Source organism: Kitasatospora sp. NPDC004289, from assembly GCF_053602875.1.
Genome location: NZ_JBSGEL010000068.1, coordinates 1 through 40657 on the forward strand (window position 1 = coordinate 1; position 40657 = coordinate 40657).

24 protein-coding genes, 1 tRNA gene and 3 pseudogenes are annotated in these 40657 nt (G+C 72.6%); 17 read left to right on the top strand and 11 right to left on the bottom strand.

What is annotated here, in order from left to right:
- Positions 1-98 precede the first annotated feature (98 nt).
- From ACWEPF_RS32080 to ACWEPF_RS32120, 9 genes and pseudogenes are all read left to right on the top strand, one after another.
- Positions 99-7823 (top strand): annotated as a pseudogene (locus ACWEPF_RS32080) (amino acid adenylation domain-containing protein); the annotation flags it as partial.
- 38 nt (positions 7824-7861) lie between these two features.
- Positions 7862-8086 carry an MbtH family protein gene (locus ACWEPF_RS32085; RefSeq protein WP_380149775.1) on the top strand — a complete coding sequence of 75 codons (225 nt, stop codon included), beginning with the start codon at positions 7862-7864 and terminating at the stop codon, positions 8084-8086.
- A gap of 81 nt (positions 8087-8167) precedes the next feature.
- Positions 8168-9949, top strand: a complete 1782-nt coding sequence (locus ACWEPF_RS32090; protein ID WP_452175316.1) for an ABC transporter ATP-binding protein — start codon at positions 8168-8170, stop codon at positions 9947-9949.
- Positions 9942-11672 (top strand): ABC transporter ATP-binding protein, encoded by a 1731-nt coding sequence (locus tag ACWEPF_RS32095; RefSeq protein ID WP_452175317.1) that lies wholly within the window; start codon positions 9942-9944, stop codon positions 11670-11672. Before ACWEPF_RS32090 ends, ACWEPF_RS32095 begins: the two co-directional genes overlap by 8 nt.
- Positions 11673-11718: 46 nt before the next feature.
- Positions 11719-12576 (top strand): siderophore-interacting protein, encoded by an 858-nt coding sequence (locus tag ACWEPF_RS32100; protein ID WP_452175318.1) that lies wholly within the window; start codon positions 11719-11721, stop codon positions 12574-12576.
- A 35-nt stretch (positions 12577-12611) separates the two neighbouring features.
- Complete coding sequence (locus ACWEPF_RS32105; RefSeq protein WP_452175319.1) at positions 12612-13676, top strand: FecCD family ABC transporter permease; 1065 nt, start codon at positions 12612-12614, stop codon at positions 13674-13676.
- Positions 13673-14704: a FecCD family ABC transporter permease gene (locus tag ACWEPF_RS32110; protein WP_452175320.1), complete on the top strand. Its 1032-nt coding sequence runs from the start codon at positions 13673-13675 to the stop codon at positions 14702-14704. Before ACWEPF_RS32105 ends, ACWEPF_RS32110 begins: the two co-directional genes overlap by 4 nt.
- 77 nt (positions 14705-14781) lie before the next feature.
- Positions 14782-15057 (top strand): hypothetical protein, encoded by a 276-nt coding sequence (locus tag ACWEPF_RS32115; RefSeq protein ID WP_452175321.1) that lies wholly within the window; start codon positions 14782-14784, stop codon positions 15055-15057.
- A gap of 301 nt (positions 15058-15358) precedes the next feature.
- A pseudogene (locus tag ACWEPF_RS32120) lies at positions 15359-15819 on the top strand (ATP-binding protein).
- A 579-nt stretch (positions 15820-16398) separates the two neighbouring features.
- Here ACWEPF_RS32120 and ACWEPF_RS32125 read toward each other — a convergent pair.
- Together ACWEPF_RS32125 and ACWEPF_RS32130 are read right to left on the bottom strand one after the other, a co-directional pair.
- Positions 16399-17127 carry a hypothetical protein gene (locus ACWEPF_RS32125; protein ID WP_452175322.1) on the bottom strand — a complete coding sequence of 243 codons (729 nt, stop codon included), beginning with the start codon at positions 17125-17127 and terminating at the stop codon, positions 16399-16401.
- A 422-nt stretch (positions 17128-17549) separates the two neighbouring features.
- Positions 17550-18191 carry a hypothetical protein gene (locus ACWEPF_RS32130; protein ID WP_452175323.1) on the bottom strand — a complete coding sequence of 214 codons (642 nt, stop codon included), beginning with the start codon at positions 18189-18191 and terminating at the stop codon, positions 17550-17552.
- Between the two features lie 136 nt (positions 18192-18327).
- Here ACWEPF_RS32130 and ACWEPF_RS32135 point away from each other — a divergent pair.
- Positions 18328-18552, top strand: a pseudogene (locus ACWEPF_RS32135) (ATP-binding protein); the annotation flags it as partial.
- 26 nt (positions 18553-18578) lie between these two features.
- Here ACWEPF_RS32135 and ACWEPF_RS32140 read toward each other — a convergent pair.
- Positions 18579-19223 (bottom strand): SMI1/KNR4 family protein, encoded by a 645-nt coding sequence (locus ACWEPF_RS32140; protein ID WP_452175325.1) that lies wholly within the window; start codon positions 19221-19223, stop codon positions 18579-18581.
- Positions 19224-19488: 265 nt separating this feature from the next.
- On the opposite strand from ACWEPF_RS32140, the gene ACWEPF_RS32145 reads away from it, so the two are divergent.
- From ACWEPF_RS32145 to ACWEPF_RS32165, 5 genes are all read left to right on the top strand, one after another.
- Positions 19489-20187, top strand: a complete 699-nt coding sequence (locus tag ACWEPF_RS32145) for a response regulator transcription factor (protein WP_452175326.1) — start codon at positions 19489-19491, stop codon at positions 20185-20187.
- Positions 20184-21638 (top strand): sensor histidine kinase, encoded by a 1455-nt coding sequence (locus ACWEPF_RS32150; protein ID WP_452175327.1) that lies wholly within the window; start codon positions 20184-20186, stop codon positions 21636-21638. The genes ACWEPF_RS32145 and ACWEPF_RS32150 overlap by 4 nt, the downstream gene beginning before the upstream one ends.
- Before the next feature lie 115 nt (positions 21639-21753).
- Entirely contained in the window at positions 21754-22149 is a 396-nt protein-coding gene (locus tag ACWEPF_RS32155) for a hypothetical protein (RefSeq protein WP_452175328.1), read from the top strand.
- A gap of 23 nt (positions 22150-22172) precedes the next feature.
- Positions 22173-22343: a hypothetical protein gene (locus ACWEPF_RS32160; RefSeq protein WP_452175329.1), complete on the top strand. Its 171-nt coding sequence runs from the start codon at positions 22173-22175 to the stop codon at positions 22341-22343.
- A gap of 515 nt (positions 22344-22858) precedes the next feature.
- Positions 22859-22980, top strand: a tRNA-OTHER gene (locus ACWEPF_RS32165).
- 84 nt (positions 22981-23064) lie between these two features.
- Here ACWEPF_RS32165 and ACWEPF_RS32170 read toward each other — a convergent pair.
- Positions 23065-32082 (bottom strand): WXG100-like domain-containing protein, encoded by a 9018-nt coding sequence (locus ACWEPF_RS32170; protein ID WP_452175330.1) that lies wholly within the window; start codon positions 32080-32082, stop codon positions 23065-23067.
- A gap of 4 nt (positions 32083-32086) precedes the next feature.
- Positions 32087-32611, bottom strand: a complete 525-nt coding sequence (locus ACWEPF_RS32175; protein WP_452175331.1) for a hypothetical protein — start codon at positions 32609-32611, stop codon at positions 32087-32089.
- A gap of 350 nt (positions 32612-32961) precedes the next feature.
- On the opposite strand from ACWEPF_RS32175, the gene ACWEPF_RS32180 reads away from it, so the two are divergent.
- Positions 32962-34137: a hypothetical protein gene (locus ACWEPF_RS32180; protein ID WP_452175332.1), complete on the top strand. Its 1176-nt coding sequence runs from the start codon at positions 32962-32964 to the stop codon at positions 34135-34137.
- A 216-nt stretch (positions 34138-34353) separates the two neighbouring features.
- Here the strand turns inward: ACWEPF_RS32180 and ACWEPF_RS32185 are convergent, their stop codons facing one another.
- Positions 34354-36708 (bottom strand): hypothetical protein, encoded by a 2355-nt coding sequence (locus tag ACWEPF_RS32185; protein ID WP_452175333.1) that lies wholly within the window; start codon positions 36706-36708, stop codon positions 34354-34356.
- A gap of 206 nt (positions 36709-36914) precedes the next feature.
- On the opposite strand from ACWEPF_RS32185, the gene ACWEPF_RS32190 reads away from it, so the two are divergent.
- The gene (locus ACWEPF_RS32190; protein ID WP_452175334.1) at positions 36915-38267 is read left to right on the top strand and encodes an ABC transporter substrate-binding protein; all 1353 of its coding nucleotides are present in this window, start codon (positions 36915-36917) and stop codon (positions 38265-38267) included.
- Between the two features lie 64 nt (positions 38268-38331).
- Here the strand turns inward: ACWEPF_RS32190 and ACWEPF_RS32195 are convergent, their stop codons facing one another.
- The 5 genes from ACWEPF_RS32195 to ACWEPF_RS32215 all read right to left on the bottom strand — a co-directional run.
- Entirely contained in the window at positions 38332-38907 is a 576-nt protein-coding gene (locus tag ACWEPF_RS32195) for an RICIN domain-containing protein (RefSeq protein ID WP_452175335.1), read from the bottom strand.
- 146 nt (positions 38908-39053) lie between these two features.
- Positions 39054-39479: a hypothetical protein gene (locus tag ACWEPF_RS32200; protein WP_452175336.1), complete on the bottom strand. Its 426-nt coding sequence runs from the start codon at positions 39477-39479 to the stop codon at positions 39054-39056.
- Positions 39480-39524: 45 nt separating this feature from the next.
- Positions 39525-39854, bottom strand: a complete 330-nt coding sequence (locus ACWEPF_RS32205; protein ID WP_452175337.1) for a cyclic-phosphate processing receiver domain-containing protein — start codon at positions 39852-39854, stop codon at positions 39525-39527.
- A 79-nt stretch (positions 39855-39933) separates the two neighbouring features.
- Positions 39934-40287, bottom strand: coding sequence for a hypothetical protein (locus tag ACWEPF_RS32210; RefSeq protein ID WP_452175338.1), 354 nt, complete (start codon positions 40285-40287; stop codon positions 39934-39936).
- Between the two features lie 95 nt (positions 40288-40382).
- Positions 40383-40657, bottom strand: a 275-nt coding sequence (locus ACWEPF_RS32215) for a GNAT family N-acetyltransferase (RefSeq protein ID WP_452175339.1), incomplete at its 5' end; no start/stop codon positions are given.

Sequence of the window (40657 nt, forward strand, 5' to 3'; positions counted from 1 at the left end):
GCTCGGCGCCGTCCTGCTGGACCGTTCCCCACGGGGCGTCAGCCCGACACCGGCGGGCGCGGTCCTCCTGACCGAGGCGCGCGAGGTGCTGGACCCCCGCCTACGTCATCCACACCTCCGGCTCCACCGGCCGCCCCAAGGGCGTGGTGATCACCCACCGGGGCCTCGGCACGCTCGCAGAGGAGCACCTCGGCGGCCCGTTCGCCGAGGTGGCCGCCGGCCGCCGGCTGCGGGTGCTCGGCACCGCCTCGTTCGCCTTCGACTCCAGCTGGGACCAGCTGCTCTGGCTGCTCGGCGGCCACCAGCTGCACCTGCTCGGCGAGGCCGACCGCCGCGACGCCGAGGCCGTGGTGGCGTACGTCGGCTCCGAGCGGATCGACGTGCTCGACAACACCCCCAGCTACACCCGTCAGCTGATCGACAGCGGCCTGCTGACGGGCGGTCACCGCCCCTCGGTGCTGCTGCTCGGCGGCGAGGCGCTGCCCGAGCCGCTCTGGACCGAGCTGCGCGCCGTGCCCGGCCTGACCGCGCTCAACTACTACGGCCCCACCGAGGCCACTGTCGACGCCCTGCTCGCCGACCTGGCCGACACCCCGGAGCCGGTGGTCGGCCGCCCGCTGCGCGGCTCCCGCGCGTACGTGCTCGACGGCCTGCTGCGGACCGCCCCGGCTGGCGCGGTCGGCGAACTGTACCTGGCGGGACCGCAGTTGGCCCGCGGCTACCTGGACCGGCCCGGCCTGACGGCCGAGCGCTTCGTCGCCGACCCCTTCGCCGAGGGCGAGCGCATGTACCGCACCGGCGACCTGGTGCGCCGCCGCGCCGACGGCGTGATCGAGTACCTCGGCCGCACCGACGACCAGGTGAAGATCCGCGGCCACCGGATCGAGCCCGGCGAGATCGAGGCCGCGCTGACCGAGCTGCCCGGCCTCGCGCAGGCCGCCGTGCTGGTGCTCCCCGGCGCCGTCCGCCGCATCGCCGCCTACGTGGTGCCCGCCGCCGGTGCCGTCGCGCCGACCCCGGACGAGCTGCACGCGGCACTCTCCGCCCGGCTGCCCGAGTACATGGTGCCGTCCGCATTCGCCGTGCTGGACGCCCTGCCGCTGAACATCAGCGGCAAGCTCGACCGGGCCGCGCTGGCCGCGCTCGCCCTCGACTTCACCGGCGAGAGCGGCGCCCGGGCCGCCGAGACCGAGACCGAGGAGCTGCTCTGCGAGCTGTTCGCCGAGGTGCTCGGCCTGCCGGAGACCGGCGCCGACGCCGACTTCTTCCGCCTCGGCGGTGACTCCATCTCCTCGATCCGCCTGGTGGGCGCCGCCCGCGCCGAGGGTCTGGCCCTCAGCCCGCGCGACGTCTTCGAGCTCCGCACCCCCGGCGCCCTGGCCGCCCTCGCCGACCGGCGGGAGAGCGCCGAGGCCGGGCCCGAGCTGCCCGAACTCCCCGCCGCCACCGAGGCGGAGCTGCGGCTCGCGGCCGCCGCCGTGCCCAAGCTGGAGGTGGCCGAGCTCTGGCCGGTCTCCCCGCTCCAGCAGGGCCTGCTCTTCGAGGCCGGGTACGACGACCAGGGCATCGACGTCTACACCTCACGGGACGTCATCTCGCTGTCCACCCGGGTCCCGCTCGCCGTGCTGCACGGCGCGCTGGCCGGGCTGCTGGAGCAGCACCCCAACCTGCGAGCCGGCTTCCTGTCCGACGCGCTGGACCGCCCGGTCGCCTTCCTGCCGCGCCTGGTGGAGGTCCCGCTCACCGAGGCCGACCTGTCGGCGCTGGACGAGAGCGCCTTCGAGGCCGAACTCGCCCGCCTGGTCGAGGCCGAGGCGCACACCCGCTTCGACCTGGCCGCCCCGCCGCTGCTGCGGGTGGTCTCGGTGCTCGCCCCCGACGGCGGTCAGCGCATCCTGCTCACCAACCACGCCCTGCTCTGGGACGGCTGGTCGGCCGGCCTGGTGCTCCAGGAGCTGCTGACCCGCTGCCACCTCGGCCTGACCGGGACCGGCGACGGTCCCTCGCTCCCCGAGCCGGGCCTGCCCTACCGGGACTTCCTGCGCTGGCTCGGCGCCCAGGACCAGGAGCAGGGCCGGGCCGCCTGGCGCAGCGCGCTGGCCGGCCTGGAGGAGGCCACCCTGCTGGCCCCGCAGGCCCGCGAGCGCGCCGCCCTGCTGCCGGAGCAGGTCACCGCCGCCCTCTCCCCGGAGCTCTCCGTCCGGCTGGCCGGGTACGCCCGGGCCCACGGCCTGACGCTGAACACCGTGGTCTCCGGCGCCTGGGCGCTGCTGCTGGCCGGACTGACCGGCCGTCAGGACGTGGTCTTCGGTGCCACCGTCTCCGGCCGCCCGGCCGAGCTGCCCGGCATCGACGCCACCATCGGCATGTTCCTCAACACCGTGCCGGTCCGGGCCCGGCTGGACGGCGGCGAGCGGGTCGCCGACTTCCTGGCCCGGCTCCAGCGGGAGCAGACCGAGCTGCTGCCCCACCACCAGACCGGCCTCGGCGAGATCCAGCGCGACACCGGCCTCGGCCGGCTCTTCGACACCCTCCAGGTGGTCCGCAACACCCCTGCCGACGACGAGCTGCGGGACCGGATCCGGGCCGCGCTCGGTGTCCGGCAGATCGCGGACGTGGACGCCACCCACCTCCCGCTGATCTTCATCACCAACCCCGGGGAGGTGCTGGACTTCGAGTTCAAGTACCGCCCCGACGTCTTCGACCGGGAGACGGTCGAGCAGCACGCCGAGCGAATGGTGGCGCTGCTCACCGCCCTGGTCACCGACCCGGGCCTGCTGGTGCGCGACGTGGACGTGCTGACGGTGCGTGAGCGCGGTCTGGTGCTGGGGGAGTGGGCCGACACTGGTCGGGAGCTGCCGGAGGCGACGGTGGCGGATCTGCTGGCGGAGCGGGCCGCGCTGGTGCCCGGTGAGACCGCGCTGGTCTTCGGTGCCCGGTCGTGGACGTACGCCGAGCTGGACGCCACGGTGAACCGGCTGGCGCGGCTGTTCACGGCGCGCGGGGCGGGGCCGGAGAAGGTGGTGGCGCTGGGGCTGCCGCGTTCGCTGGAGATGGTGGCGGCGCTGTTCGCGGTGCTGCGTACCGGTGCGGCGTACCTGCCGCTGGAGCTGGATTACCCGAGGGACCGCCTGGCCTTCATGGTCGAGGACACCGCCCCGGTCGTCCTGGTGACCGACTCGACGGCGGCCGCGCTGATGCCGGAGCACGCGGCGACGGTGCTGCTGGACGACCCGGCGGTGGTCGCCGAGCTGGCCGGGACGTCCCCCGAGGCCCTGGGCGTGACGGTCGATCAGGACCTTCCGGCGTACGTCATCTTCACCTCGGGCTCGACGGGCCGCCCCAAGGGCGTCGTCACCCCCTACCGGGGTCTGACGAACATGCAGCTGAACCACCGGGAGGCGATCTTCGATCCGACGGTCGCGCTGGCCGGCGGCCGTCGGCTGCGGATCGCGCACACGGTGTCGTTCTCCTTCGACATGTCGTGGGAGGAGCTGCTCTGGCTGGTCGAGGGCCACGAGGTGCACGTCCTCGACGAGGCGCAGCGCCGTGACGCCCAGGGCTTGGCGGACTACCTCGACGCGCAGGCGATCGACGTCATCAACGTGACGCCGTCCTACGCCCAGGCGCTGGTGGACTGCGGTCTGTTGGACGAGGACCGGCACCGGCCGGCGCTGGTGCTGCTGGGTGGTGAGGCGGTGGCGGAGACCCTGTGGTCGAAGCTGCGCGACACCCCCGGGGTACTCGGGTACAACCTGTACGGGCCGACCGAGTACACCATCAACACCCTCGGCGGCGGCACGACCGACTCCGACACCGCGACCGTCGGCCGTCCGATCTGGAACACCCGGGCCCACGTGCTCGACTCCTTCCTGCGCCCCGTCCCGGTGGGCGTCCCCGGTGAGCTGTACGTGGCCGGTGTCGGTCTGGCGCGCGGCTACCTCAACCGCCCCGGTCTGACCGCCGAGCGCTTCGTCGCCGACCCGTTCGGCGAGCCGGGCGCCCGGATGTACCGCACCGGCGACGTGGTGCGGTGGCGCGGCGACGGCCTGCTGGACTTCCTGGGCCGGGCCGACGACCAGGTGAAGATCCGGGGCTACCGGGTCGAGCCCGGCGAGATCGAGGACGCCCTCGCCCTGCACCCGACGGTCGCTCAGGCCGCCGTGCTGGTGCGGGAGGACGCCCCCGGGGTGAAGCGGCTGGCCGCCTACCTGGTGCCGGCCACCGGTGCCGCCGTGGAGGTGGCCGCCGTCCGGGCCGAGCTCGCCGCCCGGCTGCCCGAGTACATGGTGCCGGCCGCCTTCGTGGTGCTGGACGCGCTCCCGCTGACCGTCAACGGCAAGCTGGACCGCGCCGCCCTGCCCGCCCCCGAGACCGGCGGTGCCGGCACCGGTCGGGCCCCGCGCGACGCCCGCGAGGAGCTGCTCTGCGGCCTGTTCGCCGAGGTGCTCGGCCTGGCCGAGGTCGGCCCCGAGCAGCACTTCTTCGAGCTGGGCGGCCACTCCCTGCTCGCCACCCGCCTGGTCGGCAAGGTGAAGGCCGCGCTGGGCACCCGCCTGACGGTCCGTGACCTCTTCGAGGCCCCGACCCCCGCCGGCCTGGCCCTGCGCACCGAGACCTCCGACCCGCGCCCGGCCCTGGCTCGCCGCGAGCGCCCGGCCGACCTCCCGCTCTCGCACGCCCAGCGCCGGATGTGGTTCCTGCAAAATCTTGACGGTTCCGGCGCCACCTACAACGTCCCGCTGGTGGTCCGGGTGAACGGCGCGCTGGACCTGGACGCGTTGCGGGCGGCCGTCCGCTCCGTCACCGAGCGGCACGAGAGCCTGCGCACCGTCTTCACCGAGCGGGACGGCGGGGTCTTCCAGACCGTGCTGGCTCCGGCCGGTGAGGTGCACGTCCGCCGCTCCACCGAGGAGACGCTGACCGCCGACGTCGAGGCCGAGGTCCGGTACGGCTTCGACCTGGCCGCCGAACTCCCGCTCCGGGTCTCGGTGCTGGAGCTGGGCGAGGCCGAGCACGTGGTGGTGCTGCTGTTCCACCACATCGCCGGTGACGAGTGGTCGATGCTGCCGTTCATCGAGGACCTGAACCAGGCGTACGCCGCCCACCTGACCGGCGGGCAGCCCGGCTGGGCGCCGCTGCCGGTGCAGTACGCCGACTACACCCTCTGGCAGCAGGAGCTGCTGGACGGAGCGACGGGTCTGGCGGAGCGTCAGGCCTCCTACTGGCGCGAGGCGCTGGCCGGGCTCCCCGAGGAGTTGCCGCTGCCGACCGACCACCCGCGCCTGCCCACCGCCCGCCTGGCGGGCGACACCGTGTACGCCCAGGTGCCGCCGGCCGTCTACTGCGGCCTGCGGGCCGCGGCCCAGGCCACCGGCACCACCACCTTCATGGTGCTCCAGGCCGCCGTGGCCACCCTGCTGCACCGCCTGGGTGCCGGTACCGACATCCCGCTCGGCGCCCCGGTGGCCGGACGCTCGGACAACGCCCTGGACGGGCTGGTCGGCTTCTTCGTCAACACCGTCGTGCTCCGCAACGACCTGGCCGGCGACCCGACCTTCAGCGAGCTGCTGGCCCGCACCCGGGACACCGACCTGGCCGCCTTCGCCCACCAGGACCTCCCCTTCGACCGCCTGGTGGAGGCCGTCAACCCGCCCCGGGTGCCCGGCCGCCACCCGCTCTTCCAGGTGATGCTGGGCTACCAGCACAGCGCCGGGGGCGAGGGCAGCCTGCTCGGTCTGAAGAGCCGCATCCTGCCCTTCGAGCTGGGCGCGGTGAAGTTCGAACTGGACTTCAACTTCGAGGAGATCTCCTCCGAGGAGCAGATCGACATCGCCTTCGAGTACGCCACCGATCTGTACGAGCGGGGCACCGCCGAGGCGCTGGTGGAGCGGCTGCTCGCGGTGCTGGCCCAGGTCGCGGCCGACCCGGCCCGCCGGATCGGGTCACTGGACGTGCTGACGGTCCGTGAGCAGGAGTTGGTGCTGGGGGAGTGGGCCGCAACCGCCCGCGAGCTCCCCGACGCCACGGTGGCGGACCTGCTGGCCGAGCGGGCCGCACAGGTCCCGACGGAGACCGCGCTGGTCTCCGGCGAGCGCTCGTGGACGTACGCGGAGCTGGACGCGACGGTGAACCGGCTGGCGCGGTTGTTCACGGCGCGCGGGGCCGGGCCGGAGAAGGTGGTGGCCCTGGGGCTGCCGCGTTCGCTGGAGATGGTGGCCGCCCTGTTCGCGGTACTGCGTACCGGTGCGGCGTACCTGCCGCTGGAGCTGGACTACCCGAAGGACCGCCTGGCCTTCATGGTCGAGGACACCGCCCCGGTCGTCCTGGTCACGGACTCCACCGCGCTGGCCCGGATGCCCGCGTACGCGGCGACGGTGCTGCTGGACGACGAGGCGGTGGCGGCCGAGCTGGCCGGGCTGTCCTCCGAGGCCTTGGGCGTGACGGTCGATCAGGACAGTGCCGCCTACGTCATCTTCACCTCCGGCTCGACCGGCCGCCCCAAGGGCGTCGTCACCCCCTACCGGGGTCTGACGAACATGCAGCTCAACCACCGCGAAGCGATCTTCGATCCGACGGTCGCGCTGGCCGGGGGACGGCGTCTGCGGATCGCGCACACGGTCTCGTTCTCCTTCGACATGTCGTGGGAGGAGCTGCTCTGGCTGGTCGAGGGCCACGAGGTGCACGTGATGGACGAGGCGCTGCGCCGCGACGCCGAGGCGCTCTCCGCGTACTGCGCCGAGCACCGGATCGACGTCATCAACGTCACCCCGTCCTACGCCCAGGCGCTGGTCGACCAGGGCCTGTTGGACGAGGACCGGCACCGGCCGGCCCTGGTGCTGCTGGGCGGTGAGGCGGTGGCCGAGACGCTGTGGTCGAAGCTGCGGGACACCCCTGGCGTGCTGGGCTACAACCTCTACGGGCCGACCGAGTACACCATCAACACCCTCGGCGGCGGCACCCTCGACTCGGACACCGCCACCGTCGGCCGTCCGATCTGGAACACCCGGGCCCATGTACTGGACGGCTCGCTCCGCCCGGTGCCGGTCGGCGTCCCCGGTGAGCTCTACGTCAACGGTGTGGGCCTGGCCCGCGGTTACCTCAACCGCCCCGGCCTGACCGCCGAGCGCTTCGTCGCCGACCCGTTCGGCGAGCCCGGCGCGCGGATGTACCGGACCGGCGACGTGGTCGCCTGGCGCCCGGACGGGCTGCTGGACTTCCTCGGCCGGGTCGACGACCAGGTGAAGATCCGGGGCTACCGGGTCGAGCCGGGCGAGATCGAGGACGCCCTGGCCCTCCACCCGACGGTGGCCCAGGCCGCCGTGGTGGTGCGGGAGGACGCCCCGGGCGTGAAGCGCCTGGCCGCCTACCTGGTGCCGGCCACCGGGGCGCGGGTGGAAACCGCCGCCGTCCGTCGTATGCTGACGGAGCGTCTGCCGGACTACATGGTCCCGTCGGCGTTCGTGGTGCTGGACGCGCTCCCGCTGACCGTCAACGGCAAGCTGGACCGCAAGGCCCTCCCCGCGCCCACCGGCGCGGACTTCACCGCCACCGGCCCCGTCCGGGCACCGCGCACCCACGCCGAGGTGCTGGTGCACTCCGCCTTCACCGACGTGCTCGGGCTGCCGGACCTCGGGATCGACGAGAACTTCTTCGACCTCGGCGGCCACTCCCTGCTCGCGATGGCGCTGCTCCAGCACCTGCGGGCCGACTTCGAGGGCAACGACCTCTGCCTGGGCGACGTGCTTGCCCGGCCCACCGTCGCCGCCCTCGCCGAACTCCTGGCCGGACCGGTGGCGGACGCCCCGACCTGCCAGTCCTGACACCCACTCACCCCCTTCCACCCACAGAGGAGAACCCCATGAGCTCGACCAACCCCTTCGAGGACGACGCCGCCCAGTACTACGTGCTGGTCAACGAGGAGAACCAGCACTCGCTCTGGCCCGCCTTCGCCGAGGTCCCGGCCGGCTGGACCGTGGTGCACGGCGAGGACAGCCGCCAGGGCTGCACCGACTACGTGGACGCGCACTGGACCGACATGCGCCCGGCCAGCCTGATCGCCCGCACCGAGGCCGCCTCCGCCTGATCCGTGGCATCCGGGGGCGGTGAGCCAGGCGCCACCGCCCCCGCCCCGGACCACTTCCGATCCCGAACAGACGGACACCAGTTGAGCACCGATCAGATCGCCCCGGCCGACCCCGGCGGGCTGACCGCCGAGGACCTCGCCGACGAGGACCTGGACCCCGCCGCGCTCTCGCCCGAACGCCGCCGCCGGGCCCGCGCCCTGCTGCGCGGCGCGCTGCGCCCGCACCGGGGCCTGGTGGCCGCCGCCATGGTGGCCGCCGCGATCCGCCAACTCGCCCTGCTGGCCGTGCCGTGGTGCGTGCAGCAGGCCATCGACGAGGGCCTGGAGAAGAACGACAGCGGCACCCTGCTGTTCTGGAGCGTGGCCACCCTGGCCACCACCGTGGTGCAGTTCGCCGGTCTGTTCGGCTGGCAGTTCCTCTCCGCCTACGCGGACTGCAAGGTCGGCGCCGACCTGCGCGGGCGCCTGCTGCGCCACCTGTCCTCGCTCGACCGCGGCGCGCTCGCCTCGCGCGGCCACGGCGACCTCTCGATGCGGGCCACCCGGGACACCGACCTGGTCCGCGAGTGGGTGCACGGCCTGGCGATCTGGGTGGTGCTGGCCACCACCTTCGTGGTGGTGCTGCCCGCGCTCGCCGTCACCGACGTCAGCCTGCTGCTGGTGGCCCTGGCCACCCTGCCCTTCCTGGTCTGGGTCAACCTGTACTTCCCCAAGCGCTTCGCCGCCGCCAGCGGAGAGCTGGCCACGGCGCACGGCGACCGGGCCGACGCGGTGGCCGACCTGCTCCAGGTCGGCACCGGCCTGCGCGGCACCGGCGGCCACCGCCCCCTGGTGGACCGTCACCACCTGGTCAGCGCCGAGGTGAAGCGGCGTACCGTGATCGCCGCCCGGGTCGAGGCCGGCTGGGCGGCCGCGGCGCCGTTCGTCCCGCGGATCGCGGTCGCGGCCGGCGTCGGCATCGGCGGCCTCGCCGTCCTCGACGGCTCGCTGAAGAAGGGCGCGCTGCTCGCCTTCATCTCCTGGATGGCCATCATCACCCTGGCCACCCGGGTCCTGGTGGACCGTCTGCTGGAGCGCGGACAGGCCGACGTGGCCGCCGCCCGGATCGACGAGGCGCTCTCCATCCTCCCCACCGTGGTCGAGCCCGCCCCCGGCGCCGCGAAGCCGCTGCCCGCCACCGGCGCGCTCACCCTGACCGGCGTCAGCGCCGTCCGGGACGGCCGCGCCATCCTCGCTCCGCTGGACCTCACCGTCGCGCACGGCGAGTTCCTCGCGGTCGACGGGGCCACCGGCTCCGGCAAGTCCACCCTGCTGCGGATGCTGGTCCGGCTGGACGACCCGGCCACCGGCACCGTCCGCTACGGCGCCACCGACCTGCGGGACGTGATGCTGGACGAGGTCCGCACCCGGATCGCCTACGTGGCCCAGCGCCCCGTGCTGCTCTCGGGCACGGTGGCCGACAACCTGCGGCTCGGCCGCGACCTGCCCGAGGAGGCGCTGGTCGAGGCCTGCCGGACCGCCGGCATCCACGACCAGCTGGCCGCCATGCCGGACGGCTACGCCACCGAACTCGGCGAGGGGGGAACCGCCCTGTCGGGCGGTCAGGTCCAGCGCCTGGCCATCGCCCGGGCCCTGCTCGGGGACCCGAAGGTGCTGCTTCTCGACGACTCCACCTCCGCCCTGGACACCAGCACGGAGGAGCTGGTGCTGGAGCGGCTGAAGGTCTGGGCCGAGGACCGCACCGTGGTCTTCTGCACCCACCGCTCCGCCGTGCTGGCCGCCGCCGACCGGGTGGTCACGCTGGCCGCCCCGCTCCACTCCGCCGAGGCGGAGGACCGTACCGAGGAGGTGTCCCGTGGCTGAGCAGCCCGTGCTGAAGGACGAGGCCGACCAGAAGCAGGTACTGCGCCGCGCGGCCCCGTACCTGCGGCCGCACCGCACCAAGCTCGGCATCGCGCTGGGCGTCGGCCTGGCCGACTCGGCCGCCCTGGTGGCCGTCGCCCCGCTGGTCGGCCTGGCGACCAAGGCCCTGACGGACGACGACCGCCGGCTGCTCGGCCTCGCGGTGACGCTGCTGGTGATCGCCGCGGTGGCCCAGCTCGCGCTGGCCCGGGTCGGTGAGCTGCTGCTCATCAAGTCGGGCGAGGAGGTGGTCCGTTCACTGCGCGAGCGGGCCGTGGAGAACCTGGCCACCGCCCCGCTGCGCTTCCTGGAGACCCACCGCAGCGGCGAGCTGCTGCGCCGGGCCACCGGCGAGGTGGCCGCGCTGGCCGCCTTCGTCCGGCTGCACCTGCGCAACCTGGTCTCCTCCGGGGCCACCCTGGTCTTCACCGTGGTGCTGCTGGCCGGGTACTCCTGGGTGATGCTGCTGCTGCAGCTCGCCGTCTTCCTGCCGCTGACCCTGCTGGTGACCCGGTGGTTCCAGCGCGACGCTGGTGCCGCCTTCGGCGGAAAGGCCCAGGCCGAGGCCGCCGTCGCGGCCACCTTCACCGAGACCCTGACGGCCCGTGAGGCGCTGCAGACCTCGCGCGGGCTGGCCGGCTGGACCAAGCGCTTCGACCGGGAGAACACCCACGCCGTCACCGCCGCCCGGCGGGCCCTGCTGGTGGAGAACCGGATCGACCTGGTCTCGCTGGTCGAGGGACTGGCACTGGTGGTGCTGCTCGCGGTCGGCGGCTGGATGGTCACCCAGGACCTGATGGGCCTCCCCACGGTGGTGGTCTTCGTGCTCGCCAGCCGGAACCTGTTCGACTCCTTCACCGAGCTCTCCCAGCTGGTCGGCGAGGTGCAGGGCGCCAAGACCGGCCTGGCCCGGCTGCTCGAACTGCTGGACGCCACCGCCCCGTCGGGCCCGTCGGGCCCGGTCTCCCTGCCGGAGCGGGGCGAGCTGCGCTGCGAGGCGGTGGACTACCACTACCGCGCCGACCGGCGGACCCTGCACGCCGTCTCGCTCGCCTTCCCGGCCGGCAGCCGGACCGGTGTGGTCGGCGAGACCGGCTCCGGCAAGACCACCCTCTCCAAGCTGCTCTGCGGCCTCTACGCGCCGGACGGCGGCACGGTGAGCTTCGGCGGCACGGACCTGCGCGAGGTGCCCGAGGCCGAACTGCGGCGTCGGGTGGTGCTGGTGCCGCAGGAGGTGCGGATGGTGACGGGAACGGTGGCGGAGAACCTGGCCCTGGTGCAGGGTTCGCCGACGCGGGCGCAGATCGAGCGGACGGTGGAGCGGCTCGGCCTGGCCGACTGGATCGCCGGCCTGCCCGGCGGCCTGGACGCCGAGGTCGGCCAGCGCGGCGGCAACCTCTCGGCGGGGGAGCGTCAGATCCTGGGCCTGGTCCGGGCGGTGCTGGCCGATCCGGCGGTACTGGTGCTGGACGAGGCCACCGCCGACATCGACCCGGCGACGGCCGCCCGGCTGGAGCACGCGCTGGACGAGCTGCGGGCGGACTGCACGCTGATCGTGATCGCGCACCGGCCGGAGACCATCGCGCGGTTGCCCCGGGTGGTGCGGATGGACGGCGGGCGGGTGGTCGCCGACGGGCCCTCGGCCGGGCAGCCCGCCGGGGCTGGCCTTTCGGGAGTAAGTTAGGCTAGCCTAAGCTGACTTGATCACTCCTGCACCGAACGGGCCGACCATGACCACCGAAGCCGCCGTGCCCGCCGTGACCGTTCCGCCCCGGCTGCGGATCGTCCGGCACCCGCTCAAGTACCGGTTCCTGGAAGTGAAGCGGGTGCTCCGGGTCACCCCGGGCACGGTGCGGGTCACCTTCGGCGGCGAGGCCCTGGAGGGCTTCTGCGAGCAGCAGCCCACCGACCACGTGAAGCTCTGCTTCGCGGAGGAGGGGGCTGCTGCTCCGGTCGAGCCGGTGGTGGTGGACGACACCTGGGTGGACGCCCCCGAGGGCATGTCCGAGCCGCTCACCCGCGACTACACCATCCGTCACTACCGGCGGGCGGAGCAGGAGTTGGACATCGACATGGTGCTGCACGGCACCGGCGTCGGATCCTCCTGGGCGGCCTCGGCCGAGCCCGGGATGAAGCTCGGCGTCTTCGGGCCGCGCGGCTCCGAGGTGATCGACTTCGTCCACGACTGGTACCTGCTGGCCGCCGAGGAGACCGCCCTGCCGGCCCTCGCCCGCTGGATCGAGATGCTGCCGGCCGGGGTGAAGGTGCTGGCCTTCGCCGAGGTCCCCGGCCCCGAGGACGAGCAGGTCTTCGAGACCGCCACCGAGCTCACCATGACCTGGCTGCACCGCGGCACCGCCCCCGCCGGTACCACCGACCTGCTGGAGCGGGCGATCCGCGCCGCCGTCCTCCCCGAGGGGCTGGGCTACTGCTGGGTGGCCGGCGAGGCCAACACCCTCAAGCCGATCCGCCGTCACCTGCGCAACGACCGCGGCCTGCTGAAGCAGCAGGTCGACGTGGACGGCTACTGGAAGCGCGGCACCGCCAACCACGACCACCACGAGGACGACGAGCACGAGCACGCCTGAGTCCGCCGCCCGACCCGCACTTTCCTAGGACCCGCATGAGCACCGACACCCTCACCGCCCCGGCCCCGCCGCGACGGGCTGCTGCCGCCCGGCGAGGGCAGTCCACCCGGCGGCGGGTCGGCTGGCTGCTCGGCGGGCTGGCGCTGCTCGTTCTGCTGATGCTGGCCGGGATCGCGGTCGGCGCCCGCTGGGTGCCGCCCGCCCGGGTGCTCGACGTGCTGCTGCACCGTCAGCCCACCGACGAGGACTGGATCGTGGTCCACCACGCCCGGATCCCCCGCACCCTGCTGGCCGTGGTGATCGGCGCCGCCCTCGGCCTGGCCGGCACCCTGATGCAGGCCGTCACCCGCAACCCGCTCGCCGACCCCGGACTGCTCGGGGTCAACGGCGGAGCGGCGGCCGCCGTCGCGGCCGGGACTGCGCTGTTCGGGCTGCGCGGCTTCCACTCCTTCGTCTGGTTCGCGCTGGCCGGAGCCGGAATCGCCGCCCTGGTGGTGCAGTTGCTCGGCTCCGGGGGCCGGGCCTCCGCCACCCCGGCCCGGCTGGCGCTGGCCGGGACGGCCGTCACGGCGGTGCTCACCGCCTTCGTCAACGGCCTGATCCTGCTCGACCCGCTCACCCTCAACCGCTTCCGCTACTGGCAGGTCGGCACGCTCGGCGGCCTGGACGCCGCCGTGCTCGGCCAGGTGCTCCCGTTCCTGGCGGCCGGGGCCCTGATCACCTTGCTGCTGGCCCGTTCGCTGAACGTCCTGGCCCTCGGTGACGAGACCGGTCACGCCCTCGGCGCCCGTCCGCTCCGCACCCGGCTGCTCAGCCTGCTCGCCATCACCCTGCTCTGCGGCGCGGCCACCGCCGCCGTCGGCCCGATCGCCTTCGTCGGCCTGGCCGTCCCGCACCTGGCCCGCTACGTGGCCGGTGCGGACCAGCGCTGGGTCCTGCTGCTCTCCGCCGTCTTCGCCCCCGTCCTGCTGCTCGGCTCCGACATCCTCGGCCGGCTCGTCCTGCACCCCGCCGAACTCCAGGTCGGCGTGGTCACCGCCTTCCTCGGCGCCCCGCTCTTCATCGCCCTGGTCCGGGGCCGGAGGATCGCCCAGCTGTGAACGCCCCTGCCTCGCTCCGCCTCCCACGCGGCCTCTCGTTCCGCCTGCACCCGCGCGCCGTGGTCGTCTGCGTGCTCCTGACCCTCGGTCTGGCCGCCTGCGCGGTCTGGGCCCTGACGGTCGGTGACTTCCCGGTCCCGGTCTCCGGGGTGCTGGACGCGCTGCTCGGCAGCGGGCCGCGCGGCACCCGGTACGTCGTCACCGAGCTGCGGCTGCCCCGGGTCCTGACCGCGCTGCTGGTCGGCGCGGCGCTGGGCCTGGCCGGGGCGCTGTTCCAGACACTGGCCCGCAACCCGCTCGGCAGTCCCGACGTCATCGGCTTCACGGTCGGGTCGGCGACCGGCGCGCTCGCGGTGATCCTGGTGATCGGCGGAAGCGCGGCCTCGGTGGCCGGGGGAGCGGTGGTGGGCGGGCTGGTCACCTCGGCCGCGGTCTACCTGCTGGCGCGGAAGGGCGGCGCCCAGAGCTACCGCCTGGTCCTGGTCGGCATCGGCGTGAGTTCGCTGCTCGCCTCGCTGAACGCCTACCTGATCGCCCGGGCCTCGTTCACCGATGCCCAGAGCGCGGCGGTCTGGCTCACCGGCAGCCTGAACGCCCGGGGGTGGGAGCACTGCGGCCCGCTCGCCGTCGTCCTGCTGGTGTTCCTCCCGGCCGCCCTGGTGCTCGGCCGCTCCCTCCGCCTGCTGGAGATGGGCGACGACACCGCCACCGCCCTCGGCATCCGCGCCGAGCCCGTCCGGGCGGGGGTCGTGCTGGTCGGCGTCGCCCTCACCGCCGCCGCCACGGCGGCCGCCGGCCCGATCCCCTTCGTCGCCCTGATCGCCCCGCAGGCCGTCCGCCGCCTCACCCGCGCGACCGGCCCGAACCTGCTCGCCTCCGCCCTGCTCGGCGCGGTCCTGCTCGCGCTGAGCGACCTCGCCGCCCAACGCCTGCTCGCCCCCACCCAGCTCCCGGTCGGCGTCTTCACCGGCGTGGTCGGCGGCCTCTACCTGGTCTGGCTGATCGCCCGTCAGTGGCGCCGCCGCTGACGCCGGTTACGGTGAACCCCGCGAGCCGCTGCGGCGTCTCTCCTCCCGACCGCTACGACCCTCAAGGAGAACGGCGCATGGCCGACGAGAAACCCCAGCAGACCGACGAGCGGGGCCACGACTTCGGGCCCTGGTGGGCAGAGCTCGGAACGGTGGGATCGGTCGCGCTGGTCGTGGTCGGCCTGGCGGCGGTGGTGTGGGTCACCTTCAGACTGCCCGGCACCCCGGAGAACCTGGCATCCGGCTACTACCAGGCCGCCAGGGTCGTGGCCATCGGCCTGGTGGCCGTGGGGTGCACGGTCCTGGGCCGACGCCGCGCCCGGGCCGCGGCCGAGGGGGAGACGGGCGCGTAGGACAACTGTCGGCCGGCCGGATCCGGTGCGGAGGATCCTCGGACGGGCCGTCACCCCGTTCCGTCGAGCACTCTTTCGGCCAGGCCCACCAGTGCCGAGCCGATGCCCTGGTCGTGTCACGAGCTCCTAGAACCGTGCGACGCTCCTGTCATCCGGCCGTCCGTCCGGGCCTGGAGCGCCGGTGAATTCCCAGGCGATCTCGTGGAGGTTTCCGCCGACCTTTCCTGCCCAGTTGCCCTCCCCTCGCCGCGATGTCCTCGCGCACCTGGCGACCGGCACGTTCGTCGCGAAGGCGGAGAACGTGATCCTGCTCGGGCCGCCCGGGATCGGGAAGACACACCTGGCCATCGGCCTGGGCGTCAAAGCCACCCAGGCCGGCTACTCGGTCCTGTTCGACACCGCCAGCAACTGGATCTCCCGCCTCGCCGAGGCCCACCACTCAGGCCGGCTGGAGGCAGAGCTGAAGAAGATCCGCCGCTACAAATTGATCATCATCGACGCAGTGGCTACATCCCGTTCGACCAGGACGCCGCGAACCTGTTCTTCCAGCTCATCGCGTCGCGCTACGAACAGGGTTCCGTGATGGTGACCTTGAACCTACCCTTCGGACGCTGGGGAGAGACCTTCTCCGACGACGTCGTCGCGGCCGCGATGATCGGCCGCCTCGTCCACCACGCCGAGGTCCTCACCCTCACCGGCGACTCCTACCGCACCCGCCAACGACGTGAACTCCTGGCCAAGGACCGCGCCAGCCACGGCTGAGCCACCCCAGCTCGGACACACATTCATCTGAGACGCTGACCGCATGGAAGACGACACCGCTGATCAGCGGGCAACTGATGAGGACACGCGTCCTTGCGACTACTGCGGGCACCCAGTCGACACGGACTCGCTCGACGAACGCGACTGCCCGGCCTGCGGGGATCCTGAATGGGCGGCGGACAGCGCCTCGGCCTGACCGCGACAGCTCACCGGGGGTCAAAAGTACCGGACTGGGAGAGGGTCAACTCTGCGGGAGCGTTGACACGCGGTCCGCGACGACCGGCGCTTCCGCCAAGGCTTGCGGCTGTCGAAGCTGCCGCACCACAAGACACTGCGGTTATCTGGCGTTGTTTGGGCCAGCACAGGCATGTGCCCAGGCATCGCACGTGGTTGACCGTCAAGCGGTCGGTGTCCGTGGCACGGGAGTGAGAGTCGTGTTGACTGCCTTGGGCGTGCATTAGTGCGCTGGTATCTCGACTCGGGGTGACGCGATGCCAGCAGGCGAGCACGCCGAAAATCGCCCCTTGCCCGGCGCGACGACGTGCGTGCCGAAGTGGCCGGCGCCGTCTCTCAGCAGGCTCAAGAGATGGTGGTCATTGCCCAGGAGGTGACCTCATCCGCCGACATTCTGATCTCGCCATCGCGAGCGGTGACGATCCACCCGTCCTCCCAACGAACGCACCATTGCTCATTCCGATAGGTCCACAGCTCCAGATGGCCCTCCGGAACACCCTCCAGCTCACGCAGCTCATGCACCAGATAGTCGGGCGAGGTGAAGACCGGCAGCCCACCGGTCGTCCCCGCTCCAGACTTGGGGTTGTCGAAGCGGATCAGTACGTACGGACTAGGGCCCCGGTTCAGATCCGGGGTCCTGAGCATCCGCCGGTACCGCTCCGCAGCCTGTTCGACCGTCTCCACCCCGGAGATCTCGGTGGAATACGCCGGGAAGACGACGAGGACAGATTCATGGAGCTCTGGGTCGTCCGCATGAAGGTTGTGCGCTTCTGGCCTGAGCCGTCCGACGACGTCGAAGTCCCGGCCAGGCCAGGAGAACCCGGGCAGAGCGATCAGAGGCTCCGCGCGCTCGATCGCCTCGGACTCCCGCTCTCGTACGAACTCCAGGACCGCCTGGCACAGATCGGCGTCATACGAGCCCTTGGTGTTGAGCCTGAAGACGTGTTGACCATCCGAGCCGGCCATCGCCATCAGCCTGAAGACCGGAGAGGGGGACCATTCCCAGGCGTTCGGAAGCCCTGGGAACGGCTCCGCCTTGGGCAGCGCAGACAGCTTCGAGACGATGTCGATCATCAGGCTTCCCCTGCTCGGCTGACGGCTCTTGTTCGGCTTGGCTCGCTGCAGACATCGCGTGCGGGCCGCGCACGGCAGTTCGCCTTCTGGACGCGCCGACCGACCACATGTTCTGGGCTCACCGCTGGACGATCGTGTCAGCCAAGGTGAGGAGGATCAACCGGATCCGACGGACGGCGGACGCCCCGGCCGGGCGGGAAACGACCACGACGAATCCGGGAAGCGATCTCCAGCCGGTGCCGCGCAGTCCTGGTCAGCCCCAATCGCAAATACCTCTTCAGCCGCCTGCTCGGACAACTCCACCCCTGCCTTCAGCACCACGAACCCCTCGACGAGAACACCGCCTTCCCCACGGCCACCCCGCTGGAACACGCCGTCGCCGCTTGACCTGGCGTCGACCTGGCGAGTCCGGCGCTGGACGCTCAGTGCCGTACGGAGAGCGGATCGCGCAGCTCGACCCGCAGGCGGATCGAAAGGTCGATCGGGAGTCCCAGCTGGGCGTAGCGAAGATCCTCTGCACGGCCCGCGATCAGGTCCAGGTCGCCCAGCTGGCGGCGGAGTTCTGCGAGCAGGTCCGGGACCACTGCCTCCTCCAGGTCCGGAAGCGGCGCACCGTCGTAGATGTGCGCCGCGAGCTGCTCGGTCGTGGGTGACTCGATGCGGCGGTGAACGACGTCCACCGCGCGGCGGCTCGCCCAGACGGCGAATTCGGCGATTCCGTACAGGTAGGTGTTCGCTGCGAACAGGACGCTCGCGGCCGCGTCCTCGTTGGCGTCGTCCGGGCCGTCCTGGCCGTCGTTGTGGCAGTGCTCGCTGAGCATGAACTCGGCCATCGCCCGGGTGACGGTCTTGAAGGCCGTCGTGTCACCCAATGCGCCCTCCCAGACGGCGTTCAGCAGCGGACGCAGGCTCAAGGTGAAGGGCGCCTGCTCATGTCCAGGCAGCTCCTCGTGCGCCCCCAACAGCCGCTCCGCGACACCGGCCGCGAACACCCTGCACTCACTGGACGACGCGGCCGCCAGTCGCCGGGCCACCACCTCCGAGAGGTCCTGCCACGTTTCCATCCGAACCACCCAAGTCGAGGTACAGCGTGCTCCTGCCCACCGGGGCGATCATCACATTCACCACCGTCAAAGCGTCATCCGCACCCCGCACTCAAGCCTCGCTTGACGCCTAACCGCGTGCGATGTCTGCGTCCCGGCGAACCTGGTCTTCCAGGTGATCTCCAAGCGCTCCGAGAAGGGTTCGATCATCCTGACCTCGAACAAGACCTTCAGCGAGTGGGGTCAGGTCCTCGGCGACGTCCTCGCTACCGCGATCCTCGACCGCCTCCTGCATCACTGCGACGTGATCTCTATCGACGGCCCCAGCTGCCGGCTGAAGAACCGCCTCATGGCCATCGAACGCGACACCGACGTCGCCTGATCAACCACCAAGCAGGAGAACGCAGTTCAGGTGCATTCCGCCGCCCACGGCTCAGCGCGCCAGCCGGGAAGTTCCTTGTCGAGCCAGGCTTCGACGGTAGTGCGCCAAGGATCGGAGGGGTCGCTCTCGACCACGTCGGCCCAGGTATCTGCCGCCAATTCAGGGTCGATGACCAGTGCGGCGAGGTAGGCATCGAAGTCGTCGGCAGCTTTGGTGAATACCCCCTGCTGCAGCCGCTCGGGCCAGGGAATGCCGTGGACGAAGGCATGGAGCTGGCCATGTGCCGCAGGATTCAGGTCCAAGAACAGGGTGTCGCTGCCGCCGTTCCGAGCGATGGGCAGCAGACCGGAGAGCGAGACTTCGCGCGCGAGCCACCAGCCCGAGAGCCGACGGTACTCACCGAGCAGGGTGCCGTAGCCGTACTCGCCGCCCTCGTCGCGGCCGAGCCGGTGCAGGTCGTCGAAGCCCTGGAGCGGTTCCGGCTCGCAGGCCGGCAGGCGAACGGAATACATGAGGCTCGCCCCACCTGCGGCCTGCAGGAACGAACGATACGACGCCGGCAAGGGCAGCCCGACCTCTCGTTCGAGAGCCTCCAGCTCAGTCATCTCAAACGCTCTGAACGGGCCGCAGACCAAACGCCCCTTGTACCAACGCGACAGCTCCTCAGACACGACCGGATTCTCGCACCGCGTACATCCCGGCACGTTCATCGGTACCTGCCTGAGCGCTTCAACGAGCATGCGGACAGCACGGGACTCACCGCCGGCGGCGAGTCGGCCTGCCGACCGACGCTGACGGAGCCGTGCCTGGGCCGGGCCACCGGGCCACCGGTTCTCGGGCCTGCTGCGGGGATCGACGGGCTGCGCACCCCGGGCTGCCGTTGTGAGGGGAGGCGTGAGAGCGTGGGCGCCTCGTGGCGGGAGCGGAGGAGAGCCGATGGGTGCCGGACGGGTGCTGGTGGTGGATGACGATGCGGCGATCCGGCGTTCGTTGGAGCGCGGGCTGCGGCTCAGTGGGTTCACTGTCCGGACGGCCGGGAGCGGGCCCGAGGCGCTGGACCTGTTGGCGGGGGAGCCGGCCGACGCGGTGGTGCTGGACGTCTCGATGCCGGGCCCGTCGGGGACCGAGGTGTGCCGGGAGCTGCGTGGGCGGGGTGACGAGACGCCCGTGCTGATGCTCTCCGCGCTGGACGAGACCGCAGACCGGGTGAGCGGGCTGCAGGCCGGTGCGGACGACTACCTGGTCAAGCCGTTCGCCCTGGAGGAGCTGGTGCTGAGGCTGCGGGCGCTGCTGCGGCGGCGGCCCGCGCCGCCGTCCGCCACCCTGCGCTCCGGACCGCTGACGATCGATCAGGAGACCCGGCAGGTGCACCACGGGACGGCCGAGATCAGCCTCACCCGGCGGGAGTTCGAGCTGCTGGTGCAGTTGGTGAGGAACACCGGCATCGTGCTGAGCCGCGACACCCTGCTGGAGCGGGTCTGGGGCTACGACTTCGAGGTGCGCAGCGACGCGGTCGACACCTTCGTCAGCTACCTGCGCCGCAAGCTGGAGGAGGGCGGACGGCCGCGCCTGATCCACACCGTGCGGGGCGTCGGGTTCGTGCTGCGGCTGCCCGTCGAGGAGGGCGGGCGGTGAAGCTCTCCACCCGGATCGCGCTCTCGGTGGCGGTGATGGTGCCGCTGCTGGTGCTCGGGGCCGGCGGCCTGCTGCTCGGACTGGTCAACAAGGACCTGCGGGGCCAGCAGGACGCCCGGCTGCGGGAGCGGGCTGCCGCCGTGCTGCCCTCGGCCCGGGCGCTGCTGGCCGCCGACCACAACGGACGGCCCAGGGCCGAGCAGAACCAGGGGCGCAAGGTGCTCGGCGACGCGCTCGACTCCGGTGTGCGGGTGACCGCCGCGGACGGCGCCGTGGTGCTGGCGGGCGGCCCCTCCCCGATCGACCCGGCCCGGTTGCCGGGCGGGCCCGGTGGGCCGGTCACCGTCCGCGAACACGGAAGCGCCTGGCGGGTGCTGACCGTCCAGGTGGACGGTGCGGTGCCGGGCACGCTGGCCCTGATCGCCCCGGCCGCCGCCGACGGACCCCAACTCGCCGCCGTCCGGCGGCGGGTGCTGCTGGTGACCGTGCTGGCCGCGCCGGTCTCTGGACTGCTCGCCCTCGCCCTGGCCGACCGGGCCACCCTGTCGATCCGCCGGCTCAGCCGCCGGGCCGCCGGGCTCGACCCGGCGGCCGGTGCGGCGGCCTTCGCGCCCGGCCGGAGCCGGATCGCCGAGGTCGACGAACTCGCCACCGCCATCGGCACCCTGCTGGCCCGCTACGACGAACAGGCGGCCCGGACCGCCCACGCGCTGGACACCGCCCGGTCGTTCTCCTCCGCCGCCTCGCACGAACTGCGGACCCCGCTGACCAGCATGCGCACCGACCTCGACGTGCTCGCGGCCCACCCCGACCTGCCGCCCACCGAGCGCGCGGAGATCGTCCGCGACCTCCGGGCGGACCACGGCCGGCTGGAGGAGCTCCTCACCGCCCTGCGCACCTTGGCCCAGGGCGATCTGGTGGAGGCCTCGGCCTTCGGGCCGCTGGACCTCGCGGAGCTGGTCGAGGAGGCGGCGGGGGAGCTCCGCCGGCACCACCCCGAGGTGCTCCTGACCACCGATGTCCCTTCGGAGGTCCGGGTGTACGGCTGGGAGGGCGGCCTGCGGATCCTGCTCGCCAACCTGCTGGGGAACGCGGTGGTGCACGGTCACCGGCCGGGCGAGCCGAGCACCGTCGCGGTGCGGCTGCGGGCCGACGGCGGGGCCGCGGTGCTCTCCGTCGACGACATGGGGCCCGGGATCGAACCGGCGCTGCGGCAGGCCGTGTTCACCCGCTTCCACCGGCGGCCGGACAGCCCCGGATCCGGCCTCGGCCTGACCCTGGTGGCCCAGCAGACCGCGCTGCACCGGGGGACGGTCACCGCCGGGCCCGGGCCAGGGGAGGTGGGGACCCGGTTCGAGGTACGGCTGCCGTTGCTGCGGGACGGTGCGTCCACGGTGCCGGGGCAGATGCCGTCGCGGCGGGACTGGCTGACGGCCGATCAGGGGCGCTGAGCACGCGTCGCGCTCACAGGAATTCCACAAGAAGCCCCGCTACCTTCCTGACCGGCCTGGCCCGGACCCGTGACCTCGGGACCGGGGGCCACCAGTCACCGAAGGAGATCCAGCCATGCCCAGCAACCGCAAGGCCGTCGTCGCCGCCCTCGCCCTGGCCGGCAGCCTGCTCGCCGTCGCGCCCGCGCAGGCGGACACCAAGCCCACCAGTGCCCCGACCGGCGACGGCGCCAAGTCGATCTGCAAGCGGCTGCCCAAGACCCAGGAGCATGTCGCCGCCGCGCTGACCCGGCTGAACGGCGACGCGACCGTCGTCGGCTCCGTGGCCCGGATGGAGCAGCGGGTGGCGAACGCCAAGGCCGCCGGCCACACCGAGATCCAGACCCTGCTGAACGACCGCCTGACCCACCGCAAGAGCATGGTGCCCACCCTGCAGACCCGCCAGAACGACCTCAAGGCGGTCGCCACCTGGTGCGCCGCCCAGCCCAGCGCCTCGGCCAAGTCCAAGTGACGGGCCGTCACGCCGGAGCCCTCGTGGTCACCTTGGTCACCGCGGCGGTGCTGGCCCTGAGCGCCTGCGGCCCCAAGGCCGCACACCCGGGCGCGGGTACCGACAACGCCCAGGTGCAGGACATGCAGCAGAAGCTCGACGCGGCCGAGAGCGCGGCCGCCGAGGCCGACGCGGACAGCACCCAGGACAACTGAGGCCCGGTCAGCGCACCTCCAACGGCCGTCGCGGGCCCGGTCCGCCGGGTTCGGGCGGTCGTCGTCGGGGCACCGGGGAGCGGGCTGGGGGCGGAGGGGGAATCCGCCGCCGGCCCGCTCCGCCCGTACTCCAGCGGGCGGACGGTGCGGTGCGGGCGACGATACGTCAACCGTCAGGCGTAGATGGCATGTTCGTGTCCGAAAAGACGCACGTCAAAGCCCTGGTCACCACTGCCCCAGACGACTACTGTCGCCGCAACGGCAGCCCCACCACAGCACCGACGGGCCGCCGGGCGCAGCGGCCGCGCACCCCCTGCGGCGGCCTGCGCGCCACCCGGCCGGGCCCGCCCGTGCGCCCCCGTCGCACCCCGGGCCCGGCCGGAGCCGGCAGCCGCTTCACCGGCCGGGGCTCGTCCGTGCTGCCCGCCGGGCAGGGACCTGGCGGTCCCGGGCGTCAGGTGGGCTCTTGGGGTTCTATGATCGCCGCATCAGGAGGGTGCCCTCCTGAAGGGTGCCGGGCTGTGGCAGAGCGGCCCATTGCGACCCCGTCACCCAGAGGACCCTGCGTGACGGGGCTGGACGCCGGAGAGGGTCCTCTCTCCCAGTCGTCCCGCGGGTTCGAATCCCGTCGGCCCGGCACCCGGCTCGGCACGGCATCCGTCGGACCAGGGCCGTCACCGGCCGCGCCGGGTGGGCCCGGCACGGGCGGTGACGTGCACGGTCAGGCGGTGTCCGGGGGCGGGGTGGTGCGGGAGGTGACGAAGGTGTCGGCCGCGTCGAGGTGGGAGGTGGTGGCGGTGCGGAGGGGGTCGTCCTGGGGGTGGTCCTCGGGGGTGCGGTGGTGGCGGATGGTCAGTTCGCGGCTGCCCTCGGGGCGGGCGGTGACGCGGTAGTCCCAGGGGTGGTCGGACTCGGGGGCGGCGGCGAGGCGGACGCCGACCTCGGTGGGGCGGTTGCCCGGGCCGAGGTAGGTGGACTCCTCGATGGTGCGCAGTTGCTGGGCGGGGTCGCCGGTGAGGTCGTGCTCCTGACGCAGCGGCAGGTTCGGGCCCTCGCCGGAGACGGTGAGGTAGAGCTTGCCGACCGGTGGGAGGTCCGACTGGAGCAGGGGGGCGGCCGCTGCCGCGGCCTCCGCCATCGCGGCGGTGACCAGTTCGTTGGCCGGGCCGTGGTCGGTCCAGGTGGCGCGGTGGACGTCGTAGGGCTCGTGCTCCGGCCAGCCGTCCTTCGCCCCGGCGACCAGGTCGTCCAGGGTGACGGGGCCCTGGGCGGACTTCCGCTCCACGTAGTCGACCACCTGGCGCAGCTCGTCGCCGGTCAGCGGGGTGCCGGCGGGCTTGCCGAGCAGGTCGCCGAGCAGGGTGGAGGTGGCGGTGGAGGAGCCGCCGGAGAGCTCGACCAGGCGGTCGGTGGCCCGGATGTGGGCGGTGCCCGCCTCGGTGACGGGGCTGAACTCCCCGCCGTAGGCGGCCTGGCCGACCCGGAGGGTGCCGAGGAGCTGCTCGCGTTCGGCGGGCGTGGCGGAGGTGTGGTCGAACGGTGCGTCGGTTCCCGACAGCGTGCGGTGGACATCGTCGAGCCGTCCGGAGTCCTCGGTGGAGCGGAGCTCGCCGCCGTGGTGCTCCGGGGTGAAGGCCAGGTAGGAGTCGGAGGGCAGGTCGGCCTTGGTGGTGTCGGCGAGTGGGATGTCGACGGTGAAGGGGATGATGCCGGTCTCCTTGACCGGGTTCTGCTTGCCGTCGAAGAGGGTCAGCTCGACCTCGGCGTGGCCCTGGTAACGGGCCATCGGGACGGGGTACTTGGCGTTGGAGATCACCTGGCCGGAGTCGCCGTGGGTGCCGCCCTCGCGCCAGAACCGCTGGGCGCCGCCGGTCAGGGCCGGGTTGTGGGTGACGTCGCCGGTGATCCGTGCGCCGACCAGTCCCTGGGCGCCGGCGTTCTTCGCCGACGGGTCGGAGTGGACGGTGCCCGAGGAGACGGAGTTGGACGGGCTGGACTCCGAGGCCTTCTCGGTGTTCAGGTGCTCGAGGGAGACGATCTTCATGCCGACCTCCAGCCCCTTGCCGCCACCGAGGGTGATCCGCTTGGTGGGGACGGTGGCCGAGACCTCGGTGCCCTGGGTCGCGGTGGTGAAGAGGGCGGACAGCTGGCTGTGCGAGGTCGCCCCGCTGACCAGAGGCGCCATCTCGTCCCAGGTCTTCCTGCCGAAGAACTCCGGGCCGCGCAGCCGCGCCAGGTCCTGCACGCCGCCGACGTCGCCGAGGAAGCGCAGCACGTCGCTGTCCTTCAGGCCGCCCTCCCAGACCCGCTCCGGCGGGACGCGGACCTCGGTGGTCGCGGGCGCGTCGGGCGACAGCGTCCGGGGCGGCTCCGCGGGCGCGGTCGTCGCGTCCTCGGTGGCGGGCTTGGGGACCGGCACGGTCTCGCCCGTCTCCACGATGGTCTCGAAGCCGATCGCCGCGGTGCGCTGCTGGTGCACCGAGGGGCCGACCAACGGCCGCCTGGTCATGGTGAACTGGAGCTCCGCCTCACCCCGGAAGGCGCTGCCGGGCAGCTTGGCCTTGGTGGCCGAACCCGCCGAGGTGCTGGTGTTGCCGGTCTCCGCGTGCTCCTGGCCGCGCCCGCCGGTACCGGTCAGACCGGCCGTCACCGAGACGGGCGTGTTCGGGATCGGAACGGCGGCCGTCACGCCGAGCAGGCCCTGGTGGCCGTGCGCGGTGCCCTTGGTGTCCGCGAAGGAGCGCTGGACGTCGGTGCCGGTGTTGAACTCGGTGGTGCCGGAGTCGCCCAGGTGCTCCATCCGGTCGCGGAGCACGGCGCCGACCCGGACGGTGGTGCGGCCGTGGTGCACCACGATCTCGTCCCCGGCCGTCATGCCCTTGAGCCGGGCCTGGAGCTTGTCGGGGGTGAGCTCGGCGTCCAGCTTGCTGCGCAGGCCCGGCCAGTCGCTGCCGAACGGGTTGCTCTCCAACTTCGGCTTCCCGTCGGACCGTCCGAAGCTGGGGAGCAGGGAGTTGGGCTTCCAGCCGGACTCCACCTGGCTGAGGAGCGACTCGCCGAGCGTCTGCCGAGGGGGTGGGGTGGCGCCGTCCGGCTTGGGCGGGGTCGGGTCGGGCAGGGCGTGGACGTCGGTGACGATCGCGGAGGAGTCGAGGCGGCGCCCCTCCACGAACCCCTTGGGCTGGGTGGTGGTGGGCCGGTCGACCGGGCCCGAGACCGGGTCGGCGTCGCGGGTCGGGACGGCCACCCGGGCCACCGTGTCGACCTGTTCGACGTGCGTGCCGTCGTTCACCCCGAGCCGGGTGAACTCCACCTTGACGTCGTAGGCGGTGTTGACGTCGAAGAAGACGGCCGGCTCCACGTGCTTGCCGCGGTTGGAGGCCGAGCCGACGGTCTCCGAGCCGTGGCCGTAGGTGCGGTCCATCCGGTAGGTGTAGCCGCCGGTGGCGTCCACGATCGGGGCCCGCATCCGGAGCAGCCCGCCGCCGTCGAAACGCTCGCGCCCGTCCCGCAGGTTGCCCTGCCCGCGCGAGGAGCGGCTGCCCGACTCGAACTCGTACTTGTCCGCCTTGGAGTGGTAGGTCGAGTCCTGCAGCCGTGCGGTGACGGTGACTTCGGCCTTCCAGGTGGTCCCGGAGATCGTCTCGGTGATCTGCCCGCCACGGGTGAGCTGGGAGAGCTTGGTCTTGAGCGCGACCCGGTCGAGGGAGGCATCGAGCTTCTGCTTCACCTCCTGCGAGGGCTCGCCGTACTTGTTCCGGACCGCGTCCTCCACCGAACTGCGCACCTTGTCGGCGCCGTTCAGGCTGTGCACCACGTAGGAGGCGTTCAGCTCGTGCTGCTCGCGCATCCGGCGGGGCGCGACGTGGGTCGCCTCCGGCGGGGCGGGCTTGGGCGCTTCGGCGGGCGGCTTGCTCCCCGGGGCGGGCTCGGCCGGGCGCTTGAAGTCGACGGTGCCGTCCTCGGTGCGCGGTGCCTGGACCTTGACGGTGTCCCGGGAGTCCAGGCCCACCTCCACCTTGAGCGGGGCCGAGGTGTCGGACCTGCCGCTGCCGCCCTTGTCACCGGGCGGGCCGAAGTGCACGTCGACCGTCAGCCCGGCACCGTAGATCACCTGCGGCGCCGAGTACTTGCCGTTGGCGTACACCCGGTCGGCCTGCCGGCCCTGCGCGCCGGCCCGGTCGCGCTGCTGGCCGTTGACGCCGCCGATCAGGTCGGCGCCCGGCGCGCCGGGCGTGGGGCGGGCGACCGTACCGCCGAACTGGCCGTTGACCAGGGCGGTGCGGGAGAGCAGGTTGCGGTCGACGTGGAAACTGCCGGTCTCGTTCACGGTGTTGAGCTCGGCCTTGCCGTCCTCGCGGCGGTACGTCATCGAGTCCACCCGGGCGGTCGCGGTGACGACCAGGTTCTCCTTGCCCGGGATCTTGATCTCCAGGGGCTCGCCCCGGGTCATGCCGGTGAGCTTGGCCGCCAGGTTGGGCTGGCTGAACCCCTGCAGGACCTGCTCCCTGACGGAGTCCCAGTCCTTGCCGAACCGCTCCCGGCCCTGGGCGTCGACCGCCTTGCGGAGCGCGGCGGTGCTCTCCAGGTCACGGACCACGACGGTCTCGCCGAGGCCGCCCCGGTCGTTGCCACCGCGCCAGACCGAGTCGGGCGGGCTGGTGACCTCGTGGGTGGGAGGCGGGGTGGTCTCGTCGGCCTTCGGCGCGGGGGTGGTCTCGTCGGCCTTGGGAGTGGCGGGGGTGGTCTCGTCGCTCTTGGGAGCGGAGGGAGTCGTCTCGTCGGTCTTGGGGGCCGGGGTGGTGTCCTCGGTCCTGGGGACGGTGGTGTCGGCGCGGTCGACCAGCAGCTTGACGTCCGCCGTGCCCGCCGCGTGCGTCTCGGGCTTGCCGTTGAAGGTCATCTCGAACTGCACTGGGCCCTCGTAACGGACGCCCGGCACCTTGGACTTGCTGGTCAGCTGGGAGGTCCGGCTGTCGCCCGAGATCTCGACGTGGTCCCGCCCGAGCCGCCCCGCGCCGCCGCCGCTGAACACGGCGGGGCCCGGCCGCAGCGCGCCGGCCAGTCCGAACTGGCCCGCGTTTCCCTGGTTGCTCGCGGTGCTGCGCACCTGCTGGACGGAGGTGCCGATGTTGAACTCGGTCTCCTTGGTGGTCCCGGTCTGGCGCAGGTCGCCGACCTTGGCGCTGATCTCCACCGAGCCGATGGTCCTGCCGTGCCGGTCCTTGAGCGTGACCGTGCTGGGCTCGCCGGCCGTCATGCTCTTCAGGTCCCGCTGGAGCCGGGGGAAGTCGACCTCGGAGAGGACCTTCTCGCGCATGGCGGGCCAGTTCTTGCCGAACTCCTGCTGTGCGGCCTTCTCCACCTGGTCGAGCAGCGCCTCGACGGGCTGCTTGTCGGTGGGGCCGCCGCCGTGCGGCGAGAGGTCGAGCACGATCTCCTGACCGCCGACCCGGCCGTCCAGCAGACGTTGCGGGGGCGTGCGCGGATCGCCGACCGAGTCACCGTCAGGACGCTGCGGCACCGCGACGTTCAGGCTGAGGTCGACCGCCTCGGTGTGGCTGCCGGTGGGGTCGGTGGTGACGGGCTGGTGGTCGTGGCGCAGCGAGCCGAAGTCCAGCTCCAGCTTCATCTTGGTCTCGAACACGTCGGCGGGCTCGGAGGTCTTGGACCGGGCCACCATGCCGCCCAGGTCGAGGTTGACCTCGCCCTGGCCGCGGTCGTGGAAGTACGAGGCCAGCTCCGCCCCCTCGGCGCCCGCGCCCGCCTGGCGGGTCTGGGCCCCGATGTTGAACTGCCACTGCGAGTCCCGGCTGCCGCCGAGCGCGACGGTGCGGTCGGCGCCGTTCTCGAACTCGATCTTCTCGGTGCGCAGGTGGGTCGACTCGGTGACCTCGCCGCGGAGCTTGATGTTCCCGCTCCAGCCGTTGCCTTCGAGCGGCACCGTCCAGGTCTCGCCGCGGGAGAGCGCGCTGAGCATCGGGCGGAGGGTGGCCGGACCGAAGTGCGCGTCGGCGAACGCCCGGGCGGCCGCCCGGTCACCCGGGACGACCCCGGAGAGCACGTCGATCACCTTCTGGCGGACGGCCGCCTCGTTCCCGGTGAGGCCGACGACGAGGTCGTTGCCCGCGATCGGGCGGGGGGCGGTGGTCTCCGCGGCGGGGGTCTTCGGCTCGGCCTCGGGGGGCGTGGCCGGCTTCTCGCCGGGCTCCTCGGGCTTGACCTCGGGGTCCTTGGCTTCGGGGTCCTTGACCTCCGGCTCCTTGACCTCCGGCTCCTTGGTCGCGGGGTCCTTGACCTCGGGTTCCTTCACCGCGGAGGCGGGGTCCTCGGTCTTGACCTCGGGGGTCTTGACCTCCGGGGTGGGGTTCGGGGTCGGCGTGACGGCCGGTGCGTGGACCGGCGCCGGCTCGCTGCCGTCGTAGTGGTTGCCCCGGTGATACACCGTCACCTGCTGCCCGTCCGGCGGACCGAAGATCGCCAGCGGGATGCCGTCGTGGTCGAGGACCCGCATGCGCAGGTTCAGCGCGTGGGCCGCGGCGGCCGGGAGCATCTCGCCCTCGGTGGTCAGCCAGCGGTTGCGCCAGTCGCGGACCGTCTGCAGCAGCGCGTCCCGCTCCTTGGGGGTCGGAGGTGGGGTGTTGTGGGCGAGGTGGTCACCGACGATGCCCCGCAGGTCGTCGAGCGGCATGCCGACGTAGCCGTCCCGGACGTCGCGCGGGAGGTACGCGAGCAGGTCGTTCGCGGTCAGGTCCGGGCGACCGAGCTGGTGGTTGCGGTAGTTGGCGACCACCTCCGGGGGCCACTGCTCCCGGGGCAGGTCGGTGAAGTGCCGGTCCACCGCCGTCTGCAGCCGCCGCGACGGGCTCACCGCACCGGTGCCGTGGGTGCCCGGCAGCCCGGGTGCGCTCACGGCGAGCGAATTGAGCAGGCAGAGGCCGTCGCCGGTCACCGGGACCCGGGGGCCGGGCGGCGGGAAGGTGGCGTCGGACGTGGCGGGGTGGGAGGCCGGCGGGACGTGGGTGGTCTCGGGAGCGGTGGTGGTCGAGGTGGTGGTCGTCGGGGCTTCCTCGGCGGCCTTCGGCGGCTGCTGGTGCTCCGGGGACGGCGGGGTGTGGGTCGGCGCCGGGGCCTCGGAGTCCACTCGGCCCATGAACTCCCGGAAGCCGTCGTACACCTGATCGTCCGTCGGCGCGGGGCGGCGCGGGGTGCGCTCGGGGCCCGGCTTGAGGGAGCCGCCGCCGGAGGGCGTGGTGGTGGGGGTGGCCGTGGGGGTGGTCGGCCGGGAGGGGGTCGGCGCCGGCTCGGCGGGGCGGGTGGTGCTGCTGCCGTGGTTGCCGGTCGTTCCGGTGCCGTGACCGCCGACCGGGCCGGTGACGAAGCCGTTGGGGACCGGGGGAGTGGCGGCCGGGGTCTGGGGCGTGGCGGAGGGCTCGGGGGAGACCCGGCCGGTCACCACCGGCTCCGGTTCGTTCCTGGTCGGGGACTGGCCGCCGGAGATCCGGGTGCCGCCGTCGAGGGTGGTGTGACCGCCGGTGCCGCCGAGTGCCCCGGCGAGGTTGGGGACCGAGGTGGTGCCCAAGGGCTGCTGCGGCGGCAGGTTGGAGGACTCGGTCACGGACTCGCGCACGGGGGTGGCCGAGTGCGCGACGGGAGCGGGCGCGGGGGCCGGCTGCTCGTGGACGGGCGTGGCGGGCCGGGAGACGGTCGACTCGGCCGGCGGTTCCTGCCGCTGCACGGTCGTCTCGGTGCTGCCGCGTTCCTGGACGGGCTGGTGGACCGGCGGGGGCGCGCTCTCCTGAGTGGACGGGCGGGGGCTCGGGTCGTGCGTGACCGTCGGTTCGACGGGGCTGCGCTGGAGGGTCGGCTCGTGGGCCGTCACGGGGGCGCTGTCGGTGCGGGCGAGCAGCGGCTCGTGGACGGTGGGCTGCTCCTGACGGAGCGTTGGCTCCGAGTGGCTGCGCTGGAGGGCCGGCTCCGGGGGTGTCACCGGGGTGCTGTCGGTGCGCGTGAGCAGGGGCTCTTGGCGGACGGCCGGCTCGTGGGGTGTGACGGGGGTGCTGTCCGTGCGGGTGAGCTGCGGTTCCTGGCGGACCGTCGGTTCGACGGGGCTGCGCTGGACGGTGGGTTCGTGGGGTGTGACGGGGGTGCTGTCGGTGCGGGTGAGCAGGGGTTCCTGGCGGACCGTCGGTTCGACGGGGCTGCGCTGGAGGGTCGGCTCGTGGGAGGTGACCGGAGTGCTGTCGGTGCGGGTGAGCTGCGGTTCGCGGGCCGTGACGGGCTGGTCCTGGCGGAGGGTCGGTTCCGAGTGGCTGCGCTGGAGGGTCGGCTCGTGTGCCTGGACCTGCTCGCGCGGGGTCATGACGGGGGAGTCCGAGCGGGCGGCCACCGACTCCTGGCGCGGGACCGCCGCGTGCATCTGGGTGGGCTCGGCGGGCACCGAGCGCTGGGCGGTGGAGTCGAGGGAGCGGGTCGTCGCGGTCGCCGCGTGCTCGGTGGGCGTGTGCTGGCCGACCTCCGTACGGGAGAACGTCGGTGACGAGGGTTCACTCAGGGAGCGGCTCGAACCGAACGGCGTCAGCCCGTTCACCCGGGACTCGCCCGGGCTGCTGGGGCGGCCCTCGGTCGTGCCGTGCGTACCCGTGCCGGAGGTCGAACCGCCGTCCAGCGAGCGGCTGGTCGAACCGCCGCCGCCACCGCTGCTGCCGCTGCCTTCGCCCGACGGGCCGTGGTAACTGCCCTCCACGGAACGGGGCGTGGGCTTGGAGAAGGTCGGCTGGCCGTCCCCGCCGTCGAGCGAGCGGGTGCCCGAGGTGTCGACGTGCGGCAGGTCGCCGGCCTTGGGGGCGTTGAGGTGGCCCTTGATGGCGGAGGAGCCGGCGTGCAGGCCCGCGCCCGCGCCGCCGGAGAGGCCGGAGCCGAGCAGGGACTCGCTGTCCACCTTGCCGGTGGTGATCAGTTGGGTGGAGACGTCCGCCCCGACGCCGACCGCCGCGCCGGTGGCCACCTTGCCGACCGTGGAGTTCAGCGCGCGTTCGGCGCCGAGCTTGGCGCCCGCTCCGCCGATGCCCTTGCCGATGAGGTGGGCGGAGGCGCCGCCGACCGCGCCGCCGAGGGCGTTCTGGCCGAGCTCCTTCATGTCGATGCTCTTGCGGTGGCCCTCGGCGACCTGGATGCCCTGGGCGAGCAGGTTGATGGCGGCCATCTGGGCGGCCTGCTTGGCCGCCATCTCGATCATTTCCTTGAGCAGGGTCTTGAGGATGGTGGTGACCACCGTCCGGCTGACCCCGACCATCACCGGCACCTGGAGCAGCGAGGCGCCCGCGGTGAACGGAGCCTCGGCCTCGGCGGTGGCGATCTCGAAGGCCAGGATGCCGAGTTGGGCGATGATCTGGATCTTCGCGGTCTCCGCCGCGTTGGCCGTCGCCTCCAGCATGTCGCCCATGCCGTTGAGCGAGTTGACCGCGCCGGGGAGGAAGCCGGGCTCCTCCGGGGTGCCCTTTCCGGTGGCGTACTTCGCCCAGTAGGCGGCCAGCGCCTCCGAGGCGCGGCCCTGCTGGCCGTCGAGCGCGCGTTTGATCGCGGCGTCCGAACTCTCCGTGGCGTCCGTCAGGTCCGAGGCGGCCTGGCGGCAGCGTTCGGCCATGTCGCGGAGCAGGTCCTCGTCCGCCTCCGGCCAGCGGCAGCCGGCCAGCAGTAGGAGCACCCACTGGAGGGGTTCGGGGAGTTCGACGGCCATCGGGTCAGTGCCTTCCGCTCTGCGAGATCCGCGGGGTCACCGGGATGTGCGTGAGGTTGTCCACCCGGGCGGCCGGCACGGCCGGCGCCTGGGGTATCGCGATCTCGGTGGCGTCGAGGTCCTCCAGCGTGGAGATGATCGACTGCTCCGCGTTGTCGTAGCCCTCGGCCATGGCCTTCATGCCCTCGGCGATGCCCTTCAGCGCCTCGGGCAGGCTCCTGACCACCTCCAGGGTGTCCTTGCTGAACTTGAGGTAGCCCTTGTCGCCCTCGGCGAACTTCTTCCCCGAGTCGTCGTTGCCCCAAGGGTTGGTGGCTTCCGCCGAGGGCAGGAAGGCCTCCAACGAGGCCGACAGCGCACGGACCTGCTCAGCCGCGGCGAGCAGCGGCGACACCGCCGCCTGGTACTGCTCCGGCTTGACCTGGAACCCCTGCCCGGCGTCACCGCCGCCCTGAGCGGGAGCCGCCGACACGCTCACGCGTCGGGCGGCCTGGAGTCTCTCGGCCCGGACCGGCTCGTCGCTGCTCATGGTGCTCCTCCGTCGTCCACCGGTCAGGTCTTCAGCGGGGGAAGTTAGCCTGCCCGGGTGGCCGCCACATGACGGGCCGGGGGATCGCAGGCATCCGCAGGGATGACGGTGTGACGGTCCATCAGCTCCATGGATGTGCCGTGGGCGGCGTGCGGGTTCCCTTACGGGCGCACCGGTCCGTGTGGTGGAGGGGTGTTCAGAGGCCGCCCGGTCCGTGGCCGGCGGGCTCAACTCGCCTGTGTGACAGCTGATCTGACGGAACGTCGTTTATCGGATGTGTAGTCCGGTCCGTGAAGATCCTGTGCCTGTCCGGCCGTCGGGGCGGGGCACCACGAGTGGAGGAGTACCGGGTGATCGGGTTCGAGATCGAGATCTGTCTTCCCGTCGCGGACCAGGCGGGGGACCCGATCGCCGGGGACACCCTGCTGGCCGCCAGCAGGACCGTGCACGGGTACGGGCGGGGGGACGTCCCGATCTACACGCTGGTCTCCGACTACCGCTCGCTGCCCACCCAACAGGCGTACTCCAACCTCGAGTTCGTGACCAAGCCCTGGCGCGTGGTCGGGGATGCACGGCTGGTCGGGCCGGTGCTGGTGGAGAACACCCTGGGCCAGATCCGCCAGGTGCGGGACGCGCTGTACGAGGTGGCGGAGGAGGCCGCCGAGACCGAGGAGGGCACCGCCCCGTTGGACGCGGCGGCCGCCACCTGGCTGAACTACACCACGGCCGGGAAGGCCCTGTTGCTGACCCCGGGCAACGGCTACGAGGAGGAGGCCGGGACCGAGGGCAACGGGGACGGCCTGTACCCGCACTACTCGGTGGGCGTGCCGCTGGGCGGGATGCCGTACTTCCTGGACCGGTTGCGGGAGGCGGCGCCGGTGGTGGACGACGAGATGCTGCTGCCGCAGGCGCGGCACCGGCTGGTGCAGGCCAAGGCCTTCGCCGCCTCGGCGATGGAGGACTTCCGGCAGCGCGGGGCCGGCGACGGCCGGGCCCGGGAGCGCCGGGAGCTGGACGGCTACCTCCAGTTCGCCTTCACCCAGATCGCGGCCTTCGCGGACTACGTGGCCCCGGACGAGGACGAGGGCCAGATCAAGAACGGCACCGTGCTGCTGAGCCGTGCCGTCCTCGCCGAGGTGTTCGCCCAGCTCTCGGCCGAGGCCCAGAGCTTCCTGCGGCAGCGGGTGCAGGATCTGATCACGAAGGTGTCCGAGTACCAGGAGGACCCGTACGAGGGGCCGAAGCTGGCGTTCCGCGACCGGGCCACCCGGGCGATCGTCGCCAACGCCCCGGTCTCCCTGGTGGCCTACGCCCAGGCCGCCTTCAACGGCCGCGTCTCGATCTCCCAGGAGCGGGTCTTCGGCGGGATGCGCGAGGTGTCGCCGCACGAGGAGGAGGAGGCCATGATGATCCCGTTCGAGATCCGCACCCTGCGGGCGAGCCGGAAGACCTGGGGGCAGCTCAGCACGGACCTGGCCGACCTCTGCACCTGGGCCCAGGCCGCCTACGAGCGCGGACGGGTCTGACCGCCCCGCATCCGGTGTTTGATTCTGGTGATTTGAGTTTGATAGCGTTCGATTGCTGTCGGCGACCCCGCCGCACCCGGTCGTCACATGGGCGTGTCGGCTGGTCGGGGTCAAGCCAACAGCGTGGTGGCGGCGGCCGTTGAGGGTCGGTCCGTCGTCACGAGAGGCCGGTGACGCCCCTCCGTTCGTCGGGGGTCACCGGCCTCTCGGCCGTTCTCAGGAGGCCTGGGCGGTCGCGGTGGCGCCGGGGGCGACGGAGACGGTGGTGTAGCTGTAGGTGGTGCCGTCGACGGTCCTGGTGGAGACGGGCCGGGCGGTGCCGTTCACCGTGATGGCGGAGACGGTGCCGGGGAAGCGGGCCTCCCAGGTGTAGGTGTCGGGGCCGGTGGTGTTGGTGAGGGTGGACCTGGTGGCGCCGTCGTGGCGCAGGGTCAGGGAGTTGGCACCCAGGCGCAGGTCGGAGACCTGCAGCCAGCCCATGCCGGTGGGCAGGTGGGAGGCGGTGGCCAGGGAGCGGGCCGGGGCGTTGGGCTGGACGCCCATCAGGCCCTCGACGGTCTGGCTGACCAGGGTGAAGGAGACCTCGGGGTAGTCGCCGTTGTTGCCCTGCTGGGCGACGGGGTGCTTGTCGTCGCGGCGGTCGTAGACGTACTGCATCCACTTCCACGCGGTGTCGTTGCGGTTGTAGGTGAAGTAGGTGTCGGGCAGGTAGGTGATCGCCTCGATGTTGGCGGGCTTGCCGCTCCCGCTCGCCTGCTGGTCGATGTAGTCGAGGTAGGCGTCGTTGCGGGCGCCCGGTGCGGTGATCCGCTTCATCGGCATGAACCAGCTGTTCTCCTTGCCCCAGCCGGTCGACGAGGAGCCGGCGGTGGAGTAGCCGCGGACCATCGCCGCACCCGAACCCGAGCCGCTCCAGGTGGAGTTGAAGTAGGACTTCAGGTCAGCGGCCTTCTGGGTGTACTGGGCGGAGAGCGCGGAGTCGCCCTTGTCGGCGGCCAGCGCGGCCATCGCCAGGAAGGCCTGGTACTGGGATCCGATGGAGTCGCCGGCCTCGGCGAAGTGGTCGTCGCCGAGCTCCTCGTAGCTGGCGGAGCCGGAGAAGATGCCGTTGCCGGTGCCCTCGGCGACGCCGTTCGGCTTGGCGGAGTCGTGCAGCTCGACGAACTCCTTGGTGGCGTGCCGGTAGTAGTCCCACAGGGCGGAGTCGTCGAGGTAGGAGCGGTCGCCGCTCCAGCGGTAGGCCTCGTCGGCCTTCTCGACCAGCTCGAAGGCGGCCGGGACCTCGCGGACGAAGGAGTCCGGGCCGGCGTAGTCGATCGAGAGGTAGGTCCGGTTGTCGAAGTTGAGCGCCCAGACGGGGTAGTACTTGTGCTCCGGGGTCGCCGAGGCGGCGAAGGCGCGGAGCATGGTGAGGTTCTCCTCGTTGAGGCCCAGCACCGAGGCGCCGGCGACCTGGTGGGCCATGTCCCGGGAGTAGTACGCGCTGCGGTGGGCGTAGCCGGCCCAGTAGGAGGCCTGGTAGGTGGCGCTGCCCGAGCCGGAGGGGTGGCCCTCGTCCACGTTGAGCGGGCCGGCGGTGCCGGGGACCTGGACCCAGCTGTTGGCCTTGCGCTTGGCCCAGTCGAAGAGGGCGGCCGCCTTGGGGTCGGAGGAGGTGACCACCGGGTCGGCCGGAGCGGCGGGGGAGAGCATCAGGTCGTCGACGTTGACCCAGGCGGAGCCCGACTCGAAGGCGATCTCCACGCTGTCGCCGGCCTTCACCGGCACCCGGCTGACGGTGTAGCGGGCGTAGCTGGAGCGGCTGGGCAGGGGGACCGTCCCGGCGGTGGCGCCGTTGACCCGGACGGTGAAGGCGGCGCCGGTGCCGCCGGTGGCGATCCAGGCGGTGACGTCGAAGCTGCCGTCGGCGATCGGGGTGACGGTCTGCCAGACCTTCTTGCCCGCACCCCCGTCCAGGTAGGCGAGCCGGCCGCCGAAGTGCGGGTTGTTGGTGGCGGTGCCGGTGCCGGGTGTGAAGTTCCAGGCGGTGGTGCCGAGTTCGAAGCCGGGGTTGGTCACGGCGATCGGTGCGCTGCGGAAGACGGCGACGTCGTCGACGTTGATCCAGGCGGTGCCGGACTCGAAGGCGATCTCCACGCTGTCGCCGGCCTTCACGGTGACCCGGGGCACGGTGTGCCGGGTGTAGGAGGAGGCGGCCGGCAGGGCGACGGTGCCGGCGGTGGCTCCGTTGACCCGGACGGTGAAGCTGCCGCCCGCGCCGCCGGTGGCGATCCAGGCGGTGACGTCGTAGGTGCCGGCCGTGGTGGGGGTGACGGTCTGCCAGATCCTCTTGCCGGCGCCCGCGTCCAGGTAGGCGAGCCGGGCCCCGGTGCGGGGGTTGTTGGTGGCGGTGCCGGTGCCGGCGGTGAAGTTCCAGGCGGTGGCGCCCTGTTCGAAGCCGGGGTTGGCGAGGGCGGGCGGCGGCGCGGTGGCCGCGGCCGCGGTGGGGGCGGCGGCGGTGAGCGGCGCGAGGCCGGCGAGCAGGGAGAGGGCCACGAGGACGGTCGGGCGCGGGGGCCGGGCGGGGCGCATCGGGGGGCTCCGGTCTGAGGGGGGACGGAAGGCGACGGGCGGACGCTAGCAGTCCGGGTAGGACTTTCCCTAGTCTTGCAAGATTGCGATGCCATATACGTCAGAAAGCTTCCATGAATACCTTGCAAGCAACTTTGCAAGGTTGCTAGCCTCCTGCCCCGTCGGCAACGGAGCCGGCTCCGAGCAAGTGGTCAAGGGGTTCTGACATGGACATAAGCCGTCGCGGAGTGCTGCAAGCCGCAGGGACGCTCGCCGTGGGCCTGGGCCTGTCAGGAGTCGCGGCGTGCGCGAGTACCGGCGCCCCGAAGCCCCGGGCGGGTGCGGACGATCCCGGCTCGGCCACCAAGGGCGACATCTCGGTCTGGAGCTGGCAGGGCCCCGCCGCGCAGCTCAAGGCGCTGGTTCCGGCGTTCAACGCGGTGTTCCCCGACATCAAGGTCACCGTCCAGGACATCGGGAACCCGGCGATCTGGGAGAAGATCAACACCGGCATGGCCGCCGGCGGCGCCGGTCTGGCCGACGTCCTGCACATCGGCGTGGACTACCTGCCGGGCTACGTGGAGAAGTTCCCGATCGGCCTCGCCGACCTGGGCCCGCTCGGGGCCTCCCGCCACAAGGATTCCTTCGCCCAGGGCCTGTGGGCCACCGTCGCCCCCCAGGGCCGCGTCAACGCCCTTCCCTGGGAAGCGAATTCGGGCGGGTTCTGGTACCGGGCCGACGTGTTCGAGCAGGCCGGGGTGGACCCGGGCGCGCTGGACACCTGGGACGACGCGATCGAGGCCGGCAAGAAGATCAAGGCCAGGACCGGCAAGTACCTGCTGGGCATCGACAAGCCCGCCTCGCAGGCCGACGCCGCCAACTTCTTCCAGCTGCTGCTCCAGCTCCAGGGCGCCTTCTACTTCAACCTGGAGGGCGCCATCACGCTGGACTCGCCCGAGGCGGTCAAGGCCATGACCGTCATCAAGCGGATGAACGACGCCGGGCTGGTCTCCGACCTGGCCGGCGGCTGGACGGCACTGATCAGCTCGATCAAGCAGGGCACCGCCGCGGTGCTGCCCTGGCCCACCTGGTTCGGCGGCGTGATCGAGGAGACCGTCCCGGAGGAGGCGGGCAAGTGGGCGGTCCGGCTGCCCCCGGCGATGCGGCGCGGCGGCTCCACCGCCGCCACCGTCAACTCCACCCACCTGGCGATCAACGGCAGCAGCACCCAGCAGGCCGCCGCGTGGACCTTCATCGAGTACGTGCTGACCCGGCCGGAGTCCCAGGTCGCCATCTACCGGGGCAAGGGCATCGCCCCCGCCCTGCTCAAGGCCTACGAGGACCCGGTCTTCCACACCACCTCGCCCTTCTTCCGCGAGCAGCGCAAGGGCGAGGTCTTCCTGGAGGCGCTCAAGGCGCCCTCACCGGCCTTCAACTACACCTCCGACTACGCCCGCGCCCTCAAGGTGGTGACGGACGCGCAGACCAAGGTCCTGCTCAAGGGCGCCGACCCGGCGGAGGTGCTGCGCAAGGCCGCCGACCAGCTGGCCCAGCAGTCGGGGCGCAAGCTGGTCAGGTGAGCCGGACGCGGCAGGCGGCGGCCCCCCGGGGAGGGGGCCGCCGCCGTGGTGGGGTGACCTTCCGTCAGTGCCAGACCCAGGTCTGCTGGGAGCCGCCGTTGCGGTCCCAGAGCTGGACGTAGGTGCCGTTGTAGCGGATGGTGTTGAGGTCCGCGTCGAGGACGCGGGCGTTCTTCTTGGTCTGCAGGGCGTGGCCGTCCCAGATCCAGATCTGGTTGTCCCAGCCGTTGCAGTCCCAGAGCTGGATCCTGGTGCCGTTGCCCCCGATGGTGTTGAGGTCGGCGTCCAGGCAGCGGTGGTTGTACTCGGTCTGGATCCAGTAGTAGCCGACCGGCTGGCCGGCGACCGGGGTCCAGATCCAGGTCTGCTGGGCCTGGCCGCTGCAGTCCCAGAGCTGCACCTTGGTCCCGTTGCCGCCGATGCTGTTGAGGTCGGCGTCGAGGCAGCGGTTGCTGTACCCGTTGGTCAGGGCCGTGGTGCGGTACTGGGTGGCGGCCAGGGTCGACGGGGACGAACTGCCCACGACCGGGGGACCCGGGGCCGCGGCCGCCGCCTCCGCACTGGTGGTGCCGCCCACCAGGGCCAGCGAGAGGGTGCTCATTCCGGCCGCGATGCCGAGGCCGATCCGGAGTCTGGTCATCTGTGCCTCACAACGTCTCGTCGCGCGTGCTTCCTTGACCGGTAGTCGGGGGAGGCCTTGCGCCCGTCCCCCGACTGCCTCCTCCAAGGTAGGAGCGAGATAAGCACCGCACATGAGGCCGTCGTCCCGGTCCGGTCCCGGGACCGCTAGAGCTCCTCGTCCCGGGCGAGTTCGTCCCACGGGAGGTCCAGCAGGCCCTCCACCGCGACGGTTCCTGACGGGAGGTCAGGGGTCGGCTGGAACCAGATCACGGTCAGCTCCGACCGGTGCAGGTACCGGGGCAGCTCCGGGTCGACCGGCTCGGAGGTGAAGTGGCCGACGCAGATGACCTCGGGCAGCAGCTCCACCGGTCCGAAGGCCGTGCCCGGATCGCCCGTGAGCTCGCGCGGCGGCTCGACCAGGTGGCCGGGGCGCCCGCCCGCGACGGCCTGGCGGCGCAGGCCCGCCAGCTTCATGTCGTTGACGGGCCCGCAGGGGTAGCCCTCCAGGAAGTGGCCGTAGGTCGAGGAGAGCGTGACGTCGAGGAGTTCCACGGTGCGTCCGGAGGCGAGCAGGAGCCGGGTCAGTGCCATGCCCGTACGCTAGCGCGGACGTCCGCCGGACGCCCTCGCGTTTTCTCAGGCGCTGGTACGGCGGACCTGGTAGTTCCAGCGCCGGAGGGAGCTGACCACGGTCTGGGCGCCGATCGGGTTGGCGCTGTGGACGTAGACCGTGCCGATCCGGAAGGGGCGGCCGTGGAAGGCGGCCTCCTCGAGGAGCGTCACCACCGGCATGATGCTGTCCTCGCCGCCCAGGTCGTGGTCGAGCCAGAGCTCGTCGACGTACACCTCGCGGTGCTCCTCCAGGAGCCGGACGCCCTCGGCACTGGTGCGGGCGATCCGGGTGACCCAGGGGAGCGGCCGCAGGTCGTCGATGCCGAGGACGATGGGCGCACGGGTGTCGTTCATGAGGGCATGCTCCCAGGCCTGCGGGGCGCCGACCAGCGAGTTCCCGCGGCCCGGGCGGGGCACCCCGGCTGACGGGCGGTCAGCCCCGGTCCACGCTGACGCCGCCGACCAGCCCCCAGGCGTTGACGTGGATGGTGGGGCCGCCGAGGCGGTCCGGGCCGTCGTCGCTGACGCCGCCGAGGCGCAGGCCGGTGACCTTGACGTTGACGTCGGGGCGGACCCGGAGGCGGACGCCGCCGATCAGGCTCAGTTTGGTGATGCGCAGTTCGGCGGTCTCCGGGAGGTCGACCTCGGTGAGGTCGACGTCGACGCCGCCGATCAAGGAGGCGGCCAGGGTGCGGGCGTGGACCTCGTCGCCCGAGAGGCGGGTGCCGCCGATGATGCTGATCCGGACGTCGGTGCTGCCGTCGTCCTGCTTCCCCGTGTTCGTCATGGCTTCACCGTAGGGCCGCAGGGGAGTTGACGGACAGTGGGACGACGCACGTGCGGGAGATGACGGATGTCATCCCCCGCACACCGTCGGCTCCGTCAGCCCGGGAGGTGCAGGTAGGTGCGCGAGCCCCGGGCCGGGTCCAGGGTGGCGGTCCAGGCGGGCGGGGCGAGCGCGGGCGGGACTTCGGTGAAGCCGTGGCGTTCGAACAGCAGGCCGGAGCCGGTGGTGGCGGTGCAGACGGTGTGCAGTCCCAGCCGGCGGGCCTCGGCGAGGACGGCCGCGACCAGGGCACCGCCCAGGCCCGCGCCCTGGCGGCCGGGACGCACGCAGAGGTTGTGCAGGAGCCCGGGCGGCCGCCCGCCGGGGTCCT

What these genes read in the sequence shown, in the direction of transcription:
- ACWEPF_RS32105 (WP_452175319.1), top strand. Translation starts at nt 12,612, where the DNA reads ATGAGCACCGACACCCTCACCGCCCCGGCCCCGCCGCGACGGGCTGCT.
- ACWEPF_RS32195 (WP_452175335.1), bottom strand. Translation starts at nt 38,907, where the DNA reads ATGACCAGACTCCGGATCGGCCTCGGCATCGCGGCCGGAATGAGCACC.
- ACWEPF_RS32200 (WP_452175336.1), bottom strand. Translation starts at nt 39,479, where the DNA reads ATGGCACTGACCCGGCTCCTGCTCGCCTCCGGACGCACCGTGGAACTC.
- ACWEPF_RS32125 (WP_452175322.1), bottom strand. Translation starts at nt 17,127, where the DNA reads ATGATCGACATCGTCTCGAAGCTGTCTGCGCTGCCCAAGGCGGAGCCG.
- ACWEPF_RS32100 (WP_452175318.1), top strand. Translation starts at nt 11,719, where the DNA reads ATGACCACCGAAGCCGCCGTGCCCGCCGTGACCGTTCCGCCCCGGCTG.
- ACWEPF_RS32205 (WP_452175337.1), bottom strand. Translation starts at nt 39,854, where the DNA reads ATGAACGACACCCGTGCGCCCATCGTCCTCGGCATCGACGACCTGCGG.
- ACWEPF_RS32145 (WP_452175326.1), top strand. Translation starts at nt 19,489, where the DNA reads ATGGGTGCCGGACGGGTGCTGGTGGTGGATGACGATGCGGCGATCCGG.
- ACWEPF_RS32185 (WP_452175333.1), bottom strand. Translation starts at nt 36,708, where the DNA reads ATGCGCCCCGCCCGGCCCCCGCGCCCGACCGTCCTCGTGGCCCTCTCC.
- ACWEPF_RS32130 (WP_452175323.1), bottom strand. Translation starts at nt 18,191, where the DNA reads ATGGAAACGTGGCAGGACCTCTCGGAGGTGGTGGCCCGGCGACTGGCG.
- ACWEPF_RS32115 (WP_452175321.1), top strand. Translation starts at nt 14,782, where the DNA reads ATGGCCGACGAGAAACCCCAGCAGACCGACGAGCGGGGCCACGACTTC.
- ACWEPF_RS32085 (WP_380149775.1), top strand. Translation starts at nt 7,862, where the DNA reads ATGAGCTCGACCAACCCCTTCGAGGACGACGCCGCCCAGTACTACGTG.
- ACWEPF_RS32155 (WP_452175328.1), top strand. Translation starts at nt 21,754, where the DNA reads ATGCCCAGCAACCGCAAGGCCGTCGTCGCCGCCCTCGCCCTGGCCGGC.
- ACWEPF_RS32175 (WP_452175331.1), bottom strand. Translation starts at nt 32,611, where the DNA reads ATGAGCAGCGACGAGCCGGTCCGGGCCGAGAGACTCCAGGCCGCCCGA.
- ACWEPF_RS32170 (WP_452175330.1), bottom strand. Translation starts at nt 32,082, where the DNA reads ATGGCCGTCGAACTCCCCGAACCCCTCCAGTGGGTGCTCCTACTGCTG.
- ACWEPF_RS32190 (WP_452175334.1), top strand. Translation starts at nt 36,915, where the DNA reads ATGGACATAAGCCGTCGCGGAGTGCTGCAAGCCGCAGGGACGCTCGCC.
- ACWEPF_RS32210 (WP_452175338.1), bottom strand. Translation starts at nt 40,287, where the DNA reads ATGACGAACACGGGGAAGCAGGACGACGGCAGCACCGACGTCCGGATC.